We start from the raw sequence: 50,905 nt of genomic DNA on the forward strand, positions 1-50,905 counted from the left end.
AACGGTGTTCAAAAGCTTGCATCTGCGGTAATAAATCCAGCCAATTCAAAAACATGATAAGCTGTTTTTGCTTGGCTGTTCTTATTACTTGATGCAGGATGATGCAGAACAGCTTTTTCACAATCTCTGATATACGGTGTTCCAGAAGTAGCTTCTTCGAAAAATAAGCGAAATTTCACAAAAATTTGAGAAGCAATTTTCGTAAATTCCTTCTTATTTCTTGAAGCTGACCACTTCTGTCACAACCTCCATCTTCTTACTTCTTCATTGCCGCTTTTAGTGCTGCTGCTAATGGGCTTTCTTCTGGTTCTTCTGCCTGTGCATATTTTTTCAGCAAGCGACGTTCTTCATGTTTGGTCATTTTCTTCTTCTGCTCTTTTTTATCAAGCATTTTTTCTGTCGTTCCGTCGTATTTACAACGGAAATAAGCACCATTTTTGCCTTCGATGATTTCCATTTTCCGGTGACATTGTGGGCAGCGATGGTTGGAAACTTTAGGATCTTTTCTTCTGCGGTAGCTACAATCTGAATTGGTGCAGACATAAATTTTGCCGTCTCGTGTGTTTTTCTCACGCAGATTGGCCCCACATTCTGGACATTTCTTTTGGGTGATCGAGAAATCTTGATATTCTTGTTTGCTTGATTTGATTTCATTCACCAAGCGTTTTGTTTCTTTTTCGATCCCATTCAAGAAGGTTCCTGCTTGTTTCTTTCCTGCAGCAATCGCTTCAAGGTCTTTTTCCCAGCTCTCTGTCAGATCCGGTGTCACTAAAGATGGGTTGACTAATACTAATAATTGTTTACCTTTAGGGGATACTTGCAGTCCTTGAGGGGTACGTTCCATCAACTCTGATTTGATCAGTTTCTCAATGATCTCTGCACGAGTAGCCGGGGTTCCCAGACTGTATTTTTCCATTTGTCCAAGCAAGCTTGCTTCTGTCAATGGTTTAGGCGGTGCAGATAATTCTTTTTTGATGGTGAAATCAGGATTGATCCGCATTCCTTTTTCCCATTTGACTGTTTCCGTTTCAGATTCCGTTTCGCCTTTCCACCCTGCTTGGACGACACGATTTTGTCGGAAAATGAATTGTTCTTTACCAAATTCAACCGTGACTTTTGTCTGACTGACTTTGTGTGGTTGAGCAAATAAGCCTAAGAAACGAGAGACGATCATCTGATAGATTTTTTGCTCTTCATTACTTAGTTTTTCATAACGTGCTCGGTTTTCAGTTGGCAAAAGCGCATGGTGATCGGTCACTTTATTGTCTTGGAATACTTTTGTCTGTTGGACGATGGCTCCGTTTTTCAAATACTGCTTGACCTCAGGAGCAAAGTCGCTGACTGCTTGCAGTCGTTCGTTCATCGTACTTTTCATGTCGTTTGTCAGATATTTGCTGTCTGTACGCGGATAAGTAACGATTTTATGGGTCTCATATAAACTTTGTACAAGACTTAATGTTTTCTTTGCAGAATAGCCATAGCGTTGATTGGCTTCTCTTTGGATCTCTGTTAAATCATAAGGCAGCGGCGCAGATTCCGTTTTTAATTTTTCTTGGACTTCTGTGACAGTTCCTTTGCTTGTACTGATCAATTGAACAAGTTTTTGTGCTTCTTCTTGTGTTTTTAAAGCAAATTGATTTTTTTGAACCATTTTGGCTTGTTCTTTTCCAGCGTGCAACGTGATCGTGAAATACGTTTGTGGACGGAACTGCTCGATTTTCTTTTCTTGATCTCTCACTAATGCTAGTGTCGGTGTCTGCACACGGCCTGCTGATAAATTATCGGCGTACTTCACAGTTAAGGCCCTGGTCACATTCAATCCTACCAGCCAGTCCGCTTTTGCCCGGGCAAGAGCAGATTCATACAATGCATCATATTCTTTTGCAGGTCTTAGTTGCTTGAATCCTGTTTTGATTGCTTTATCTGTTTGAGAAGAGATCCATAACCGCTTCACTGGTTTATTGAAATGCACATACTCTAAGATCCAGCGAGCAACAAGTTCTCCTTCCCTTCCGGCATCTGTCGCAATGACTGCTTCTGAGACATCTTTTCGTTGAGCCAGCTGCTTGATTGCTTTTAATTGATGTCCTGTTTTAGGCAGTGGTTTGATTCCTAGTTTTTTAGGAATCATCGGCAACGTGTCCATTTGCCAGCTCTGCCATTCCTTATTCAGATCTTCCGGCATTTTCAATCCTAATAAATGACCAAGGGCCCAAGTAACGATCACCTTGGGTCCTTCATAATAATTTTTGTGCTTTTGATTAGCACCAAGCACCTTGCTTAGGTCTTTCGCAACGCTTGGTTTTTCCGCTAGAATTAGTTGTTTCATAAAATTCCTTTCTGCTTTCTACTGTGATGGGCTGATGATTTTTCAACAACGCAAGTCCCTTGTATTGCTGTAAATCATCGTCACACTCTTCACACCAGCGCTCATCTCCGTCATTCCAAAAGGCGCTGAGAAAGTTGCTTTTTGCATTGATATATTCATAATTTTGATGGATCGCGATCCATTGTTTTTCGTACGCTTGTCGTGCTTCTTCAAAAGACTCGAATGTTTCTTCTGCTTCAATATCTTCTTCCCAGTCTTCAAAAAACCACCAAGGCTCATTGTCCCCGAACATGGTAATTACTTGATACATACTCGTGCTCCTTCTTTCAGCTTTTCTAGACTCATCTTAGTCACTTTTCAAGAAAGTTGCAAGAATTTTCTCTTATAAAAGGATCATTTAATGAACATCTTGAAAATGATACCAATGAATCTGATTGTTTAAGGCAAAGTAGCGATAAAGTCATTGATCATCCAAAAATAGCTGTCCTCTGGATCGATTGTCGGTTCTTTTGTAAAGTATCCTAAAAAACGCAAGGAAAGATAGCCGTGGATCATACTACGTAATTCTCTGCTTCGGTGGACTTTTTCTTCTTTCGTTAACTGAAAAGCCTCAAAGATCTGCAAAATGATCTGGTTCGTTTCATGGATTCCCTCTAATAAAACTGCTTCATTGGTGTGGGGCACACTGATCAGCAACTCATACACTGCTTGATTCGAAAAAGCAAAGGATCGATAAGTTTCTGCATAGATCTGCAGTGCTTCCTGACCACTTTTCCCCACAAGAGCCCGACGCAGCTGGTCATTAAGTTCCTGCAGAAGTTTTGCTGTTAACGCTGTTTTGACATCACGAATATTTTTGAAATGGTTATACAGCGAGGGAGCCTTGATATCCAAGCGTTTTGCTAAATGCTGAAAGGTTATTTGCTGAACATCCATCTCTTCTGCTAGTTCTCGAAAGCAGTCGATGATTTTCTCTTGAGACAGATTTCTTTTTTTCATTTCCATGTTTCCTCTCATAAAATAAATCCTTCACTCTTTCAGTTTACCACGAAAAAGAACGAGAAAAAAGAGATTTTCATTGATAAACTACATATTGTAGTTTATAATAAAGAGTCGTAGATGAAAATTTTCAGAAAGAAGGAGTCTAATTGGCTGCAAGAATAAAGGAAAAATTATTTAGGAAAAGAGAAACTTGGGAACAAAACTTGTTTGTCTTATGGTTTGGAACATTTATGGCTGGTATCGGATTTAGTTTAGTCATGCCTTTTATGTCACTTTACATAGATACGTTAGGTAATTATAGTACGGCACAATTGAACTTTTGGAGCGGATTGACTTTTTCATCTACTTTCTTGGTGACTACGCTGATCTCTCCTTGGTGGGGGAAATTAGCCGACCAAAAAGGAAGAAAATTGATGCTGTTGCGTGCTTCATTGGGAATGGCAATCGTCATTTCTTTGATGGGCTGCGTGACTAGTGTGTATCAATTAGTCGCATTGCGTCTGCTTCAAGGGATTTTTTCTGGTTATATCAGTAATGCCACTGCCCTTGTCGCAACTGGAACGCCAAAAGAAAAAAGTGGTCAAGTTCTTGGAACCTTAGCAACTGGTTCTGTTACAGGAACATTACTTGGACCGCTTCTTGGCGGGATCTCTGCTTCAGCGTTTGGCTATCGCCCTACCTTTTTCATTACAGGGATTATCTTATTTTTCGTCTTCTTGTTGAGTCTGTTTTTCGTCCATGAAAAATTTGTCCCAGTGAAAAAAGAAAACATGGTTTCTGCCAAACAGATTTTCAAAGACTTGAAATATCCACACGTCGTCATCGGTATGTTCGTCACAACGATGATCATCCAAGCATCCAACAATTCCATCAGTCCAATCATCAGTCTGTACATTCGTCAATTGCTGCATGGACATGGCAATGTTACATTGATCAGCGGAATCATCGCTTCGATACCTGGAATTGCTACTTTGATAGCCGCTCCAAGATTTGGTCGCTTAGGTGACAAGATTGGGAGTGAAAGAATACTTGCGATTGGTTTGGGTTTTGCGATTTTGGTTTATATCCCAATGGCATTTGTCACGAATGTTTGGCAATTAGCTGCCTTACGTTTTTTGATTGGTATCTCTGATGCTTGTCTGCTTCCTGCTGTCCAAGCATTGATCACAAAATATTCGCCTCATCAAGCTGCTGGACGGATCTTCAGTTATAACCAATCTTTCCAAGCAACTGGTAACGTAGTAGGACCTATGATTGGCTCCAGTGTTTCCAGTGCATTTGGTTATCGTGGCGTTTTTCTTTCAACTTCTCTTCTTGTTTTGGTCAACTTCTTGCTTGTACGACACAATACACAAGAGATCCATCAGCAAGAAACTGCAGAAGAAAAAGCTTCAGGAGTCTCCATATCTTCAGAGCACTCTCCTTTTCATAGACAATAAGCGTAAATGAAAAACACTGCTTGAACAGTTGTCACAGACTGTCCTTGCAGTGTTTTTGTTTAGTCCTGTTTTTTCAAGAATTCAGATAAGAGGGATAATCCCTTTTCCAAGGTTTCTTTTTTACAACAGTAACCTAGTCGGGCATGCTTCGGTAAATCAAAGGCACTTCCTGGTACTAATAGTACTCCTGTTTCTTCTAATAAATTGATACAAAATGTCTGATCATCTTCTTCGATGGTTAATTTGATGAAAGAAGTAGAGACGTAATTGGGAGCGACAAGTTCAACTTTCGGTTCATTTGCTACCCATTGTTTTAAAATCGCAAGGTTCTCTGTAATGATCTTTTGGTTTCGCTCCAAGATTTTTTCTTTGTTCTTCAATGCATGTACAGCAAGATCATCTGACAGGACTCCGCCGCAAATCATCGTGTAGTCTCGATATTTTCGAAAAACCTCTGCCAACTCAGGTCCAGTAGCTGTCCAGCCAATACGGATACCTGGAATGGAGTAGGTTTTGGATAGGGAATTGGTTGCTATACCTTTCTCATAGACATCTACGATCGACAAGAATTCACCTTTATCCGTTAAAGGCGCATATACTTCATCTATCAATACATATGCATCTACTGTACGAGCAATTTCTGCGATTTTTTCTAAAGCTTTCCGATCTAGCAATGTGCCTGTAGGATTGTTTGCACTATTCAAACAGATGATCTTTGTTTCAGGTTTGACTAAGTCTTCCAGCTGTTCTAAATCAAACTGCCAATCTTCTTCTTCCTTCAAATGAACAAAGTCAACAGTGGCACCTAAAGATTTGGGGATGTCATATAATTGCTGATAAGTGGGAAGCATCGAAACAACATGGTCTCCTGCTTCCACTAACGCGTATAGAGCTAAAAGATTAGCACCAGTCGCTCCGTTCGTTTGTAAGATGTTTTCTGGATCGACGGTTTGATAAAGAGAAGCGACTTCTTCTTTGAACGCATCTGATCCTTCGATCCACCCATAGTCCAATGGTTCATTTTTGCGGTTTTCGAAAAATTCACTTACGCTAGTCCCGTCTAAGCCAACGAGTTCGTCTAATGTCAATGCTTCGATCGAACTTTGTGCAATATCATATACCGCTTTCTTCTCCCATTTATTTAGCCATTCTTCTACACCGAAATTTGCGATTTCCATGTTTCTTTCCCCCTTATATCTTGATCCAGCCTACAGCAAGCAACCCGATTGAAAGCAGTGCGGCCACACAAATCAGCCCAATCATTACTTTTTCTTTTCCCGTGATTTGATGGTTGGTTTCCCGACAAGCGATCCAGTAGAAGCAAAAACCAGGAAGATAAGCAATACTACATAAAAGGACATAAGAAAATCCTGCTAAAATGATTCCCATCAATTCAAAAACTACAGCAATCCCACCGATCACTACTTGTTTTTTGACTCCTTCTTTTAAAGAAAACTGGACTTGATAGATTCCGACAAGCAGATAACAAATCAAGATTGCCGCTGTACATAAAGAATAGGCAAATTGATAGGCATAATCAGTAACTAAGAAAGTCAATAAGAATAGATTAGTCAAGATGGCAGTAACAACTAACGAATAAGTTGGGGCATTTTTTTTATTCGTTTTTCCCCAAGCTTTCGGCAACAGACCGTCTCGAGCCATCAACATCGTTGTTTCTGCTGGGAGCATCGTCCAAGACAGCCAAGAACCGATGATCGAAATGATCAAGCCGATATTGATCAGTGCCGCTCCCCAATTTCCCACGATTCCTTTTAAAATATTTGCCATAGCAGGTTGTGAAATAGTTGCTAACTCTTCTTGAGATAAGACACCGTATGGCAAGATCGAAGCAAGGATATAGATAAACAATAAACAAAGCAGCCCAATGATTGAGGCTTGCTGGGCTTCTGAACGTTTCTTCGCGCGGTTAGCTAAAACACTTGCACCTTCGATCCCTACAAAGACCCACATCATGACCATCAAACAACCTTTGATCTGCAACCAGATCGTTCCTTGCTGTCCTGATCCATTCACTAGATTAACAGATACGTTGCCCCAAAAATCAGTAGTGAATATATTCACTTTAAATGCGATAAATACAAATATTAAAAATAGGAATAATGGCACTAATTTACAGATCGTCACGATCGTATTGATCACGCTCGCTCCTTCAATCCCATTGTTTACTAATAAAGTCAGACCCCAAATAAAAAGACTTGCAAATAAAATAGAAGGAACATTTTGTCCCCCTTTGAATATCGGAAAAAATTCTCCCATGGCACTCATTAGCATCGTCGCAAAAGCAACATTTCCTAGCCACGCAGACAACCAATAGCCCCAGCCACTAATGAAGCCACCTAACTTCCCAAATGAAGCTTCTGCATACCCAAAAATCCCGCCATCCAGATCTGGGCGTTTTTCTCCTAAATGATTCAGCGATAATACCAAAGCTAAAATACCAATCCCGACGATTATCCATGAAAGGATTGCTGGCCCAGGGACGGCAGAACTAGCCAGATCACTCGTGATTCCAAACACACCGCTTCCGATTGACGAACTGACAACGAGAGCAACCAGTCCCCACTTACTAATACCTGTCGATTTCTTTTCCATTTCCATCACCTTCACTTATAAAATTGAACAAACCACCTGCAAAATATTTCCTTTATTTTGCAACTGCTCTTGCTTACCAAAAAGCAACTTTATTCATATTGTTGGATATTATGGACTGTTTCCGCTGAAATTACAAGTACAAAATGAATAAAAATTAATTTTATTGCAAAAAAACAGCTATGCTGTCCAAAAGAAAAGGTGTTTCTTTTGTTAGCCATAGCTGTTTTGATTCATTTCATATTGCTTAAACGTATTGTAAAACTTTTGTTTCTTGGTATGCATGGTCGATCAAACCGCCACCTAGACATTCCATTCCGTCATAAAATACAACTGCTTGTCCAGGAGTGATGGCACGTACAGGTTCGTCGAATACGACTTCTGCACGGTTATCATCCAATAAGCGAACTGTCACAGGAACATCTTGTTGACGGTAACGGAATTTCGCTGTGCACTTGAATTCTTTTGGCATTGGTTCATTCGTCGTAAAGTGGATTTCACTTGCATCCAAGCTTGTGGCGTACAGTGCAGGATGGTGGAACCCTTGACCCACGTATAATGTGTTCGTCGCTAAATCTTTCCCTACGACAAACCAAGGTTCTTGCGAATCTCCTCCGCCACCGATTCCTAGGCCTTGACGTTGACCGATCGTATAGTACATCAAGCCAGCATGTTGCCCTTTGATTTCACCGTCAAGAGTGACCATATTTCCTTTTTTCGCTGGTAGGTAGTTGCTCAAAAATTGTTTGAAGTTCTTTTCACCAATAAAGCAGATTCCTGTTGAATCTTTTTTCTTAGCAGTCGCAAGGCCTGCGCGTTCAGCAATTGCCCGCACTTCTGATTTTTCCATACCGCCTAGAGGGAACATCGTTTTTGAAAGCTGTTCTTGTGATAATTGACTAAGAAAGTAAGTTTGATCTTTATTGTTGTCTACTCCGCGAAGCATATGGACCACACCGTTTTCATCGCGAGTGACTTGCGCATAATGTCCAGTAGCTACATAATCAGCACCAAGATCCATTGCATAGTCCAAGAATGCTTTGAATTTGATTTCTTTGTTACACATCACGTCTGGGTTAGGTGTACGTCCTGCGCGGTATTCGGCTAGGAAATATTCAAATACACGGTCCCAATATTCTTTTTCGAAATTCACAGAATAATAAGGAATCCCGATTTGAGCAGCTACTTTCGCTACATCCTTATAATCTTCCGTGGCCGTACATACGCCGTTTTCGTCCGTATCATCCCAATTTTTCATGAAGATTCCGATCACGTCATATCCTTGTTCCTTTAATAAAAGTGCTGTTACAGATGAGTCGACACCGCCGCTCATCCCTACGACAACGCGTGTTTGGCTGTTGTCTGTCATGATATCACCATCATTTCAATTAGATTCTGAAACATCTACGAGTTGAAGGTCGCAACTTTTCAGTATTTTACATTATACGTCATATTTCTGAAAATTTCATCCCTTAATTATCAGCGTTCGAATACATAACCTATCATAGGGAAAAAACAGCGCTATCTTCATACTCCAGTGATTCTCATGATCAAAAGTGAAATGGCAGTTTCGATTCATAAGAAAAACAAAAGAACAATATTGTAATAAGTAGCAAATAGATAATTCATCCCTAACAGTAGCCACTTTATTCGATTATCCTCAAGTTTTGTAGAGAAATAGAGCCCCATCAAGCCGGAAATCATCATGAAAAGCAACAAAGCGATGATTGCCCACATCCTGTCAGTATTTAAATAGAAAGCCAATAGATAATGGATCCAAATAAGTAAACTAATCGATATCAACATCGGTAGACCTAGACCGAACAGATAGAATGTTTTTTTCTTTTTTTGATAATCTAATGTTGCAACTGCTCCAAAATACAACACGCATCCTAACAACCAATCCGGCCTTGATATACCTACCCATCCGATACCCAAACCACAAATAACAAGAAGATGAAAAACAATAATCACTAGTTTCCATAGATTAGACTCTATTCTTCTTGAAAAAGCTAAACTGATACCACTTAAAATCCAACATGAATACTGAATGATCAGAAACCCTATCACTTCATGACGAATATACAAATGACTGCTGAGCAAAATCATACAGAAGACTAACAGAACCACTGATACCCGCTTACTATTCTTACTTTCTATTGATAACATTCAACTCGCTCCTTTTTAATTGTTTGCTTCGTTGCTGACTTCAAAAAGTTTGAAACAAAATAAATAGAAATTGGAAAACATTAAAATATGTAGCAAATAGATAATTGATGACTAACAACAGCCATTTTAACTTCGCAGATTTGATCTTTGTCGAAAAATAAAGACCTGCTAAGCCAGGGAAAGATATGAAAATCATTAAAGCTGCACTTTGAAGACTATTTCCATAATAGAAATGAGCCATCACTAGACACCAGCCAGACAGTAACATAGATATACATAACCCGACCAAATTGATAGTTAGTTTCATTTTTTCTCCTTTTGTTTTTAATCCTCTTTTTCTTACAACAGAAACGTTCCGCCATTTTTTACCAACCAAAAATGATCCAGTTAAAGATACATATCAAATTCGATACTATAACAATCGCTTTTAAACATTTAGAATTGATTTTTGTTGAAAAAACCAGGCTTAACCCACCAAATAACCAAATACAAAACATTATTCGTATACGAGTCCCATCGTCGTTATAATTTATTGAAGGAAAAAAATAGTCAAAGCTATACAAAGCACTAGCAGACTTATTGAAATGATTGTACACGTCTTACTTTTTAATGGTAACATTCACACATCTCCTTTCTAATTGATTGATACTTGTCTATCTTCAAAAAAACCCTAAACAAAAAATCTCATAATTTGTTATTTAAAAATAAACAAATAAAAAATATAATAACGTAGTAAAATAAACAGATATACAAATCAACACGCCTATTCAATACTCATCCCTACCAAGAAATTGTATCTTCTGTAGACTATCTAACCCCAAATAAAATATAACACCTTTGATTTTATTCGTAAAAAACCTAAGTTAAACACTAATTATTCCATTAAAGATAACAGTTCTCAATCATCGATATAGCTGATTTTACTCTTTGGTGTTATGTGCAATATACGCCTATATTAAATAACTTATATATTTTATTTTTAAGCTATCATCATACTGATTCATATGTTATTATTCTAGCATAAAACAAGGAGGGATTACATTGAAATCAAAAATTAAATTGTTTCTGACTACCTGTTTACTCGCCGTCGCATTTGCCATCCCAATCACGACTGTACATGCTGATACAGATACCCAGCAGATATTGGAGGAGTATTATGAAGAATTCAAAAATGAATACGCTTTCTTTATTCAGACATTTGAAGAGTTCACCTCGAATTATTACAACCAACCATTCAATTCCGCGATTACCGAAGAAGACCAGTTGCGTGACTACCTAAACACCGTCAATGAGCACTATATTCGTAAAGAAGCCGAACAATTATCCAAAGACCCGCCTCTCTGGTCATTTAATATCGGAAATGCTTTGGAGAATATCACTTTTGAAAAAGTACCGACTTATCATAAATATGATCTGATGAATATCGTTCAACCAGGAGATATCATTTTCGAACGGAAACGAGCGGATATAGTTTTGCGTTATCTTCATCATGTGATGATCGTAGAAGGCATTTATGAAGAGACACATCTCATCAATGGAAAACCAGAGACCTTCACATATATCCGAACTATCGAAGCAACTGATTATAGTCCTATGCTTGAAACAAAAGCTGGAGGCGTTGTTTACGGCGTCTTGGATGATGAGCGTTTCGATTATACTGATTCAACTATTTTAAGAGTTCCAGAAGCGACAACAGCACAAAAAAAGCAGCCATCTCATTTATGCATGGGCAATTAGGTAAACCATATGATATCTGGTTCGAGGCAAGAGAAAGGGATCGCTCATCCACTAGAAATGAATGGTATTGCTCTTATCTAATTTGGGCTGCTTATATGAATGCAACACCTGATGGGAGAATCGATGAACTAACTAATGAAAATGATCCTAGTTTCCAAGGTATTGATTTAGAAAGAACAGATTTTATTAACGGAATGGGTGTAACTCCAAATGATATAAAAAAATCCGATAAAGTAGAAAAAATCAATCCTTTTTTCATAAATTATAAAGATTACGCAGAAAACATACGATGGTCGAACGCCGGCACTCCTATAGATGGCGAAGATTTCATTTTTAGCCGCGGTTCCAACTCATACACCTTAAGGAATGATTATCATTTCATCGCCACGGACAAAACTAACGGGAGACCTTATGCAAGTACACGTCTTACTTTCGGGCGTAATCATTCTGGAACGATCGTCGTAGAATTCGATATGTTCACCCGTTTTCTTTTAACAGACGAAGCAAGAGCCAAATTTTCTGACAGGAATATCCCGCTTATTCCAGAGACGATCGAAGATCATGATGTTCCGAACCATGTGATGAACTGGATCAATACCTATACCCAATGTTCGTTGGAGATCGTTTATTCTAACAATATCTCTACTGACAACAATCACTTAAGATATAATCCTTCTTTTACAAAAATCACGAAGAAAAATCATCCAGTCAATCCTTATCAGATCAACCAAGTCGTCCATACACCGCCTGCCTTCACTCAGCAAAGATTTGACTATACAGAGAACCTCAGTATCTATGACAAATACGAAATGACGCGACCGAATCCTTTCAATGCAGATGTTTCTTATAATCGAGCTACACCAAGTTGGTATTATTTTTATAATAACTTCTATGTACTAGTGAAATTAGAGAATGGCACATATCGCTATGCCTCTTATCTAAGGATCCATGGTTCATTCACAACTGCTGCTTCTGTCAGGAATGGTTATGGCTTCAATCATGATTTCACGATGACGGACGAAGCAAAAGCGATTTATGGGAATTATTTCTATCATATCGGCGTGAATCAGTCAGTGGATTATGCGATTGACTGGCTAAACCGATACACAAAAGAAAACACCCTGATCGTCTATTCCAATAATATAGATAATGATGTTAGGAAATTGAATGATGGTACTGCCACGGTCAGAAAAGCAGTTAATGATCAAGGGAAATTCGTGTACTGTATTTTGTAGTTCCTCCTTACAACATATGACTGTATTACTAAAAAATAGGATAAAAAGTCGCGCCAAAAAGGGACGACTTTTTATCCTATTTTTGAAAATCAGGTACTTCAATTCTTTTATAACATGCAGCGAACTGTTTTTCTATTTTGATCCTTATGGCACAGAATTGGGTAGCAGGCTCAAAAGCTTGTATTTGTGGGGACAAGTCCTACCCAATCAAAAACACGAGAAGCTGTTTTTGATTGCCTGTTCTTATCACTTGATGCAGGGCAGCTTTTTCACGACCTCTTTGCTTCATATATTTCTTTGATTTGCTGTTCGGATAATGGCGTACCGAATGGCAGTTTTTCTTTTAGAAGGTCTCTTTCTGGTGCGTCTACGCCTACATTGACGACGTTTTCGATGGGTACACTATAATGATGGATATGTCCGTGAAGGTTTCGAATGGTGTCGTTAGGTCCGAGTAACATTGGATAATGCGTCAAGTAATATTGCTGATGGTCGAACTTCACGATAGCACCTACGTCATAAAAATAAAATTTGGGACTGCCATCAGAAAGTCTAGGATCGTTTTTTTCTAAATAACGGAAGAACGCACGACTGTCATGATTCCCTTTGATCAAGTGGATCGTTCCTTGCAGTTGACTGACTAATTCTAAGATTTCTGCATTTGCTTTTTCATATTGCGGATGCATAGCAAGATCACCTAGATGATAGACGTGATCCGTTTCTTTTACTACTGCATTCCAGCTAGTGATCAACTGTTGGTTCATCTCATCTACATTTGCAAAGAGTCGCGGAGCAAAGTCATTTTCTCCTAGTAAACGCTCATGAAAAAAGTGCATATCACTCGTAAAATAATTCATGTTTCTCCTGCCTCCCTTTTCCTTAGAGTAAACAAAATTGCTGATCGGAGCAACTCATAACATCTAAAAAAGCTGTGAAAAAACCACTTGATTTCAAGTAGGAAGAAAATTTTTATCACCGCTCCTTTTCTATTCGTTTTCTTGTTCACGGTGTTCTTTCACCAGTTTTTTCTGTAATTCTTTATCATAATTTCGAGCAACGGGTGTCAAAAATAAAACGATCCCACATAAAAGCGTACCAATTCCCGCAATCAGAAACATCTTTTCTACACCAATCTTATCTGTCAAGGGGCCGGCAAATATTAAGCCAATCGGCCCTGGCAAAGTCATTAATGAGTTGAATACACCTAAGACTCGTCCTAAAACGTTCGGTTCATAACTCTGTTGGATGATCGCCATCAGTAAGGTATTGAAATAAGGTGTGGCAAAACCTGCCCCGGCATTCAGTAAAAGAAAATAAAAGAATCCTTGTGTTGTCCCCGGCAACAATCCACTAGCACCAATCGTGGTACCTACGACTACATAAGCCATGAAAATCGGCTTCATCCGGTCTTTCCATTTTCCAAAAAAGCCAATCACCGCCCCACCTGCAAGCATCCCTACTGAATAGACTACTTCGACAAGACCCGCCTGTCCTACATTTTGACCAAAATAGCCCATCGTCATCAACGGATACAGACTGGCAGCTGGCATAAACAATAACGTGAACACAGCACCGTTGAGCATGATATGCCAAAGACCTTTATTCTTGTACAATTTTTTCACACCAAATTTTGTATCTGTCAACAAATGAATGGTTTCTCCTTGCGAAATAACCTTAGGGATCGTCACAAAAACAAGTAAGCCCACACCAAATACCGCGCCGCGCCTAGCACATCAAGCAAAATCAGCCAGTTGATAGGTATCACTGTAAATAAAAACGCACCTATTGCAGGCGCAATGATAAAATTCGCTGACTGGACCATGCCTAGCTGTCCATTGATACGTGTCAGCTCTTCTTCTGGGACCATCGTAGGAAGGATCGATTGGATCGTCGGCATCTGGAAAGTTTGAGCAATCGCACGAATGAACAACGATACAAACACTAGCCACAACGGAAATGTGTCAGAAATCGTACCGACTACTACCAAGACCATCGCAAACAATGCGACAATGATATCTGTCAAAATCAACAATCGCTTTTTGTCCCAACGATCCACCAACGGACCAGCAAACGGACTCAGCAAAACCATCGGGATCATACCTAATAACGTAGCAAAGCTCAAGATTGTTGCTGAACCTGTCTCTTTCGTCAGATACCAAATGATTGCATATTGCACGATCATACTCGTGATTCCAGATAAAAATTGACCTGTCAAAAACAAGTTGATATTTTTACGCCAATGTAAAACCGGCTCCTTTTCTTCTCCCATATCCTTTCCCCACTTCCTCTAAGACTTATCGTCCTTACGTAGCTAGAATTATACTTGATTATTTCCTTGAAACCTAGCTGTTTGTTCAAATACCATCGTTATATATTTTCAGTTTTGTTAAAAAAGTAAAATTAGCAGAAAAAAATCAGCAAGCATGCTAAACTAAGAAAAAACTAGGAGGGCATCAGTCATGAAAATCAACTTTCAGACCACTCTTACCCCTGAAGAAATCAAAATCGTACTTGAACAGGCACAGGGTACAATCTGGATCAGCCACAATTTGCCTAAGCTTCCAGAAAATGCTTTTTATCTCTTTTATCATCAAAAGGTGTGTACAGCAATTGGGAAAACAGTCCAACCAGAAACAATCGATACCGTCATCATGATTCAGCTTCCTTGGGATATAGAAGCCGATTATATGATCTACTTGCTCACCGAACAAGCAGAAAATGCTGGTCTTACAATAGCCAAAGAATCGTTTCCTTCGATTCCTGAAACGGCTAGAAAGAAAATGGCAGAACACCAAGAGAAGATTGCTGCTATACTAAGTACATTTGGTTATCCAATCGATTCTTCCGTGCCATCTGCCGCTGAAGATACGAAGAAAAAACCAGCAAAAGCTCGTCATCGCTGGTCAAAAGAAGTCAGCGAGATTCCTTTTACCGTCGATTTCAGGGGAAGTCAAGCAACGCTTTACTGGATCAAACGAAATGAATTGCTGATCAAAGCAGGCGCGACGCTCGTCAAAGATCCTCCTTTAAATAAAGACGGCTCATTAGGTTATGCTGCTAAATATGGGCAAAAGCTACGAGATGATTATAAAGACAAGATTTCAGGCACAACCACGATCGAAGATATCATCGTAAAAAGTGTGAATGAGGCAAGCTTGCTGTTGTACTTTGCCGGAACAAATAGTTGGTTGGAAATAGTGGATGAACATGGAAAATCAATTGATGAGTGGACGAGAGTCTGATTTACAGCAGAAAAAATAAAAAAGACAACTATTTTGTGTCGTCCTTTCAAAGTTAGAGATCTAACGATTAGGCCGTTTCAAAACTAGTTGTCTTTTTATATCCACAGGTTATTCGACTTTTTCGAATAACCCTCGGCTGATCATCCCATCCATCAAAAAATAGAATTTATCTTGACTCATTTTCTGTTTTGGATCTTTGAAAATATTGACTGCTTTCAGTCCGTTTGCTGTAGTGATCGACATTTTCAATGTTTGGATATCTTTTGATACAGTGATTTTCAGTTTGAAGCCTTCTTTGCTTTGCGGCGTTGCATCTAATGGTCGGATCAATTGATAATTGCCTCCGTTTGTTTCTGTAAACCCATTATCGCGCAATGTATATCTTTTTGCATCAGGATGCAAACGATAGCTGATCGGTGCGCCAAGTACAGTTGCTGTTGTTTCAAATGCCATGATTTTCACCTCGATAAAATTAGTTTCTCTTTATTATAAAAGTTTATCCTGATTTTTACTAGGTTTTTCAGTTAAGTTCCCTAAAAATTGAAGGCGCTCTCTCAGACATCCGTCCACATCAGAATGACTTTACTAGTTATTTTTTGACAGCACGAACTAATTGATCAAGGAAATAATGGATGTCTTCCTCAGTATTATCCAATCCAAAGCTGATACGAATGGATTCTTTTAGTATCGGCGTATTTTCTCCATACATCGCTTCTAATACGTGAGAAGGTTCGATGTTCCCTGCTGTACAAGCTGAACCAGTAGAAATAGCGATTCCGTTCAGATCAAGCTTCATCAGTAGCAAATCATTTGCTTCGCCAATCAAGCGAAGATTCAACACATGAGGGAGTTTATTCGTTAAATCACCATTTACTTGATAAGGGATGTCGTTTGCTTCTAATGTATCAAGAATCAATTGTTGGAATCCTTGATATTTGTTGTTACGTGCTTCACGTTCTTCAGGTGACAGCAGTTCAACTGCTTTTGCCATTCCCCAGATTCCTGCTAAGTTTTCTGTACCTGCACGCCGCTTTTCTTCCTGCTCGCCACCTAAAAGCAAGGCAGGGATATTTACTCCGTCTCGTTTATATAAGAAACCGACGCCTTTTGGTCCATTGATTTTATGAGCAGAGATACTTAATAAATCGATTCCTAATTCTTCTGGATGGATCGTTTGGTTTCCATAAGCTTGTACCGCATCTGTATGGAAATAAGCTGGATGATCCGCTAAAAGTTCACCGATTTCTTTGATTGGCATCAAATTTCCGATTTCATTGTTCCCGTACATCACAGAGACCAAGATCGTATCTTCTCGTAACGCTTTTTTGACCTCTTCGATCGACAGATTCCCTTTTTCATCTACAGGCAGATATGTAACGTCAAACCCCTTTGTCTCTAAATATTTCATGGTATTAAGAACAGCAGGATGTTCGATAGCTGTAGTGATTAGATGTCTGCCTTCTTTTTGACGCGAGAACGCTGTTTCTAAGATAGCTGTATTATCCCCTTCTGTTCCACCACTATTAAAGATGATCTCATGAGGTTTTGCTTGCAGACTATCTGCAATGACTTGTCTTGCTGTTTCCAATTTTTCATGCGCGTGGCGGCCAAACCCATGTATGCTTGAAGGATTACCAAACGTTTCTTGCATGATCGCCGTCATCGCTTCAATTACTTGCGGATGCATGGGGGTAGTTGCCGCATGATCCAAATAAATAGTTTTCACTTCATTCATCCCTTCCAAATTATCGCTAGGCACATTCTAGCATAAAACAGCGAACATACCAAAGAAGAGATTACTTTTACCTAGAAGGCACTTAGTGTAGCGAAAAAGAGGTTGTGAAAAAGCTGTCCTGCATCAAGTAATAAGAACAGCCAAACAAAAATAGCTCCTCCTATTTTTCGTTTGGTTGGGCTTATTACCGCAGATGCAAGCTTTTGAACACCGTTTACCAAGAGGTCGTGCGCCTGCCGTTTAACTTTGAGTTACAAGGAGCAATTTAAAAAAACAGCTTCTCATGTTTGTTGAATATTGTGACTTGTGACCGAGGAGTTGGCAGGAGAACACCGTTTATTCGGAAAAAGGGACTGTGCACAACTTTTGTCACAGTCCCTCTTCTCGTTGCTAATTGATCTTCTCGTTTTTTGTCTTTTTTCTTATTCGAATTCTTTTTCTTCCAGACGGAATAACGGACTCATCGGTGTATTTTCATGGATGCGTTTGACCGCTTCACCCATTAATTCTGAGCATGTAACGATCGTTAAGTTTTCCGGATGACGATTTTCTTCTGTGAAAACAGAATCAGTGATACAAATATCTTTGATTGGTGCATTGTCTAAAATGCTTTTCGCATGATCGGATAATAATCCATGTGACGCACAGGCATATACTTCTTTTGCGCCGTTTTCTTTTAATACATTTGCTGCTCGTGCAAGCGTTGCTCCGGTGTTCAAGATATCATCTACCATGATACATGTCTTTCCTTGAACATCACCAATCACATAACCACCCTCCGTTGAAGCATCATCTGCATGGTCTACGATGGCTAATGTACTGTTCAAATATTCTGAAAGACTACGTGCACGCTGAACGCCGCTGTTTTTTGGCGACACAACTACGATATCATCTCCCGTCAGACCTAATTGACGGTAATAATGAGCAAACAATGGCATCGTAAATAAATTATCTACAGGAATATCAAAGAATCCTTGTACTTGAACCGTGTGCAAATCTAAAGTCAGTACTCGAGTTGCTCCTGCTTCTTCGATTAAGTTAGCAATCAATTTCGCAGTGATCGGTTCATGAGGTTTCGCCGTGCGGTCTTGTCTAGCATACCCATAGTAAGGCAATACGACATTGATCGTTTTCGCACTTGCTCGCTTCATTGCATCAATCATAATCAGCAGTTCCATGTAGTAGTCATTGACAGGTGCATTCGTTGATTGAACGATGTACACATGATCCCCACGGATACTTTCTTCAATATTGATGGAAATCTCCCCATCACTAAATTGCTTCACGACGCTTTTACCTAATTCTGTTCCAAACACTTTCGCGATTTTTTCAGCTAATGGACGATTCCCATTCAAACTAAAAATCTTCAACGTGTCGTCCTGATACTTATTACTCATGTAGTCCTCCCCAAAACTTCTCTATTCTTCGATAGTTTAACATATTTTTCCAAGATTTTCTGTTAATTTCAGCAAATTCTTAAGGAAGTGAAACTGTTCCGTTACTCCAACTGGCAGGAATAACTTTATGATAGTCCCCCCAGTTGTCGTGTACTTTGTAATAACGTTCTTCTGTTTCAGTTTCAAAATAAGCATACGCCGTCACCCAATGATTGCCGTAAGTACTACCAAGTACTTTCAGGATTCCAATCATCACAGGCTTGCCTTCACGTATACGTTTTGTGGCTCGCTGCCATGAACCTAGAAGAGTTGCTCGTGCACGCTCGTGATTGCCATTCTTCTTTAAAAAACTAGAAATCCCTGTACTGACTTGAAAAGGAATCGTAGGAAGGCCTAGTGGTTGGATTTGGCTACGCAACGCCTTTGTCAATGCCATCGAGTTAGACGTGTTTTTCTTGCGGATCTCTAGGGGAAGCATCCACTCTTCACGATAGTCTTGATAGTAGGCAAGTAAAACCGCCGCCGCATAAGTCCCGCAAAGATAACCTGAAGGAGTAGCCCATTTCTTATACCTTAAAAAACGTTCTTCTGGCAATCCCACCCAACAATTTGTGAGTTCTTTTCCTGACCTTTTTTCTTCGATCAAAACAGGCACCTCTTCTTTTCTGTGGATCCATTGAGAGAACTCGATTGGTGCTTCATTGATCAGTCTCCATTGGCTACGAGAAATACCCTCTTGATAGGTATATTCTGCTGGAGAGTATTCTATCGGATGTCCTGATTGATCGATGATCACATAACTTTGATCTTCAAAAATCAGTGCTAAAAAAAGCCGTTCGCTTTTTTTTGATTGTAGTTGCTGGGTGCTGGCTAATTTTTTGATTTTTTTATCTATTTTAAAATAGAAAGGTTTATCCACTACTTGTTTCAGTTGGGATCGCCTCCTTTTTTTCATTATAAGTGAACGATTGAAAAAAACAAATCAGTTTGATTGTCCGAATTTTCAAATTTTTTATGTTCTATTTGTTAATTCCTTCATTTTGTAAGATAATGGGCACACGAAACAAAAAAGGAGCGATCGATGAATGAACAAAGAACGATTGAAACAAGATTTCTATGAAGCAGTCAATGAAGAATGGCAAAAAACAGCAAAAATCCCTGCAGATAAACCAGCTACAGGCGGTTTCCAAGACTTAGTTGACGGGATCGACCAACTTTTGATGGGAGAAACAGACGATCTGCTTGCCCATCCAGAAAAAGTATCTTCAGAAAAAATGAAACATTTCCTTGCTTATTATCAACTGGCAAACGATTATGACCGAAGAAATGAGTTGCATGCTCAACCACTTCAGCCTGTAATCGAGAAAGTTGAATCATTGCAGTCTTTCGACGAATTGAATGAGCAATTCCCGGAATGGTTGTTGGATACACTACCATTGCCATTTAATCTAGATGTAGATGCTGATATGAAGAATGCACAGACGAATGCTTTCTTTGCTTATCCGCCTTCTTTATTTCTTCCAGATAAGACGTATTATGCACCAGAACATCCTAACGGTGCACAACTAATGGGCGTTTTCTTTGATATGGCGGTTCAATTATTGGAGCTTGCTGGCAAAGAAAAAAGTCAGGCAGAAGCAATCACAGAACAAGCAGTGCAATTTGATAAATTGATTGCTCCTCATGTAAAAAGTGCAGAAGAAAACGCAGATTACAGCAAAATGTATAATCCGCAATCTTTTGACACATTTATTCAATACACAGATAAACTTGACTTGAAAAAACTTGTCACTGGTTTGATTGGGACAACCCCAGATAAAGTGATCGTCACTGATCCAGTGTACTTTGATCATTTGAATGACATCCTGACAGAAGCTCATTTCCCCTTATTCAAAAGCTGGATGATTATTAAAACAGTACGTTCTCTTAGTGGGTATCTATCAGAAGAATTCCGCCAAGTCAGCGGAATCTATTCTCGCGTATTGTCTGGAACAGACGAAGCAATGCCTCAGAAAAAAGCAGCGTATTATCTTGCCTCTGGTCAATTTGATCAAGTCGTTGGTGATTACTACGGGAAAAAATATTTCGGCGAAGCTGCTAAAAAAGATGTAGAGCAAATGGTGAAAAAAATGATTGCCGTTTATAAAAAACGGCTAGAAGAAAATGACTGGCTTGGGGATGCAACAAAAGAAAAAGCCGTCATAAAATTAAATAACTTAGGTATCCAAGTCGGTTACCCCGATAAGATCCCAGCACTATTCGACCAATTCAAAACAGTGCCTGCAGATCAAGGTGGTACTTTGCTTTCAAACACTCTTGCTTTCAGCAAACTCACATTAAAAGATCGTTTCAGCAAATGGAACAAACCAGTGGATCGTTCAGAATGGGAAATGAGCGCTGATACAGTCAATGCTTATTATCATCCATTCCGGAATGTGATCGTCTTTCCGGCAGCCATCCTTCAAGCACCGTTTTACAGTCTAGAACAATCAAGCTCTGCTAATTACGGGGGAATCGGAGCTGTTATCGCTCATGAGATTTCCCATGCATTTGATAATAACGGCGCTTTGTTTGATGAATATGGCAACTTGAACAATTGGTGGACAGAAGAAGATCTTGCACAATTCCAAAACAAAGCACAAGCAATGATCGAAGAATTCGATGGTCTGCCTTTTGCTGACGGAAAAGTAAACGGAAAATTAACTGTTTCAGAAAACATTGCGGATGCAGGCGGTCTAAGCTGTGCATTGGAAGCAGCAAAAACAGAATCAGATCTTTCTATCGAAGAATTCTTTGTCAATTGGGCAACGATTTGGCGTACAAAAGCAAAAAAAGAATACCAACAACTTTTACTGCAAATCGATGTTCATGCCCCTGCTAAACTTCGAGCAAATGTGCAACCCAAAAACCTTGACGAATTCTATGAAACATTTGGTGTCACGGAACAAGATGCTATGTATCTAGCGCCAGAAAAAAGAGTGCGAATCTGGTAAGAGGTTGTGAAAAAGCTGTCCTGCATCAAGTAATAAGAACAGCCAAACAAAAATAGCTCCTCCTATTTTTCGTTTGGTTGGGCTTATTACCGCAGATGCAAGCTTTTGAACACCGTATATCAGAGGTTGTGAAAAAGCTGTCCTACTTCAAGAAATAAGAACAGCCAAACAAACACAGCAAGTGGGATCTCATCTATAAAAATGATAGAAGGAAGCGGGACGAATTGACGTCTCACTTCCTTCTTTTTTTACTTTCCTCAACTAATTGTTCTACCTTATCAAAAAGATACCGTGCGTTTATTTTTTTCGCTGTTTCATGACATAAGCAGCTACACCGATCAACAAAATTCCTCCAGCTACTGCTAACAACGGGCTATTAGACTCTCCTGTTTGTGGAAGTCCTTGAGCGCCATCTTTTTCCCTTTCTTTTGCTGTCCCATCTGGATCAGAAGGTTTTTCATTTGGCGATCCATTCCCTGGATTTTCCCCTTCTGGTTCATCAGTTCCCGGCGGCACACTGACAGCTTCTCGCACTGTGATCGCTTTTTGCTGGGTAACAGGTTCTGTATGAGCAACCCATTTTTCACCATCAAATGTTTCCGAACGATAAGTGACTTCTAGCGTATATTCTCCTTTTGAGGGTGCTGAAAAAATAGCGGTATGATTAGAAAATTGAGCACTTGACTGTGTTTCAACGATTTGGATCTTTTCTGGGAAATAACGCATATCTTCGAAGACAGGCGTTCCTTGATTTGGTGTGAATGCTGACACAGATACTGTAAAAGGCTTCAGTTCGATGATATTTCCTTCTGCATTCTCCGTCACACCATTTGCCTCTTGGATAATGATTGGATTATTTTGTTCGTTTGGTTTTGTCTGATTTGGTTCTTGTACGATTGCATATTCTGGATACTCCGAAGACGGTGAGGTTTCTCCGTCAAAAGTAGCACCTACAGATAGTGGAAGACCATCTACTCTTCCCTTTTCTGTTTGACGATTCTCCGGTTTGATTTGCATCAATCCATGGACATGGATGCTTCCATTCGCATAGCGCGTAACAGGCTGCTGCCCTTCTTGCGAATGTGTATTTAGAGATTCGATCCAATCTTTTGATACGGTATGTCCAAGAGTATTTTCTGATTGTTTCTCTCGTTCATTCCAATAGTAGTTCAACGAGTGATAGATTTGATCTTCGTTTTGATTCAATGGGCGGATCTGCTCTCTCATCTCAAGATTTTCTGTTCGGAAAGATAAGATACCAGAAGCATGGAAGTCTGTGTTTCCTGCCGAAGAGGTATAAAGAGCCACATTATAGGAACCATTGTTGAAGCTTGTACTGCTATTGACGATAATATCTGTTCCGCTATTGGAATCGATTCCTTTCGCAAGATTTTCGAAAGACAAACTATTGATCAATTCATGAGGGCCCGATAAAGAGGAACCACCCATTTTGAATCCATTACCGTTCCCTTCTCCTTCAACTCCCGGTACCCAACCGTTTCGATAAGCAACTGAGTTTTTGATGACTACTTTCCCGATTGAACCTGTTTCATTTTTAGCAAAAAGATCCCAACCATCATCTGCATTATGATAAGCGATACAACCGTCAAATACATTCCCTTCTCCTATTGTCAGTTTGGCCGCAAATCCATCGGCATCTTCAAATCCCGGGTCGGCATTTTCAAAAGATGTACAGTTCTTGACTAAGTTATGCGCTGGCCATGCTTCGAAAGGATCATTTGAGCTACCACTGATTTGGATTCCTGTATTTCCATTCCGATAAGCATGGATCTCTTCAATCAAATTATGGTTTCCAGAAATCTGCAATCCTTTTTGCATAGCAGCACTATTTGTAACGTCAAACCCACGTAAAACCCAGTAGTGACTAAACAGTGTCATCCCATTTCCAGTTCCTTTAAAATCAAGTACAGGTCGCTTGTTTTCTGGATTTTTCTCTGCAATCAATTGAATCGGGTTTTCTCTTGTCCCGTTAACTCCTTTTGGAATCGTCAATCCTCTTTCAAAGGAATAAGTTCCAGGAGCCAGGACGATTGTCTGCCCAGCATATGCGTATCTCAATGCTTGCGTCAGAGATAACGGATTTTGTCTGCTTCCGTTTCCTGTATCTGACCCTTCCGGTGTTACATAAACTGTCGAGTATTTAGGTTTACGGTAATCAACTGTATGCAGGATCTCTTTTGTTTCATAACTAGCCATCTCTACGTATTCTTCTGGCGGATAGTTTTTATCTGGTGTAAAACTGAAAGTAAATTCGTTCGTTCCTTCCATCAATTTTGTCTGATAATCAAATTCCCGATTTGCAGTGATTGCCAAGTCTTTCGCGTTCTCAAGTACCTCTCCTGTTGCTTGATTTTTGATTGTTAATAATCCGTCAGCATTTGCTCTAAAGGACATAGTATGGTCTTGGTTTCCTGAATGATTACTAGAGGTCACAGTGTAAATCGGATCAATCAAGCGAATGGGCCTTTCTTGTCCAGGAGGATCTGTCGCAGGATCTGAGTAAGCCACTTCTATTCCTTCTACCTTGATCGTCATATTCCTTGCTGCAGCAAATCCTGCATAAATAACCGATTCATCGGAAGCATATAGCTTTTCCCAGTCATACATGATGTCAGAAGCTAGCTCTTCCCCTGTTTCAGGATCGTAATAATATGCCTCTAAACCAGTGTTCGTTTTTTTCATCTCTACATCTAGTTTAGTAATCGAATCCGTAGCCGGAAACAGATTCCCATGACCGTTTCCGAATATATTATAAGAACCTGCTTCTTTTTCTAAGAGCCCTGCTGAAGTCTCTAAAGGCGTTGTTTCCACTGAGACACTCCCAGGAGCAGGCGCGGCTTGAGGATCTTCAGATGATATTCCTGTGATTGCCCGTGTCCCCAATCCAAGTCGCATCGTATATTTGCTGCCGTTCGTGCTGACCACTTCTTGTCTATCCGAGTCCCAGACATATTCGATCCGACTGCCCAGTATGGCAAATGAATTCGAATAAAATGCTTGCCCAAACAAATGATCTTTTGGTACTGTGTCTCTCACCATCAATGCAAATCCTTCTTGAGCATTTGTATAGGTCCAAGATTCTATTTCAATCGTCGCCCGCATCCTAAAATTGGTATCTTTCGGAATGGCTTGATAATAATAGGTCATTCCATCTGATCCGCTTGACTGGAATTTTCCGCCGTTATTCGTGGAAGAGAGCCGCACGCCGTCTTCTAATGGTTCAATCGCATATCTGCTGGCACTTGTGCTTTCTCCGAAAACTACCCCTTTCCACTCTTCAGGAACTTCATCAGATTGCTTTTCTGTCTTTTCATTTTCTGATTCTTTTATCATAGGATCATTTCCTTCTTCCACATCCTTCTCTTCACTAGCCGTTGATTCTTCCTCCAATATTGCCGTTCCTTCGCTGTTCACGTGTGCATTTTCTTCGTTCACAGTCTGTTCGTTAGCAGCAACTTCAACGACAGAAGTCAAAATCGGAGTACTGAGCATGAGGAGATTCATCATTAGTGCACTGTATTTTATTCGTTTTTTTATCAAGTCCATCCCTCCTGAAACAAATTAGAAAGCGTTTACTTAAAGTATTACCTAATTTATTTTTGCTGTCAATAAAAAACAAAATTATAATAAGTGATATTTTATGAAAAGAAAAATATCACTTTAGTTGTTAATAATATAGGGATTTATTACAGTGAAAATGATATGTTTGATAAAAAATAACAAACAAAAGAAGAGCACAAAACAATGTGATTCGTTTTACGCTCTTCTTTTATTATTTTTTGATTTTTATTTTAAAAAAAGTTTTGTTTTTTTATAGAATCTCTGCACCTAACGTGGATTTAAAATGTCTCAATGCCCATTCATGTCCGACAGGATCAAAACTTGCCACGGCATCTTTGAAAATATGGAGTTTGTATCCTAGATTATACGCATCGACTGCTGTATGCAACACACAAATATCTGTACACACGCCGGTCAAATAAACATCTGTGATCTGACGTTCTCGCAAACGAATGTCTAGATCTGTTCCACTAAAAGCGGAATAATGCCGTTTGTCTATCCAATAAACATTTTCCTGCTGCTCATGCTCTTGGTACAAATTTTTTAAAGAGCCGTACAATTCCCGTCCACTCGTTCCTATCACATTATGCGGAGGAAATAAGCGGTTCTCTGGATGGAAAGAATCTTTTGGATCATGTGCATCAATGGCAAAAACGACAAAATCCTTTTGCTCCATAAACTTTTTTGTGTGGGCAGTCAGCTTTTTTTCAATTGCTTGTCCTGCTGCACCAGTCGTCAGCTTTCCATCCTCTGCAACAAAATCATAGGTATAGTCAATCGAAATCAATGCGTTCATCTTAGTCCTCCTTATACGAGATGTTTGACAAATTCGATCACCATTTCTGCTGATCGCTTGCCTGCGTCTTCGATAAATTCGTCAAAGCTTTGTGTCGCCGAGTGATCCGCTGTGTCACTCATTGCACGTACGATCAAAAATGGGATATTGAACTGACGGGCCGTTTGTCCAACAGCGGCTCCTTCCATTTCACAAGCTAAAGCTTCTGGGAAATTCGTTAAGATTTCTTTGATTTTATCTGGAGAATCGACAAATGTATCGCCTGTAACGATCAATCCTTCTTTTGCATTCAAATCCGTTGCTTTTGCTGCTTTAGCCATTTCACTGCGCAAATATGTGCTTGCTTCATAATATAGAGGCATACCTGGTAATTGACCTGGTTTGTAGCCAAATCCTGTTGCATCTGCATCAAAGTAAGCTACTTTATCTGATATAACAATGTCGCCTACTTGTAAGCCTTCACCGATCCCGCCAGCTGAACCTGTATTGATCACCATGTTCACGCCGTATTGTTGTATCAACAGACTTGTGGTAATAGATGCTAAGACTTTTCCTATACCGGAACGGACGACAATCACTTCGTGGTTACCTAATGAACCTGAAATAAATAAAGCGCCTGCGCGTTCCCATGATAATGGTTCGCTTAGGTTCTCTCTCAAAATTTTTACTTCTTCTTCCATTGCGCCGATAATACCGATTTTCATCTTTTTAATTCCTTCTTTCTATATAAATGCGATTGCTAAAAAAACCACACATAACATTAGGATAACAATAATAAGAGATTTCATCAAAAAAGAGTTCCATTTGGTCGTCTTTTCTCGTTCACTGATCCTTGTTTTCGTGATTGGTTTATTCTTTTTGCTTTCTTTACGATAAAAGCTGGCAATCTTTTTTTCTTCTTGCTGATAAGCTGTTTCTGCTTTTCGCTGTTTTTTTAATGACTCGCTTGCTTGTGCTTGTTGTCGCTTGCGAAGTTCGCTTCGCGTAATAAGCGGTCCTTTGGCCATAAGCCGATCCCTCTACTTTCCTTTGGTCAATAATTTCCAGTATTGAATCGCATAAATCGTCTTTGCATCACAAATCAACTGATCTTTCATCGCTTGTTGTGCCTCTTCAAGAGTTAGATGATACAGCTCCAGTACTTCGTCTTCATCTTGAGCTAAAGGATTCTCGACCTTCTCTACTCCTTGTGCATGATAAATATGAAGGACTTCATTTGCAAAACCTGGTGAAAGATACATCGAAGTAAGATGGCTCAGCGACTTCGCACGATAGCCGGTTTCTTCTTCTAATTCTCTGGCTGCAGTCATTTCAGGATTTTTTCCTTCTCCTGGATCGATTTTTCCAGCTGGTATCTCCAAGATCACTTTTTCTAAAGGCTTTCGAAACTGTTTGACAAGGAGCAGGCGGTCATGTTCATCAAAAGCAATGATCCCAACACCGCCAGGATGAAATACCAGTTCCCTCTTCGAAGTTCCCCCGTCTGGTAAACGAACTTCATCTACAGCAACATCGATAATTTTCCCGCTATAGATTTCTTTGCGACTGATTGTTTTTTCTTCAAATTGCTCATTGTTCAGCATATCTTCTCCTGCTTTCTTTGTAATCATAACTGCTTTTTTTTCATTTTTCAATTTTTCTCGAAAACTCCCTATTAGTTTACCATAGATAAACCTTAGATTTTCTCTAAATATAGAAAATCCTTCTTTAGTCCGATACTCTTTCTAGTAGTCAGTATGCTAAAATAAGAATGTAATCGAATAACGGAAAGAATTCAATACTCAACGATAAATGACTTGGAGGGCTTATTATGATAAAACGAAATTGGCCGTGGCTTCTAGCACTGGTCTTGCTGTTTCTCTTTGTCCGAAACAATGGTTTTTCTTTTGTTCTAGGACTTTTATTGATAGGCGTGGTTTTAGTTTTGTGGGGGCTCTTCGGTTCGCGCAGGAAAAAAGGAAAACAAGAAGAAATCCCTGCACTGACTGACGAACTTGAGACTCACTATGAAAAAAGCGGTATGACAGCGAATGAAATCTCATTTTTCCGACAAACGATGAATCAAACAAAAAACGAGATCAATCAGTTGCAAGCGAACATGCAGCAGACAGCCAAACTTAAAGCAATCGATCTCCGTCATGATCCAGTCAAAGCGGCAAAAGCTTTATTCAAAGAATTAGTGAAGGAACCAAACCGACTGCATGAAGCAAGTCAATTTCTTTATACGCATCTGCCGAATCTAGTTGATTTGACAAATAAGTATAATGAGATCAATGACCATGAGATCAAAAACAAACAAACCTATGAAAAACTAGAAGAAAGCGCGCAAATCATCGATCAGCTATCCGCTTTGATTGCACAAGATTATCAAAAATTCGTCGCTGATGACCTAGACGACATCGACGTAGAGATATCTGTTGCGAAACAAAGCTTAAAGCGTGATAATAAACATGAACCAGAACAAAAAGAGTAACTCTTTTGTTCATAAAAAAGACTCGGAACATTCAGATGATGTCTGGTTGTTTCGAGTACTTTTTCTAAAGTAGAGACATTCATGTAAGAATCGAGAACAGATACGACAAGGAGGAATTTTTTATGGATCATAAACCGACTGAAACAAAAGATATCACACCAGTTAACGATACACTTGAAGACTTATTGAACAACCCGTTTTCAACCCCAACAGACACGCTGACCACTTCACAACAAGCGGAGATTGATCAGCTCCAAGAGCAACAGACAGCTGCTCGCTTAATTGACAAACTACCGGCGGAACGCCAAGAACAAGCAAAACAGCTGGCAGCAAAAATCGATGCCAATGATGCACAGTCTGTCATCAGCTATGGCTCAGCTGCTCAAGCGAAATTAAGTGAGTTCTCACAATCAATGTTGAATCACGTACAAGCTCAAGATATTGGCCCAGTCGGAGATTCGTTGACTGAACTGATGTACCGTCTCCAAGAAGCCAACCCTGATGAACTGCGTGCCGGAGAAGGAAATATCTTCCAACGTGTCTTCGGTAAGGTCAAACAATCGATTTATGAAGTGACAGCAAAATATCAAAAAATTGGTGCACAAATCGACAAGATCTCAGTGAAATTAGATAAAGAAAAAGACGGACTATTAAAAGATAATCTGATGTTAGAACAGCTTTACCAAAAAAACAAAGACTACTTTGATGCATTGAATATTTATATTGCTGCTGGAGAATTGAAAATGGAAGAACTTCAAACAACGATCATTCCAGAAGCAATGAAAAAAGCAGAAGAAACTGGTGATCAGATGGATGTCCAAATCGCCAACGATTATACACAATTCCTAGATCGTCTGGATAAACGTACACATGACCTTCGCTTAGCTAGACAGATCACGATTCAGCAAGCCCCACAAATCCGCTTGATTCAAAATACAAATCAGGCCTTAGCTGAAAAGATCCAAGCATCTATCGCTACAGCCATTCCGCTGTGGAAAAACCAAGTCGTGATCGCATTGACCTTGCTTCGTCAAAAAGATGCAGTGACCGCTCAACGCCAAGTCTCTGAAACAACAAACGACTTATTGAAGAAAAATTCAGAAATGCTGAAAATCTCAGCCATCGAAACAGCGAAAGAAAACGAACGCGGAATCGTGGATATTGAGACCCTGCAAACTACACAAAACGATTTGATCGAAACGATCCAAGAAACTTTGCGTATCCAAAAAGAAGGAAAAGAAAAACGTCGTCATGCAGAAGTAGAACTTGGACACATGGAAGAAGATCTGAAACAAAAACTTTTGGATTTAACCCAATAGACCATTTTTTGCTTGTTACTAAAACAAACGCCCATCAACAGTTCAATAAACTGTTGATGGGCGTTTTTCTTATCTTTCTTCTAACTTCTCCATTGGAATCTATTTCTCGTTCATCTTGCTGTGTCCATAGCCATAGCCAAAATAAATGATCAGTCCAATAACCATTACGATACCGAACACGATCCAAGTCACCGTCTGCAGACGAAGCATCAAGACGATACAAGTCAAGATCGAGACGATTGGCAAGATCGGAACGAATGGCACTTTGAATTCTCCTGCTTTTGGTTTGCCAAACATTTTTCTTAACTTCAGTAAGCCTAGACTAACTAGCATCAAATAGGCGAGCGCCATGATATTCGTTAGTTCCGCCAATACATTCAATGGGAAAAATCCGGCAAAGAATACAGCTGCCACACCAGCGGCATAAGTCGCTTTTTTCGGTGTACGATGCTTTTGATCGATTTCTGTCATAAATTTAGGTAGCAAACCATCCTTGCTGACAGCAAACAACAAACGAGCGAGTGAATACATCATCGAGATCGTCACCGTCAGCAACGTCAAGATTGCCCCTACAGCAATCACTGCGCCAACTGTTCCATGTCCTACATACCTCATGGCAAAGGCCACTGGATCATTGACACCTAGTTCAGTATAAGGAACGATTCCTGTCAAGATCAACGTCACGATGATATAAAGGACCGTAGCGATCAGTATCGAACCAATGATCCCTCTTGGTACATCTTTTTGTGGGTTTTTGACTTCCTCAGCTGCCATTGCAACAGCATCAAATCCCAAGAAAGCAAAAAACACAAGAGCTGCACCATCTAGCACACCGGAAAAACCAAAAGGCATAAATGGCTGCCAATTATCAGGCTTAACGAAAAATATCCCTACAATGATAAACAACGCGATGATACTAAATTTGACATATACCATGACATTATTCAAACGTAATGCTTTCTTGGCTTCAAGCGACACGATGTAAGTGACGAATATCACTACGAGTACCGCAATCAAGTCAATGTATGTACCATTTTCCGAATTGTACCCGCCAGTTAATGCTTGTGGAAGTTCGGCTCCTAAGCTTTTCAAGAAACCTTGCATATAGCCAGACCAGCCGGAAGCCACAGAGGAAACTGCTAGCAAAAATTCCCCGATTAACAACCACCCTGTCAACCAGGCAGCAAATTCACCAAAGACAACATACAGATAGGCATATGGCCCACCGATCACTGGCACTCGCGAAGCAAACTCTGCGAAACTCAGTCCAGACAAAATGACAACGATTGCAGCTAAGACAAATGAAAGTGACAGTGCTGGACCAGCATTTTGATTGGCCGCAACCCCTGTCACCACAAATATTCCCGTACCGATGATCGCGCCAATTCCAAGCATGATCAAATCAGACGTTTTTAGTTCTTTTTTCATCTCACTCGTATGATTGAGATTGATTTCTTTCTTACGAAACAAATCCATTGAAGTTCCTCCCCATTTTAGGTTGGAAAACAGTGATTAAACTGTTTTCATGTACCCTAAAAGGATACCACCTAAAATGACTAAAAGGCAACCAACAATAACATAAATGAGCTCTTTTTTCGTTTTTCTTTCGCCAAGGATGAAAATCCCACCTAAAGTAGAGATAATGATCCCCATTTGTGAAAGTGAGAATCCAACAGCTAAACCAAGTGATTTGACTGTTAGAAGCATACAGATATTACCTAAGCCCCATAATAATCCACAGATCATGTTTTTCCATACAAATTGATCTACTTTAACTTTACGGAAAGCAAAGAAGCTTGCACCTAAGATCATTCCGATACTTTGAGGTAAGATAATTGACATCGCATCCAAATTCGCCCAGTTGACAATGATCGTATATACGCCATAACCAATCGTAGAGAAGATCAATGCTCTAAACCCCTTACCAAAATCAAGCATTTTATTATCTGTATCTATTTTTCCTTCGTCATCTTGTCGTGCCGTCAAATACGCACCGCTTACAAGAAGAGCTAAAGCAATAATACCGTATACATAATCTTTCGTTTGTGTCCATTCTTGGAAGAAAACGGCTCCCGCAATCGTATTCAAAATTAATTGAAAACCAGTAGACAATGGTAACCCTACAGAAACACCCATGTACTTCATTCCATGGAATTGTCCATTTTGTCCAACACTCCAAGCTAAGCCAGATAAAAATCCGATCAAGAAAATCCAAGGGGTGATTACAGGACTAACAACGAAAAAGACAACTAAAGAAAACAGAAATGCACCAATCGTCATTCCTAGTGTTTGTTGATTGGCATCGCCACCAATTTTACCACTTACTAAACCAATACTACCCCATGCCAACATAGGGACTAATGCTATTAAAATTTCCATAACCAATCTCCTTTTATTTCACATGATAAGAAACTTATCAGCGAAAACGTTAACAACACAAGCGTTTTTTTTCGTTTCTAACGATTTTCTAACGTTTTTCATTATAAAAATTTAAGATTGGGAAAAATAAAGTCATTGTCGTCCCTTTTCCTTCAGTTGATTCAGCCGTCAATTGGATACCTAATTTTTCTGCTAGATTTTTTGCCAAATACAGGCCTAATCCTGTTGAATGCGTTTTACTAAGTCGTCCATTTCTTCCAGTAAACCCCTTATCAAAGATTCGTTTCAAATCTTCCTCCGGGATACCGATTCCTGAATCTTTAACAGAAAGACTGACTCCTTGCGCTTCCTTTTTTATGCTCACCATGATATTTCCGTGGTCCGGCGTATATTTGATGGCATTGCTAAGCAGTTGGTTGAAGATAAAAGCGACCCATTTAGCATCAGTCAAAACAGTATGATCCTCACCAATGATTTCGTAGCGAAGATTTTTTTGGATAAAATAATTGGCCTGACTGCGTATCACAGGCTGGATGATTCCTTTCAATCCATACTCTTGGATGAGATAGTCCCGCGAGAAACTGTCGAGTCTTGCATAATACAAGACTTGCTCTACGTATTCGTCGATTTTTGATAATTCATTTTCGAGTAAGGTATACTTTTGATCGTCAATATCGAACTCGATCGAACGAACCAGTAACTTGGAAGCGGAAAGTGGTACTTTGATCTCATGGACCCATGAGTCAATATAATCTTTTTGGTCTTGTTGATTGCTGATTGCTGATTGCATCACTTCTTGATGTTCGCGGATCAGCTGATTGATATATTCTTCTACCAGTTTTTCTTCTTCTGTCCGCCCGCCACTCAAATAATTTTGCAAAGGAGATGTTTTTTGTATGTCAGCTAACTTCCCCCACCATCTTCTTTTGCTCAAGTAGCCACCTAGCAGATAAAAAATCAGAAAGACGCCCTCGATCAAAGCTAAATAAGCAATCGTACTCAAATCCACTTTGATATTTGGGGCTAGCCACATCACAAAGATCGTTAAGGCAATAAAAAACAGCCATCCCAAGATCAATGTCCACTGATCTTTCAAATATTTAAAGAAATTCATCTTAAAAGCTCATCCTTTCAGGGAACGATATATCCCTGTCCTACTTTTGTTTCGATATATCCTTGGATACCTGCCTGTTCGATTTTTCGGCGTAACCGATTGATGTTCACTGTCAATGTATTGTCATCTACAAACCGCTCGTCATCCCAAAGTGCTCGCAGCAATTTTTCACGGCTTAAGATCTTTCCGTTGTGTTTCATCAAAATAAATAGCAGGCGGTATTCATTTTTGCTCAAATCAATGATCTCTCCATTGATCTCCATACTTCCGTTGTCGACATTCAACGTAATACCATTATGGCTCATCATCTCACTGGATAATTCTGTGTAATTATAAGAACGGCGAAGCAACGCATTGATTTTGGCAATCAGTACATCGATTTGGAAAGGCTTTGTCACAAAATCATCTGCTCCCATGTTCATGGCCATGATCATGTCCATATTCGTATTCCTGCTGGAGATAAAAATGATCGGTACTTTCGATACTTCACGTATTTTTTGACACCAATAATACCCATCCAAAACAGGAAGATTGATGTCTAGCAATACAAGCTGTGGTTCTTCTCTTTCAAAGTCTGAAAATACTTGGTTGAAATCGGTCGTTCCAAAGGTTTCGAATTGCCATTTCTCAAGTTCTTCCATAATCAATTGTCGAATGATTTCTTCATCCTCGACTACCATGATTTTTGCCATAAAAAATCCCTCCATCTTTCTTCTTGCTTCTACAATATCAAAGAAGCCTTTGTGAAACAAGTTGGCTTACCTGTAAAATGTCATTTTAGAAAACGTTCAAAAAAACTGGAAATAGGCGATTTAATCGCGTTTGTCTCTTCCAAGCAGCTTAAATTTATTATGTTATTCTTAATAATTGGTCTATCATCTGTTATTTTTCTTTGGTTGTTTTTGTCTTTTAAATTTTCGATAACCCCAATAACCGAAAAGAGTTAGTATTAGCAATACACCTAATAAGAGCGCAAGTAATCGATAAAGATGGTATCTTTTTGTCTTTTCCATCTTCGAAGAGGCTTCTTCTGTAAAGGGGACTCGCTTCCCTGTCACTAGTAACCTGTGGGTGTTCACAGTATAAGGTGTGCAAGTAATAAGTGTGACCAGATCCTGTTTTTCTCTGATTGCTAATGTATCTGTTTTTGTTGGAAGGACAACGATTTTCTCAACGACTTCATAAGCGAGCATCTGACCATATACTTCAAGATAGAAACGGTCATTTTTCTCCATTTTTTCAAGATCTGTAAACAATTTTTTCTCAGCAACACCGCTATGGGCGGTAATGACGGAATGTGTATTTTCTCCTCCAATTGGAAAAGAGGTACCTTGTAGAACTGTCGCTCCTCTATCTAATAAAAGATCATTTGTTTCATCGAATAAAGGCAAGCTAACATTGATTTTTGGAATATAGATTGCTCCGATCATATGTTGTTCGTAGTATTCTTTTCCTGGATTTCGGACATCTCTAACCGCTTGTTCAAAAGGATCTTTGACTTGACCCATTCCTGGGATGGCTGCCGTACTAGCAAGCGCCTGATTTTTCTTTTCTTGTACTGCTAATCGTTGCTCATGTTTTTCTTCTTTCTCTCGTGCAAGCTGTTTTTGATAATTCTCGATCCTTCTTTGGTCCAAATAATTGCTGAGAGCATCAGCTAAAAATGGATATGTAAAAACTGCAGCTCCTGTAAGAAACATCACTGCCATGAATAATTGTAATAACATACTGATTTTTGTTTGAGGTCTTTTCTCTGTTTTCTTTTTCATTTTCTTCACCTTCTTATTTAAAAAAACTGCAGCAACCTTTATAAAAACCGATTGCTGCAGCTTATTTTTGTTGCTTATACTTCAGACTTCATTTTAGATTTACGGTACCAGCTGTAGGCCCCAATCATCAAACTTAGACCGATCAGCAAGAATGCTAAGATCCCGTTCCCTCCAGTAGAAGGAAGAAATCCTTGTCTTACGTTTGGTACGCGTGCTGCTCCTGGATACTCATAGTCCACAATCACAAGTTCATCATCATAGCTACCATATTCTACATTGAACTCTGTGAAAGCTGCTTCACCTGTTGGTAAAACATATCCTTCTGGTGCTACTGTTTCTTTCATGAAGTATGTTCCGTAATCTAATCCAACAACTTCGAAGTATCCTTGGTCATTTGAGACAAATTCTGTTGCCTCTACACTATTATCACTTACCCAATCGATTGTGATTTCTTCTGCATCAGCACCTGACTCATAAACAGGTAAACGTACGCCATCTTTATAGAAAACAGCATAAGCAGTTTTCTCTTCGTTCCACAATTCAAATCTTGCACCGTCTAGTAAAGCATTGCTTGAAGCATCAAACTTTTCAAATCTTCTCCCGCCAGTCGTTACTTCTTCTGGTGGCACGCGACGTTCGTTGTAGTCATACTCGTCACCTCTACCGATTTCGATCAATGCTGTATTGTTATGGAATTCGTCTGCATTGATAACTGCGTTGACTTGCAAGTCATAGGTAACAGTTAATTCCCCGCCACGATGATTCCCTAATTTTTCCAGTGTTGCTGTGTTCGGTATACCTCCTGTTTCAAGAATGATCTCCACGACAAAACCGTTACCCGCTTTTGTTACTGTATAATCAGTATCTTTTATCAGTGTTGTATCTCCTGCTTGTACAAGGAGTTCCTGATCAAAATAACTCAAACCTTCTGTTGGCGTATCTGTGATTGTGAAATGCGTGATGACTGTTGTATTGTCCTCATTGATTTCATCAATAAAGTAAGGAATCGGTGCAGTTATTGTATAAGAAACTGTTTTTCCTTTTTCTAAGTCAACATATCGGATCGTTTCTTCTTCACCATTTTCATTGCGAATCGTCACAGTTCTAACGTCTGCTTCATCTACATTCATTTCTTTGGAAGAATCTTGGATTTCATTTTTAGGATATAAGTGTACATCGGTGTTGTACGTATCTTTCCAAGAGGTTCCATCCCATACACCGCCAATAATATCTGGCATCATAACTGGCATCATGACAACCATTGGAGACGCGATTCTTGAAATATGAGCTGGTGAATATGTTTCTAAGAAGAGATAGACTTTATCTCTCGAAGAAGGTGCCTCTTCCGTCACTTGGACATTTCTGAAAACAGCTTCACCATTTTCGCCAGTCGTCTGCTTATCTATACTTTCGATACCATAAGATACAAACCATGCTGCTGTGTGATCTGATTGGATCAAAGCAATCGCAGCGGCAGGTTCTAACCCATCATCATCTATGTCAGTTGTTCTAGGGTCATCTTTCAGCAAATTATAATAGACATCTGTAACATCAAACATTTCAAAATCGACGCCTGGAAGATTCTCATTACCAAAATCATCTGATACCAACCCGCTATTCGGTCGTTCTTCAGGCACAGTCGTGAATGCTTTTTTGTGTAATGTGATCGTCACTTCACTTGGTTTTTCCGTGACTTCTTCAGCGTGAACTAATTTTCCATTTCCAAAACTTCCTAATCCTACAGCTGCGAGCAACAGTGCACTCATCCCCATGGTCATCATTTTTTTATTCATTTTTTTCTCCCCGTTCTTTTTTTATTAATAAAACAGCACCTAACAACAAAAGGATTCCTAATAAAGAAATCAGTGTTCTTGCTTCATTGGTTTGTGGAAATACGGACCCTTTCACTGGTTGATTTGGATTGCTTGGCCCACTTGGTTCTTTCGGTTTGTCCGTTGTTTCTTTTATGGTCTCGTTATACACGCGTGGCGTTGCTGATTCATAGGCAGAGGCTGGAACTTTTCCGGATTCCAATTCAGCCATCTTCTGCCCATTGACCATTACATATTGCGGCTGTCCTTCTGCATCCACCCAAGATTCAGGGACAATGACCTCGATTTGCTTACTTGCTTCGTCCATTTCGTACCCTTCTACACTTTTCAATTCTTCAAAATAATAGGTACCAGAGGGCAAGAATCGTTGACCTGTCGTGACTAGACCGTCTTTATCTGAAATGAATTTGCTTACATTTTTATCATTCAAAGGATCGTTGTTTGCTGGTTTGATCCATTGATTTTTCAAGTCATTCGCAGGAGCCATGTCTAAATAATATTTTTCTCCTTCTATCATCTGATACAGAGCAAAAACAGCACCTTCTAATGGGCGTCCTTTTTCAGTTGTTCCTCTTTGTCGTCCATACTTGAAAAAGTATGGATCTCTTAAATAACCGACATTTTTAGGATAGATATGGATCTCTTGCAGTTCCTCGGTTGGTTCTGTTGGATGATAGATTGGCAAAACAGCAGCAATCGGGATCGCTGTTTGATCGATATCCACATTCAACCCGATTTCCGGATCAATTGATTCTTCAAAAATCAAATAAACTGCATCTCGATCTTGGTTTTTCTTAGGTACTTGGATGCGTGCAATCCCATCTCCTAATCCACCAACCGTATCTTTTCCAGTCGTTACCGACTCCCCAACCTGGGCAAGTCTTTCTTCTGTGATCAACTGACGGATATTGTTTCTGCTCGTTTCAGCGATTTGCTGGACGAATTCTCTAGAGGTCATGTTCTCAGCAGCTTTTTTGTCATGATAATAATCGGTCATATCGTAAACGGCGAATGTCGCTCCATTTAGCGGGACCGTCTGCGAAATGATATCTGCTGTTTTTCCCGCTTCCTCAGAGATAGCCAGACCGTCATTTTCATGGAATTCAAATTGGTCGTTATAATCGATATCTCGAATCATCCGTTTATGCAATACGAATTCCACAACGTCTTCCCCTAATTCTTCTGCCGACATCGTTTGAGGAAGAAGGACTGCTACAAATGGTAGTAAAACAAGTAATTGAAGCATCAAACACAACAGCTTTTTCATTACCTTGCCCCCTCCTTTTTAGATTGTCTGACATACAAACCATAGGCAGCACCGGCAAGTGCCACGAAGAATGCAGCAAGCAGGATATAGAATAATCGTCCGGATCCCCCTGTAGCAGGCAATGGATTTTCAGGATCATTCCCGACACTAAGCTGTAGCCTGATTCGGTTCGTATCCAAAAGTTCATATTCTAACTCTTGCTGCAGATCAGGAGTCTCTGCTTCTTCGTTTGGATAATAAGAAACCTCAACTTTTAGTGTCCCGGCTTCTTTTCCTGGAACGACCCGATCATTTTCCACTTCTGGTTCTTCACGATAACTAATTTCTAAAATAAAGTAGCCTGGAAGTTTCCTGTAGCCGTCCGGCGACTTCACTTCCTTGATCCGATAGAATCCTTCCGTCAAATCCAAAGCATTGAATAGGGAAGAATCGTTTGGATCTGGTGCCAAGCCTCCGACGATGAGTTCATAGTCTCCTGCACTATTTTGTTTCTCAATTGAAAATTCTGCGCCTTCAAGACGTCGACTACTTATACTGTCAACTTTCAAAAGTTCCAGATCGATTGGTGCTAGTTCATCTTCTAAGGTTACTTGTAATACACCATCGATGATGTCATAACCCTCCGGTAACGGATCAGTTTCGTCTTCGATGACTGTCTCTCCAATGACAAATTTCCCTTCTTCATTCAGTGCAAACTGGAATACTTGATCAGACAATTGATACCCGTTTGGTGCAACAGATTCTGAGACCTCATATTCGCCGATAGACAAGCGTAAAGGTTGACTGTATTCTAAATCGACATATTTCTCTACACCGACTGTATAAAGATAGAAGTAACCGATTCCAGACAAACGTTTCGATTCTTCGGGTTCTAACGGGTTGCCTGTGTATGCTCGATACAGTGGGAAGGAAGAATCCCCTATTTTTCTGATATCAAAACCTGCACCATCTAAAGGATTGCCTTCATGATTTAATTTTCTAACTCGGATCTCCCGATAATCAAACGTATTGTAAGCAGTAAATTCTACCCATAATCGGCCCTCTTCGTCTGTTGAATGGGTGAGATATTGCCAATTTGCTTCACCTGTTTGTCTAAGCTGGATGGTACCTGCCTCATTATCGTACAGTCGCAAGATCCATGTGTCGTTTTCGTCAGGTTCTTTGAAACCTTCTGGGCTTTGACTTTCAACGATTTTGTATTCTGCATAGTTGGCATTTTCTTCATTGTCTATATGAATAAATGAATCTGGTTCTCCAATAGGATGAATGACTTTCTCACCCTCCACGTGCAAATATTCTCCATTTTCATTTACTGAATAGAATGTGAGCATTCCTTTCTCTTCGTCTGCTTCATTCGCACCAGAGATTCCTTTAGCTACCGGCGTTCCAATTTCAAGTCCGCTTCCATCGGTTTGATAAAGTTCAAACTCTGCCCCATTGATTGGCGTAGTGCTTCCTTCAATCAGTTTATTGATGTTCATGTGGACTGGCTTGAATTCATTCCGCATTTCCAATTTGACATACAAGTCTTCATAATCCGTTTCGTCCTCATTGACATTTTGAACAATTGAAAGTTTGTGGTATTCGCCTTCATAATAAGAATCAGGATCGCTACCTTCTTCTCCACCAACTCTTACTCCTGAAGTATTTGCTGCTACCAACTCATAGTGACCAAGCGCTGTATCTCCGCTGGAACTGTATTTTTTGATTTGGAATTGATACGTCTCATCCACTAACTGATAACGGGGCGGTCCAGCGATCTCTCTGATCCAGAAAATGTCACTAACAGCACCTGTTTCATCCCCCAGCACAGGGATCTTCGTTTCAAAGATTGCGAGTCCATCGTTGGTAGTTGTTCTCGTTTCAATCGGTTCCACATCCCCGCTATCCGGGTCCTGGTCATATAGAGCAAATTCGATTCCTACTAAAGGTTCCCCATTTTGCCCCATTTTGCTTATTTGGAAATTCCGGTCCTTATGCTCATAACGAATAGACGAGGTCGGGAAATACATTCGCCCGTTCATAACATCGTTTTCATAATCCTCCAAGTTTTGGATATAGGCCATATTGTTCACTGCATAGAAATTCCCGTCTTGTGCTCCTGCATCCAGTTTTACTTGATACTTGATCCTGACCATTTCCCCTTCACCTAACGAGATTGGAGAAAATTTATAGGCTTGGTTTTCTCGCCCAACATACGTTGTCGGCGTCGCCACTACTTCTGGCGGTGCTTGTCCATGACGCGTTTCATCCCATATTTCTGGCTCTTGGTACTTCATGCCATTTTCTCCTGGATCTAGATGATAAAACTTAATATCAGCATCTCTTCCAGCCCCAAACGGTGAAACATTAAATCCAGTTTCATCATAAAGTGTGGCTTGCTGGATCGTCTTTTTGAAAGTAGAGGAGATATCCTCCAAGGCTGTAATGATGTCATTCTTGTTGTTCGCATCGTAATAACGCGGTGTTGTGCCATCATCATTTAAATCAGCAATGTTTTTTAATACATTTCGTCCGATTGCATCGAGCCGCTGTCTACCGGCAATACTTCCGTCGATTCCTAACCCAATGGAGAAAATACTTGGCGGGTTCTCTTGGTACTTGTTTTTCAGCCAATGATGATACGCAACAGTATTGATGGCTGACGACTTTTCTTGTGAAGTTGGACTACCGTTAGTATCATTGCTTGCGCTTCCTGTACCAACCCAGTGAGTTGCTTTATCATCACCTTCTTTTACTTCTCCGTAACGGTATTCCACATTTGTCCCATTAACAGGACGGTCAAAGTCAGATGCGTAGGTAACTGGATAAGTAAATCCTGCATTAGAAGTATTCCCAGAAAAGGTTTCAAAGTTTTTGAACAAATCACCACGATCTATGGCAATCTTATCCCCCATGACACTCCAACTGCTCCAAGCTCCCCAAATACTTGTGCGAGATCTTGTTTGGATCGGTGCATAACTGAAGGTGGGTGTTCCGTCTCCTACGACGATCAGGATCTTTTCTGGATTTCTATTTTCTCCGCCATTATCCGCATACAATGTTTCATAGCCATTTTTAAGTCCTAGTGTAAGCGGCGTTCCTCCGATGGGTGTACGATTCAGTGCTGTATTCTCACTTCCCGTTAAACGATTGATGTCATTTGTCAACGGAAAGATGTCCGAACTGATTTGTTCCTGGTTATTGATGACTGTACTATTATGATAAAAATTCACCATACCGATCCGAATATCCATATTTGGGTCGGATAGCAGATTTTCACTAATTTCATTTACCGATTCTATCAGCGCCGCATTTTTACTCTGGCCTCCGCCTTCTAGTGTCCCTTCATTCATACTGGCTGATTTATCTAGAACAAAAACGATATCGATTGGACTGATTTCTTGTTTCTCACTTCCGATCACATCTAGATAAACGTTATAAAGTGTCGTTGCATCTTCAGGATGTAGATCAGATGTTGGGTTGTTTGATAGAACAGGTTCTACCCATTTTTTGATATATGCCCCGTTATAATCCAAGTAACTGTTTTCAAAATTCCGTTCATCTCCCCAAAGCTGAACGGTTTGAGCCGGAACATTTACATCTTCTTCACCTGCAGTTGATCCATTATCAGCCGCATAGTCGTAATTTCTCCAGTTCGCTCCCCCGATTGCGTAATCACTATCATCGATCAAGTTCTCTCCATCATATGGTGAGCCTTTTTCTCCCTGATAGCGTTCATTACTTTGTGACCAATTTCCTAATACTTTCGTATAATCATTCGTTGTAAATCGTGGATAGCGGTGCTGATCGTTTTCAGCTATTCCGCTAGGATAGATATATTCATATGGATCTTGCGTAGCTGTTGGTCCAAGACGCTCTAAAATACCGTTGAATAACCGGCGTTGAATGCGTTGGAGTGCTTGACCGCTGGGCACGATTGGTGCGTCCAGCTCTTCCGTTTCATTTTCTTCGCTACGTTGATTTTCAGCGGAATCCTCTGTATCTGTTTCATTTTCTTGTAATTCTTGATTAGCTATTCTTTCATCGACCACCACTTGAAGAGGTAGTTCCCCTTCATTCACATCTGGAATCTTTTCTGTTTCAAAAACCAATGTGCCGGTCTCAGCTTCTTTCGAATAAAATTTTCCGACATACCATTCTTGACCATCGATTGTCTCGACTTTTAAGTCTTCTCCATCTTCATCGTAAGAGGAGAGACCTGTTCCCCGAACGTTTTTTACGGTACCGATACCGGCAGCAGCTGTATCGATTGCTAAACGTATCCTACCTTCGTTCGCACTCTCTTTCTTTTCAAAAGCCAGATGCCATTCAAACGTTTCTTCTTTTTCGATATACCTCCCTTCGATTTTTGCATAATCCTCATCTAGAAATACCTCATCCTCCTTCACTTCTGTTGACTCAGCAGCTACATCCAATGCTGTCATATGATAGACAGACTGGAAATACGGTCCAAATAACAGACTGACAGCTGCTAACTGCAAAAGCTTCAATTTTACCCCTTTCACATTCTTATACTCCTTTCTAAAACATGTGTCTTCTTTCACAACAAACACCAAAAACAACATCTATCTAATTATAATCTAATTTAATTTTAACTTTAAATCAAACAATATCCATTTTAGTTAAAAAACACCAATTATACAACGATTATTATTAAAATTAGATTATAAAATTTTATAACACTCTCATTTAACAGAACTTAAGTTATTAAGACAGGTAAATAATTTCCGACTGTTTCCCTGAAAAACAAAAAAATAAAGCACGAATGCGTATTTACGCACTCATGCTTTATTCATGCAATTGATTCAGATAACGGCAGCACACAAGATACCGATAACACTTCCTAAAATAGCTCCTCCTAAAACATCAGTAGGATAATGTAAAAGTAAAAAAATTCTTGAATAAGCGATCAAACAAGCAAACAGAAAAGCTAGTATTCCTGCAATACGACTTAACTCGAACAACGCTGCTACAGATAAAAAAGCAAGTGCCGTATGCCCTGAAGGAAAAGAAGAAGTCTTCGGTTTACTTGTGTAAAGGACAAGCCGACGATTTTTTTCATAAGGTCTTTTCCGTTTTGTCGTTTTTTTAATGAGAAGTAGACCAACAAAAAAATAGATTAGACTGCCTACAAGAATAGCTAGACCATATTCTCTTGTATCAGGTACTAAAACTAAAACCGTAGCAAGGAGCAGCCAAATAAAACCGCCATTAGAGATATTACTGATAAATTTCAAGAAATTGATTTTCCGATTGTCCGTTTCTCGTTGCTTAGCGAACTTATTGATAATACTATCATCGATTTTAGCAATCAAACGCAGCATGTTATTCCTCCTTTTTAAGACCCTTTTCTTGCGTACGATGGATAAAAAGCAGGACTTGAAAATAAAACAAGAAGCTGAAACCTAATAAAGCAAGGTAGACTGGTCCTGCAAACCATAATGCAATCAGAAGTATCGACGTGCCTGCTAAATAGAAAAGTGCACTTTTAAAATCATTAAAAAACAAGAAAAATGCTGCAATCCAAGAGACTTCTTTTTGATTTTCCAGTTGAAGCAAGATTTTGTAACTAAAAAGAACAGCACTTAATAGAAGCAAAAACAACGTAGTATACATCAATGTATAGCCAATTCTCCCACCCAAATAATGGAAAATCCGATAATCGATGAATAAAAGAAGAAAATAACTACTTGCTAAACTATCTTGCTTTCCGTAAAGAGAAAGATTCTCACGAAACTTCTTCCAGTATAATGAACTGAGCTTTTTCTCTTCATTTTTTTTGTAATAATAAATCATATAGAGAACTGTTCGACTTGCTGTTCCTAATGTGAGAACAGGCAAGACGCACAGGAACCACAGTAGCTGTAACTGGATAAGACGCGGAATCCATTCAATGATTTCTAAAAAATAATCATTGGCTCTTTTACCAATCGACCGATTCATCATCCTTTTGATCCTCCTGTCAAATCCATTCCTTCAATGAAATAACGTTGTGCAAAAAAGAACAGCAAGATCGTCGGGATCAAGACAAGTGTTGCTCCTGCCATCAGATAATTCCATTGTGTCGTCGCTTGGTTCTGAAAAACTTGCAAGCCAATCTGCAACGTGTATTTTTCTTGATCTTGGATATATAACAGAGGACCTAAGAAATCATTCCAAGCCGCGTTGAAGGAATTGATTGCAATCGTGATCAAAGCAGGTTTCGTCAATGGAAGCATCAAATGACTCCAAATATACAAATGATTCGCTCCGTCGATTTCAGCAGCTTCGATCAATTCATTATTGATCGATAAGTAAAATTGACGCATCAGAAATATATTGAACGCATTGCCGAAGAACGATGGAACGATCAGGGGCAAATAAGTACCTACCCAGCCGATCTTGGAGAATAATACATATTGAGGAATCATCGTTACAAACCCCGGGATCATCATCGTAGAAAGAACCAAAGCAAACATCAGCTTTTTCCCAGGAAAATCAAGCTTCGCAAATCCATAAGCAATAAAAGAATTCGAAAGGACATTACCGATCACTACTAGCACAGTGATGAATAACGTATTTCTTGCATAGCGCCAAAAAGGAAATGCGGCAATCGTATCCAGATAGTTTTCCCATACGATTTTTTCTGGGAAAAAGGTCGGAGGATAACGAACGATTTCTTCCATCGGTTTCAATGAAGTAAATACCATCCAAAGCAATGGAATGAGCAAAATAATTCCTATTACCGTCATAAGCACATAGCTTAGCATCTTTTTTGATTGCCGATTCACACTGGTTTTTTTAAAATAATCCATCATTTGCCGTCACCTCCAGAATAATAGACCCATTTAGGTGCAAGCTTCAAATTGACGAAGGTCAGAACCAAAACGATCAGAAATAGGATCATCGACATAGCCATCGCATATCCCATATCAAAAGCGACGAACGCCTTGTTCCACATATGCAGATTATAAAAAAGCAAGGAATTTGCAGGTCCACCTGTTCCATTTTTCGTCATGACATAAGCTTCTTGAAAAATTTGGAAAGAACCGATCGTAGAGGTGATCACATCGTAAAAAATAATAGGAGTGATTAATGGCAAAGTAATACTTTTGAACTTTCCCCAAACGCCTGCTCCATCGATTTCTGCTGATTCATATAAAGATCTAGGAACATTTTGTAATGTAGCTAAGTAAAGTAGCATTGCTCCTCCAGAGCTCCATATTTTCATCAAAATCAACGCAGGTTTCGTCCATTGTGGATCAAACAACCAAGCTGGTCCAGGGATATGGAACCAGCCCAGAAATGTGTTGATCAATCCTGCAGATGGAGAAAGCAGCTGCATCCATAAGATGTAGACTGCTACTCCTGATAAGACTGCCGGTAAATAGAAAACTGTACGGAATACACTGATTCCTTTGATTTTTTGATTGAGTACTGTGGCTAAAAACACACTGAAAATCGTCGTCAGCGGTACATTGAAGATGACGAAATAAACGGTGTTGTATAACGATTTCCAAAATAAATCATCATGAACGAACATTCTTTTGAAATTTGCTAGACCAATGAAATTCATCTTGGATGTCAAATTATAATCGGTGAAACTACCAATAACTGAAAAAAGCATAGGCCCTAGCATAAAGATTAAAAAACCGATAATAAAAGGCGAGATAAATAAATAGGCCCATCTTGCTTCTTTTTTCTTTCGGATAGATAAACGCTTCAAATTTTCTTGCCTCCTCTGTACCTAGACAGTCAAAAACGGATTATTGATTTTGCTTGACTAAGTTCTCTACTGCTTTTTGTGCATCTGCCAATCCTTCTTTTGCTGATTTTGTTCCTAAAAGAATCTGGTCGATCTGTTCATTCACTAATGTCGTATAATCCGGTGCATCTAAAGGAACTGGTGTGATCACTGTATTTTTAAAGTTTTCGTCCGCCATTTGATAGATCATTTTCCCTTTGTCCGTTAGGTTGTCATTATTCACTAAATTCTCGTTGGCTGTTTTACTTGCCATGATATCAAAACTTTTTTCGCCGAATTTTTCTTGTACTTCTGGAGAAGAAAGATATTTGATGAATTCATAAGAGGCTTCAGGATCTTTTGCTCCGTATGGTACTTCCAAGACGAATCCGCCACCCCATGACCAATGACCTGAACCTTCCTCTTTTTCTGGAAGCTGCATCACGCCAAAATCAAAATCATCCGGTGCGTTTTCCATCAAGCTAGAGTAATAATTGATGTTTTGGGCGCGCATAGCTACTAATCCAGAAATAAACGGATCAGACACACCAGAACCAAATTCTGCTTCTAATTTGTTGATTGTATTTTTTCCATAATAATCTTGCCAGTCTTGAATCCATTCTAAGGCTTCCACTTTGTTTTTAGTATCAATCTTGACCTTTTCGTCCTTATCAAACCAACTAGTCCCGTTGTCTGCGTTTAATGCCCATACATCAGCACCTAAATTCCATAATGGATAAAAACCGATACGCGTAAACTCTTTTCCTTCTTTTTTATCTAGTTTACGTGCTGTTTCTTCTAATTCATCCCAAGTTGTCGGTAGATCTTGTTCGCTGATCCCAGCTTCTTTAAATAACTTTTTATTATAAAAAATGACTTGTGTATCTGTATTAAATGGGATGGCATAAGGATCACCTTTATATTCTACTGTGTCCCAAAGCTGGGGATAAAAATCCTTAGAAGTATCTTTATCTACATACTCGGAGAGATTGGTTGCTTGCTGTGCTTCTGCTCTTTGCGCAACGGAATTTATGTCCTGTACAATAACATCAGGTGCATTTCCAGCCGTTATTGCAGATAAAGATTTGGTCCAAATATCCCCCCATGGCTGATACTTATAATTTACATGGATCTCGTCTTGTGATTGGTTGAAATCCTCAATGATTTCTTCGATGGCTTCTTTTCGTGCGCCCGACCCCCAAAAGGACCAGAAATCAATATTTTTTCTTCCATCACTTGTTTTTTCAGAAGAATTTGCTGCACTTGAGCTGGCATCGCTTGTATTACTTGATCCGCATCCTCCTAATAAAAACAATGCTGAACTTGCCAACAATCCTGTAAACAATAATTTTTTCATATTTTACCTCCAAATTTTAATGTAACCGATGTCGGTTTTAATATAACGATATCATTTTGTTCTGAAAATAACAATTTATAAGGTGTGATTATCGAAAAATTATTAATGATACCAACACTTTATATAATTCGCGAGCGCTTTCTTTGAATTTTTTAATCTTTCGTAGCAGAATGAGAATGTATTAAAAAAAGATTAGGAGGAATTTTGATGTTTAGACACCAGAAAGAATTGCAGTTTGAGGCAAAACCAGATCGTCCGAATCCATTAATCGCGAAATATCTGCAGGAGCTGATCGGCGGCCAATATGGCGAGATGAGTGTAGCTATGCAGTACCTGTTCCAAGGTTGGAGCTGCCGAGGAGAAGAAAAATATAAAGATATGCTGATGGACATTGCAACAGAAGAAATCGGCCACGTAGAAATGTTGGCGACAATGGTTGCTCGTTTATTAGAGGGTGCGCCTGTTGAAGATCAAGAAGCAGCGATGCAAAAAGATCCAACAATCGGTGCCATTATCTCTGGAATGAATCCACAGCACGCGATCGTAGCTGGCTTAGGACCTCGTCCTGCTGACAGCGTGGGCAATCCATGGAGCGGTGCCTATATCATTGCGAGTGGCAACTTGTTAGCAGATTTTAGAGCTAATTTAAATGCCGAATCACAAGGAAGACTTCAAGTAGCACGTATTTACGAAATGATCGATGATCGTGGCGTAAAAGATATGCTGTCTGTTCTCCTTGCAAGAGATAGCTATCATCAAAACCTATGGGAATGTGCAGTGAAAGAATTAGAAGAAAAAGAAGGTTCAATCTTAGTCCCAAGTACTTTCCCACGTGACAAAGAACGAAAAGACATTGCTTATGACTTCTATAACTTCTCAGAGGGAGACCAAAGTAGTGAAGGTTCTTGGGCTAGCGGCAAAGCATTGGACGGCGAAGGCGAATATCAATGGTTGAAAGAACCTAAGATCGAAGGCGCTGCACCAAAATTAGAACCAGTAACACCAAAAATGTATGGGACACCTCCATTCAAGAAATAAAAAACATACGTAGGAAAAAGGTTGTGACAAGATTTTTGTCACAACCTTTTTATTGTATTAGAAACGACTTTCCTATTGGCTCGATTCAAATTTTTGGAAAAATAAATTCCCTTCAGCAGTTAAGCGAACACCTCTGTTTTCTGGATTCAATGTGATATATTCTTTCTCTTTACACCATCGGAAAAACGCGTTCCCGAGATTTCCTCCTAAATGAAATGTTCGTTCTGTCCAATCTAAGCAAGGCTTCACAAGTGCTCCAGATTGTTTTTTCAGTGCGTCAATATCTATTCCTAAGTCTTTGAAATAACAAACGCCTTCTTCTGTAAGTTCCACATGATGGTTTTCCATCACAAGATAGTTGTTGTGATGGAGAAAGTTGAAAAAAACTACACCTATCACACCGGCTAAATGCCGATAACAAGATATTCCTGCTTTTAATTCACTATATTCTTTGTTTTCATTAAATGATTTGATCGGTTTAACCGGACTAACTACCATAAGATTTTCTAACAAATCAGCGATTTTCAGAGATGATAATCGATAATAGACATTTCTTCCCTGTCTATAAGACATCACCCAATCAAGAGAATGAAGTTTTTTTATATGATAAGATGCTGTATGATCTTTTATTTTTGCTTTCTTTGCTAGTTCATGCACGGTATGGAACCTTCCATCCATCAATAAAGTAAGGATCTCAAGTCGCGAATGATCTGCTAAGAGTTTAGTCGTTTGCTGAAGATCAGGAAATCCAGCCATTTTTTTCTCTCCTTTCACACATCGATGAGCATCGAGGAATAAGCTTAGTATACTATATTCAGAGGTGAGGATTATGTTTAAAAAAATGGAAAAAGAAAGTTTCTATTACGGATTTCCCGTCGTGCTGATGACGACTAAGGATGAAATGACTGGTAATGACAACCTCACGCCAATCAGCTCCACTTGGACACTTGGCAAAACGATTGTCATTGGAATCAGTATGCACAGTAAAGGGTATACAAATTTAAAAGTGGGACATGCCGCTACCTTCAATCTTGCAGATCAAACACTTTGGGAAAAAATCGAGAAAATCGCAAAGACGACAGGCCATCCTATCATGCCCGATTATAAACAAAAAGCTGGCTATTCCTTTTGCTCTGACAAATTTCAATTGGGAAAGTTCACGAAACTAACAGGTGAAGAAGTTGCAACTGTTCGGATCAAAGAATGCCCGATTCAAATAGAAACGTTGGTTCAACGAATTTCAACTAGAGAAGACTTTGCTATTGTAGAGTGTGAGATCGTAGCTATTTTTGTAGAAGAAGGGATTTTACATGATCCAACTCATATCAATGTGGATAAATGGCAACCTCTTATCTATAAATTCAGAGAATATACAACTGCCAACCAGTCGTTAAGTTTAAATTTTAGATTCCAAGAATTCAAAGAGTCGTAATGATAAACATCGTTAGGTATAAACAAAAAAAGACTCGCAGCACGAGTAAAAAACAAATAGAATCTATACCTTAGAAAGGTCGACTGTGACTCTATAGATGCAGTATATGCAGCTTATGAGCATTTCTTCTGTTCTCTTTGTTTTTGGGATCTGTGCTGAAGTCTTTTTTGTTTTTTGCCGATCTTTCTTTAAAAAATCGAATCTGTTATACCTTCTCCATTACTAATTCAGGCATCTGCTGAGTAATGATTTTTCGCGCAAAAGAAATATCTGTTACCCAAGGTTCGATTTGTTCTTCAGTCAAGACAAGAGGCATTCGGTCATGGATTGGTGCGACTGTGCGATTAGGTTCAGTAGTCATTATGATTGATTCTGCCGTTTTTTCATCGTGATGGCTACGATAAAAGCCGCCAATATACACTATTTTTTCCTTATTTGAAAACATAAATTTGTCTTTTTCTTCATTCCACTCATAAAAGCCGCTCATTGGAAAAACACAACGATTTTGCAAAAATGGTTGATGAAAGGTCTTTTTTTCTTCTACTGTCTCTGCCCGGGCATTGATCATCAATTGTCCTTTTTTAAATCCGGTAAATCCCCACTTCATGATTTCCGGAGTGAGATTGTTTTCTTCCTTTTTTCTTAATGTCACAACAAGATTTGACGGAAAAATTTCTCCAGCTGCTAATTTTGCTGCCTGTTCCGGTTGTTTCTTCTGGGCTTCTCGATAATAGTTCTGAAGGAGCTCCGACTCTAGATCAAAAAAATAACGACCACACATCCTAATATCTCCCCCTCTTTTTATCTATCATACACTGCAACAAGAAGTTCATACCAACAAAACGCTTTCAATGAATAGAGAATTAAAAAAGTTGTGACAAACTCTCCAGTAAACGTTTTTCTCATGCCAACTCCTCGGTCACAAGTCACAAT

43 protein-coding genes and 1 pseudogene are annotated in these 50,905 nt (G+C 39.5%); 9 read left to right on the forward strand and 35 right to left on the reverse strand.

What is annotated here, in order from left to right; translation table 11 throughout:
* Positions 1-8: 8 nt before the first annotated feature.
* The 4 genes from HMPREF2961_RS15275 to HMPREF2961_RS01120 form a co-directional block, all read right to left on the reverse strand.
* The gene (locus HMPREF2961_RS15275; RefSeq protein WP_176747393.1) at positions 9-179 is read right to left on the reverse strand and encodes a hypothetical protein; all 171 of its coding nucleotides are present in this window, start codon (positions 177-179) and stop codon (positions 9-11) included.
* A 77-nt stretch (positions 180-256) separates the two neighbouring features.
* Positions 257-2,329, reverse strand: a complete 2,073-nt coding sequence (locus HMPREF2961_RS01110) for a DNA topoisomerase III (RefSeq protein WP_002314558.1) — start codon at positions 2,327-2,329, stop codon at positions 257-259.
* Positions 2,262-2,639, reverse strand: coding sequence for a DUF1033 family protein (locus HMPREF2961_RS01115; protein ID WP_002312065.1), 378 nt, complete (start codon positions 2,637-2,639; stop codon positions 2,262-2,264). Before HMPREF2961_RS01115 ends, HMPREF2961_RS01110 begins: the two co-directional genes overlap by 68 nt.
* 128 nt (positions 2,640-2,767) lie before the next feature.
* Positions 2,768-3,328, reverse strand: a complete 561-nt coding sequence (locus tag HMPREF2961_RS01120) for a TetR/AcrR family transcriptional regulator (protein WP_002325115.1) — start codon at positions 3,326-3,328, stop codon at positions 2,768-2,770.
* Positions 3,329-3,477: 149 nt separating this feature from the next.
* On the opposite strand from HMPREF2961_RS01120, the gene HMPREF2961_RS01125 reads away from it, so the two are divergent.
* Positions 3,478-4,770, forward strand: a complete 1,293-nt coding sequence (locus HMPREF2961_RS01125) for a multidrug efflux MFS transporter (RefSeq protein ID WP_070703778.1) — start codon at positions 3,478-3,480, stop codon at positions 4,768-4,770.
* A 59-nt stretch (positions 4,771-4,829) separates the two neighbouring features.
* On the opposite strand, the gene HMPREF2961_RS01130 is transcribed toward HMPREF2961_RS01125, so the two are convergent.
* From HMPREF2961_RS01130 to HMPREF2961_RS01150, 5 genes are all read right to left on the reverse strand, one after another.
* The gene (locus tag HMPREF2961_RS01130) at positions 4,830-5,948 is read right to left on the reverse strand and encodes an aminotransferase (RefSeq protein WP_002314556.1); all 1,119 of its coding nucleotides are present in this window, start codon (positions 5,946-5,948) and stop codon (positions 4,830-4,832) included.
* Between the two features lie 13 nt (positions 5,949-5,961).
* Positions 5,962-7,383, reverse strand: a complete 1,422-nt coding sequence (gene arcD, locus HMPREF2961_RS01135) for an arginine-ornithine antiporter (protein WP_083314190.1) — start codon at positions 7,381-7,383, stop codon at positions 5,962-5,964.
* Positions 7,384-7,627: 244 nt separating this feature from the next.
* Positions 7,628-8,749, reverse strand: coding sequence for a tRNA 2-thiouridine(34) synthase MnmA (mnmA, locus tag HMPREF2961_RS01140; RefSeq protein ID WP_002314554.1), 1,122 nt, complete (start codon positions 8,747-8,749; stop codon positions 7,628-7,630).
* Between the two features lie 206 nt (positions 8,750-8,955).
* The gene (locus tag HMPREF2961_RS01145) at positions 8,956-9,549 is read right to left on the reverse strand and encodes a hypothetical protein (protein WP_070703782.1); all 594 of its coding nucleotides are present in this window, start codon (positions 9,547-9,549) and stop codon (positions 8,956-8,958) included.
* Between the two features lie 40 nt (positions 9,550-9,589).
* Entirely contained in the window at positions 9,590-9,856 is a 267-nt protein-coding gene (locus HMPREF2961_RS01150; protein WP_025477198.1) for a hypothetical protein, read from the reverse strand.
* Positions 9,857-10,590: 734 nt separating this feature from the next.
* Between HMPREF2961_RS01150 and HMPREF2961_RS15540 the strand changes: the two genes are divergently transcribed.
* Positions 10,591-11,286, forward strand: coding sequence for a hypothetical protein (locus HMPREF2961_RS15540; protein ID WP_002314550.1), 696 nt, complete (start codon positions 10,591-10,593; stop codon positions 11,284-11,286).
* Positions 11,271-12,521 (forward strand): C40 family peptidase, encoded by a 1,251-nt coding sequence (locus HMPREF2961_RS15545; protein WP_002314549.1) that lies wholly within the window; start codon positions 11,271-11,273, stop codon positions 12,519-12,521. Before HMPREF2961_RS15540 ends, HMPREF2961_RS15545 begins: the two co-directional genes overlap by 16 nt.
* Before the next feature lie 269 nt (positions 12,522-12,790).
* Here HMPREF2961_RS15545 and HMPREF2961_RS01160 read toward each other — a convergent pair whose 3' ends face one another.
* Both HMPREF2961_RS01160 and HMPREF2961_RS01165 read right to left on the reverse strand, forming a co-directional pair.
* Positions 12,791-13,378 carry a metallophosphoesterase family protein gene (locus tag HMPREF2961_RS01160; protein ID WP_002314547.1) on the reverse strand — a complete coding sequence of 196 codons (588 nt, stop codon included), beginning with the start codon at positions 13,376-13,378 and terminating at the stop codon, positions 12,791-12,793.
* A gap of 129 nt (positions 13,379-13,507) precedes the next feature.
* Positions 13,508-14,790, reverse strand: a pseudogene (locus tag HMPREF2961_RS01165) (MFS transporter).
* 190 nt (positions 14,791-14,980) lie between these two features.
* Here HMPREF2961_RS01165 and HMPREF2961_RS01170 point away from each other — a divergent pair.
* Positions 14,981-15,763, forward strand: coding sequence for a hypothetical protein (locus HMPREF2961_RS01170; RefSeq protein WP_002314545.1), 783 nt, complete (start codon positions 14,981-14,983; stop codon positions 15,761-15,763).
* Between the two features lie 108 nt (positions 15,764-15,871).
* Here HMPREF2961_RS01170 and HMPREF2961_RS01175 read toward each other — a convergent pair whose 3' ends face one another.
* The 4 genes from HMPREF2961_RS01175 to HMPREF2961_RS01195 form a co-directional block, all read right to left on the reverse strand.
* Entirely contained in the window at positions 15,872-16,216 is a 345-nt protein-coding gene (locus tag HMPREF2961_RS01175; RefSeq protein WP_002286736.1) for a DUF1831 domain-containing protein, read from the reverse strand.
* Positions 16,217-16,352: 136 nt separating this feature from the next.
* Positions 16,353-17,498, reverse strand: a complete 1,146-nt coding sequence (locus HMPREF2961_RS01180) for a cysteine desulfurase family protein (RefSeq protein ID WP_002314544.1) — start codon at positions 17,496-17,498, stop codon at positions 16,353-16,355.
* Between the two features lie 422 nt (positions 17,499-17,920).
* Positions 17,921-18,895 (reverse strand): ribose-phosphate diphosphokinase, encoded by a 975-nt coding sequence (locus HMPREF2961_RS01190; RefSeq protein WP_002286741.1) that lies wholly within the window; start codon positions 18,893-18,895, stop codon positions 17,921-17,923.
* A gap of 79 nt (positions 18,896-18,974) precedes the next feature.
* Positions 18,975-19,850 (reverse strand): hypothetical protein, encoded by an 876-nt coding sequence (locus tag HMPREF2961_RS01195; RefSeq protein ID WP_002314543.1) that lies wholly within the window; start codon positions 19,848-19,850, stop codon positions 18,975-18,977.
* Positions 19,851-19,980: 130 nt separating this feature from the next.
* Here HMPREF2961_RS01195 and HMPREF2961_RS01200 point away from each other — a divergent pair, with 130 nt between their 5' ends.
* On the forward strand, positions 19,981-21,888 hold the full coding sequence (locus tag HMPREF2961_RS01200) for a M13 family metallopeptidase (RefSeq protein WP_038398445.1): 1,908 nt from the start codon (positions 19,981-19,983) through the stop codon (positions 21,886-21,888).
* 297 nt (positions 21,889-22,185) lie between these two features.
* Here HMPREF2961_RS01200 and HMPREF2961_RS01205 read toward each other — a convergent pair whose 3' ends face one another.
* The 5 genes from HMPREF2961_RS01205 to HMPREF2961_RS01225 all read right to left on the reverse strand — a co-directional run bounded on the left by HMPREF2961_RS01205 (position 22,186) and on the right by HMPREF2961_RS01225 (position 27,849).
* The gene (locus HMPREF2961_RS01205) at positions 22,186-25,455 is read right to left on the reverse strand and encodes a right-handed parallel beta-helix repeat-containing protein (protein WP_083314191.1); all 3,270 of its coding nucleotides are present in this window, start codon (positions 25,453-25,455) and stop codon (positions 22,186-22,188) included.
* A 265-nt stretch (positions 25,456-25,720) separates the two neighbouring features.
* Complete coding sequence (locus HMPREF2961_RS01210) at positions 25,721-26,266, reverse strand: cysteine hydrolase family protein (RefSeq protein WP_002314540.1); 546 nt, start codon at positions 26,264-26,266, stop codon at positions 25,721-25,723.
* 11 nt (positions 26,267-26,277) lie between these two features.
* A complete protein-coding gene (locus HMPREF2961_RS01215; protein WP_002308200.1) occupies positions 26,278-26,970 on the reverse strand; it encodes a 5'-methylthioadenosine/adenosylhomocysteine nucleosidase in 693 nt (230 codons plus the stop codon).
* An 18-nt stretch (positions 26,971-26,988) separates the two neighbouring features.
* Entirely contained in the window at positions 26,989-27,273 is a 285-nt protein-coding gene (gene macP, locus HMPREF2961_RS01220; RefSeq protein WP_002286760.1) for a cell wall synthase accessory phosphoprotein MacP, read from the reverse strand.
* A 12-nt stretch (positions 27,274-27,285) separates the two neighbouring features.
* Entirely contained in the window at positions 27,286-27,849 is a 564-nt protein-coding gene (locus HMPREF2961_RS01225; RefSeq protein ID WP_025477195.1) for an NUDIX hydrolase, read from the reverse strand.
* Positions 27,850-28,076: 227 nt separating this feature from the next.
* Between HMPREF2961_RS01225 and HMPREF2961_RS01230 the strand changes: the two genes are divergently transcribed.
* Both HMPREF2961_RS01230 and HMPREF2961_RS01235 read left to right on the forward strand, forming a co-directional pair.
* Positions 28,077-28,739, forward strand: coding sequence for a 5-bromo-4-chloroindolyl phosphate hydrolysis family protein (locus HMPREF2961_RS01230; protein ID WP_002374972.1), 663 nt, complete (start codon positions 28,077-28,079; stop codon positions 28,737-28,739).
* Between the two features lie 122 nt (positions 28,740-28,861).
* Positions 28,862-30,058, forward strand: a complete 1,197-nt coding sequence (locus HMPREF2961_RS01235; RefSeq protein ID WP_002291224.1) for a toxic anion resistance protein — start codon at positions 28,862-28,864, stop codon at positions 30,056-30,058.
* 99 nt (positions 30,059-30,157) lie between these two features.
* Here the strand turns inward: HMPREF2961_RS01235 and HMPREF2961_RS01240 are convergent, their stop codons facing one another.
* The 13 genes from HMPREF2961_RS01240 to HMPREF2961_RS01300 form a co-directional block, all read right to left on the reverse strand.
* Positions 30,158-31,534: an amino acid permease gene (locus HMPREF2961_RS01240; protein WP_002314537.1), complete on the reverse strand. Its 1,377-nt coding sequence runs from the start codon at positions 31,532-31,534 to the stop codon at positions 30,158-30,160.
* A 36-nt stretch (positions 31,535-31,570) separates the two neighbouring features.
* Positions 31,571-32,437: a GRP family sugar transporter gene (locus HMPREF2961_RS01245; protein ID WP_002291228.1), complete on the reverse strand. Its 867-nt coding sequence runs from the start codon at positions 32,435-32,437 to the stop codon at positions 31,571-31,573.
* An 88-nt stretch (positions 32,438-32,525) separates the two neighbouring features.
* Positions 32,526-33,551, reverse strand: coding sequence for a two-component system sensor histidine kinase SapS (gene sapS, locus HMPREF2961_RS01250; RefSeq protein WP_002308195.1), 1,026 nt, complete (start codon positions 33,549-33,551; stop codon positions 32,526-32,528).
* A gap of 17 nt (positions 33,552-33,568) precedes the next feature.
* Positions 33,569-34,243, reverse strand: coding sequence for a two-component system response regulator SapR (sapR, locus tag HMPREF2961_RS01255; RefSeq protein ID WP_002291233.1), 675 nt, complete (start codon positions 34,241-34,243; stop codon positions 33,569-33,571).
* A 183-nt stretch (positions 34,244-34,426) separates the two neighbouring features.
* Positions 34,427-35,320: a class C sortase gene (locus tag HMPREF2961_RS01260; RefSeq protein WP_025477194.1), complete on the reverse strand. Its 894-nt coding sequence runs from the start codon at positions 35,318-35,320 to the stop codon at positions 34,427-34,429.
* 74 nt (positions 35,321-35,394) lie between these two features.
* Positions 35,395-37,113, reverse strand: a complete 1,719-nt coding sequence (locus HMPREF2961_RS01265) for a SpaH/EbpB family LPXTG-anchored major pilin (protein WP_002314535.1) — start codon at positions 37,111-37,113, stop codon at positions 35,395-35,397.
* Positions 37,106-38,419 (reverse strand): pilin N-terminal domain-containing protein, encoded by a 1,314-nt coding sequence (locus HMPREF2961_RS01270; RefSeq protein WP_002340984.1) that lies wholly within the window; start codon positions 38,417-38,419, stop codon positions 37,106-37,108. Before HMPREF2961_RS01270 ends, HMPREF2961_RS01265 begins: the two co-directional genes overlap by 8 nt.
* Positions 38,419-42,927, reverse strand: a complete 4,509-nt coding sequence (locus HMPREF2961_RS01275; RefSeq protein WP_070703788.1) for a VWA domain-containing protein — start codon at positions 42,925-42,927, stop codon at positions 38,419-38,421. Before HMPREF2961_RS01275 ends, HMPREF2961_RS01270 begins: the two co-directional genes overlap by 1 nt.
* 300 nt (positions 42,928-43,227) lie before the next feature.
* Positions 43,228-43,746, reverse strand: a complete 519-nt coding sequence (locus HMPREF2961_RS01280; protein WP_002314531.1) for a phosphatase PAP2 family protein — start codon at positions 43,744-43,746, stop codon at positions 43,228-43,230.
* Position 43,747: 1 nt separating this feature from the next.
* On the reverse strand, positions 43,748-44,368 hold the full coding sequence (locus tag HMPREF2961_RS01285) for a YesL family protein (protein ID WP_070703790.1): 621 nt from the start codon (positions 44,366-44,368) through the stop codon (positions 43,748-43,750).
* Positions 44,365-45,219 carry a carbohydrate ABC transporter permease gene (locus HMPREF2961_RS01290; protein WP_002308183.1) on the reverse strand — a complete coding sequence of 285 codons (855 nt, stop codon included), beginning with the start codon at positions 45,217-45,219 and terminating at the stop codon, positions 44,365-44,367. Before HMPREF2961_RS01290 ends, HMPREF2961_RS01285 begins: the two co-directional genes overlap by 4 nt.
* The gene (locus HMPREF2961_RS01295) at positions 45,216-46,127 is read right to left on the reverse strand and encodes a carbohydrate ABC transporter permease (RefSeq protein WP_002291248.1); all 912 of its coding nucleotides are present in this window, start codon (positions 46,125-46,127) and stop codon (positions 45,216-45,218) included. The genes HMPREF2961_RS01290 and HMPREF2961_RS01295 overlap by 4 nt, the downstream gene beginning before the upstream one ends.
* 40 nt (positions 46,128-46,167) lie before the next feature.
* Positions 46,168-47,502, reverse strand: coding sequence for an ABC transporter substrate-binding protein (locus HMPREF2961_RS01300; protein ID WP_002342901.1), 1,335 nt, complete (start codon positions 47,500-47,502; stop codon positions 46,168-46,170).
* A gap of 207 nt (positions 47,503-47,709) precedes the next feature.
* Here HMPREF2961_RS01300 and HMPREF2961_RS01305 point away from each other — a divergent pair, with 207 nt between their 5' ends.
* Complete coding sequence (locus HMPREF2961_RS01305) at positions 47,710-48,540, forward strand: manganese catalase (RefSeq protein WP_002286789.1); 831 nt, start codon at positions 47,710-47,712, stop codon at positions 48,538-48,540.
* 72 nt (positions 48,541-48,612) lie between these two features.
* Here HMPREF2961_RS01305 and HMPREF2961_RS01310 read toward each other — a convergent pair whose 3' ends face one another.
* Positions 48,613-49,296 carry an ArsR/SmtB family transcription factor gene (locus HMPREF2961_RS01310; protein ID WP_002314529.1) on the reverse strand — a complete coding sequence of 228 codons (684 nt, stop codon included), beginning with the start codon at positions 49,294-49,296 and terminating at the stop codon, positions 48,613-48,615.
* A 145-nt stretch (positions 49,297-49,441) separates the two neighbouring features.
* On the opposite strand from HMPREF2961_RS01310, the gene HMPREF2961_RS01315 reads away from it, so the two are divergent.
* Entirely contained in the window at positions 49,442-49,972 is a 531-nt protein-coding gene (locus HMPREF2961_RS01315) for a flavin reductase (RefSeq protein ID WP_228841159.1), read from the forward strand.
* Between the two features lie 205 nt (positions 49,973-50,177).
* On the opposite strand, the gene HMPREF2961_RS01320 is transcribed toward HMPREF2961_RS01315, so the two are convergent.
* On the reverse strand, positions 50,178-50,753 hold the full coding sequence (locus tag HMPREF2961_RS01320; protein ID WP_002314527.1) for an SOS response-associated peptidase: 576 nt from the start codon (positions 50,751-50,753) through the stop codon (positions 50,178-50,180).
* Positions 50,754-50,905: the final 152 nt, after the last annotated feature.

Source organism: Enterococcus sp. HMSC076E04, assembly GCF_001814285.1.
Lineage (GTDB): Bacteria > Bacillota > Bacilli > Lactobacillales > Enterococcaceae > Enterococcus_B > Enterococcus_B lactis.

What these genes read in the sequence shown, in the direction of transcription:
- HMPREF2961_RS01265 (WP_002314535.1), bottom strand. Translation starts at nt 37,113, where the DNA reads ATGAATAAAAAAATGATGACCATGGGGATGAGTGCACTGTTGCTCGCA.
- HMPREF2961_RS01310 (WP_002314529.1), bottom strand. Translation starts at nt 49,296, where the DNA reads ATGGCTGGATTTCCTGATCTTCAGCAAACGACTAAACTCTTAGCAGAT.
- HMPREF2961_RS01230 (WP_002374972.1), top strand. Translation starts at nt 28,077, where the DNA reads ATGATAAAACGAAATTGGCCGTGGCTTCTAGCACTGGTCTTGCTGTTT.
- HMPREF2961_RS01145 (WP_070703782.1), bottom strand. Translation starts at nt 9,549, where the DNA reads ATGTTATCAATAGAAAGTAAGAATAGTAAGCGGGTATCAGTGGTTCTG.
- HMPREF2961_RS01285 (WP_070703790.1), bottom strand. Translation starts at nt 44,368, where the DNA reads ATGATGAATCGGTCGATTGGTAAAAGAGCCAATGATTATTTTTTAGAA.
- HMPREF2961_RS01290 (WP_002308183.1), bottom strand. Translation starts at nt 45,219, where the DNA reads ATGATGGATTATTTTAAAAAAACCAGTGTGAATCGGCAATCAAAAAAG.
- HMPREF2961_RS01175 (WP_002286736.1), bottom strand. Translation starts at nt 16,216, where the DNA reads ATGGCATTTGAAACAACAGCAACTGTACTTGGCGCACCGATCAGCTAT.
- HMPREF2961_RS01245 (WP_002291228.1), bottom strand. Translation starts at nt 32,437, where the DNA reads ATGGAAATTTTAATAGCATTAGTCCCTATGTTGGCATGGGGTAGTATT.
- HMPREF2961_RS01260 (WP_025477194.1), bottom strand. Translation starts at nt 35,320, where the DNA reads ATGAAAAAGAAAACAGAGAAAAGACCTCAAACAAAAATCAGTATGTTA.
- HMPREF2961_RS01320 (WP_002314527.1), bottom strand. Translation starts at nt 50,753, where the DNA reads ATGTGTGGTCGTTATTTTTTTGATCTAGAGTCGGAGCTCCTTCAGAAC.
- sapS (WP_002308195.1), bottom strand. Translation starts at nt 33,551, where the DNA reads ATGAATTTCTTTAAATATTTGAAAGATCAGTGGACATTGATCTTGGGA.
- mnmA (WP_002314554.1), bottom strand. Translation starts at nt 8,749, where the DNA reads ATGACAGACAACAGCCAAACACGCGTTGTCGTAGGGATGAGCGGCGGT.
- HMPREF2961_RS01315 (WP_228841159.1), top strand. Translation starts at nt 49,442, where the DNA reads ATGACTGGTAATGACAACCTCACGCCAATCAGCTCCACTTGGACACTT.
- HMPREF2961_RS01305 (WP_002286789.1), top strand. Translation starts at nt 47,710, where the DNA reads ATGTTTAGACACCAGAAAGAATTGCAGTTTGAGGCAAAACCAGATCGT.
- HMPREF2961_RS01215 (WP_002308200.1), bottom strand. Translation starts at nt 26,970, where the DNA reads ATGAAAATCGGTATTATCGGCGCAATGGAAGAAGAAGTAAAAATTTTG.
- sapR (WP_002291233.1), bottom strand. Translation starts at nt 34,243, where the DNA reads ATGGCAAAAATCATGGTAGTCGAGGATGAAGAAATCATTCGACAATTG.
- HMPREF2961_RS01300 (WP_002342901.1), bottom strand. Translation starts at nt 47,502, where the DNA reads ATGAAAAAATTATTGTTTACAGGATTGTTGGCAAGTTCAGCATTGTTT.
- HMPREF2961_RS01110 (WP_002314558.1), bottom strand. Translation starts at nt 2,329, where the DNA reads ATGAAACAACTAATTCTAGCGGAAAAACCAAGCGTTGCGAAAGACCTA.
- HMPREF2961_RS01200 (WP_038398445.1), top strand. Translation starts at nt 19,981, where the DNA reads ATGAACAAAGAACGATTGAAACAAGATTTCTATGAAGCAGTCAATGAA.
- HMPREF2961_RS01210 (WP_002314540.1), bottom strand. Translation starts at nt 26,266, where the DNA reads ATGAACGCATTGATTTCGATTGACTATACCTATGATTTTGTTGCAGAG.
- HMPREF2961_RS01180 (WP_002314544.1), bottom strand. Translation starts at nt 17,498, where the DNA reads ATGAATGAAGTGAAAACTATTTATTTGGATCATGCGGCAACTACCCCC.
- HMPREF2961_RS01240 (WP_002314537.1), bottom strand. Translation starts at nt 31,534, where the DNA reads ATGGATTTGTTTCGTAAGAAAGAAATCAATCTCAATCATACGAGTGAG.
- HMPREF2961_RS01170 (WP_002314545.1), top strand. Translation starts at nt 14,981, where the DNA reads ATGAAAATCAACTTTCAGACCACTCTTACCCCTGAAGAAATCAAAATC.
- HMPREF2961_RS01280 (WP_002314531.1), bottom strand. Translation starts at nt 43,746, where the DNA reads ATGCTGCGTTTGATTGCTAAAATCGATGATAGTATTATCAATAAGTTC.
- HMPREF2961_RS01235 (WP_002291224.1), top strand. Translation starts at nt 28,862, where the DNA reads ATGGATCATAAACCGACTGAAACAAAAGATATCACACCAGTTAACGAT.
- HMPREF2961_RS01225 (WP_025477195.1), bottom strand. Translation starts at nt 27,849, where the DNA reads ATGCTGAACAATGAGCAATTTGAAGAAAAAACAATCAGTCGCAAAGAA.
- arcD (WP_083314190.1), bottom strand. Translation starts at nt 7,383, where the DNA reads ATGGAAAAGAAATCGACAGGTATTAGTAAGTGGGGACTGGTTGCTCTC.
- HMPREF2961_RS01195 (WP_002314543.1), bottom strand. Translation starts at nt 19,850, where the DNA reads ATGAAAAAAAGGAGGCGATCCCAACTGAAACAAGTAGTGGATAAACCT.
- HMPREF2961_RS01120 (WP_002325115.1), bottom strand. Translation starts at nt 3,328, where the DNA reads ATGAAAAAAAGAAATCTGTCTCAAGAGAAAATCATCGACTGCTTTCGA.
- HMPREF2961_RS01130 (WP_002314556.1), bottom strand. Translation starts at nt 5,948, where the DNA reads ATGGAAATCGCAAATTTCGGTGTAGAAGAATGGCTAAATAAATGGGAG.
- HMPREF2961_RS01270 (WP_002340984.1), bottom strand. Translation starts at nt 38,419, where the DNA reads ATGAAAAAGCTGTTGTGTTTGATGCTTCAATTACTTGTTTTACTACCA.
- HMPREF2961_RS01205 (WP_083314191.1), bottom strand. Translation starts at nt 25,455, where the DNA reads ATGGACTTGATAAAAAAACGAATAAAATACAGTGCACTAATGATGAAT.
- HMPREF2961_RS01160 (WP_002314547.1), bottom strand. Translation starts at nt 13,378, where the DNA reads ATGAATTATTTTACGAGTGATATGCACTTTTTTCATGAGCGTTTACTA.
- HMPREF2961_RS01150 (WP_025477198.1), bottom strand. Translation starts at nt 9,856, where the DNA reads ATGAAACTAACTATCAATTTGGTCGGGTTATGTATATCTATGTTACTG.
- macP (WP_002286760.1), bottom strand. Translation starts at nt 27,273, where the DNA reads ATGGCCAAAGGACCGCTTATTACGCGAAGCGAACTTCGCAAGCGACAA.
- HMPREF2961_RS01190 (WP_002286741.1), bottom strand. Translation starts at nt 18,895, where the DNA reads ATGAGTAATAAGTATCAGGACGACACGTTGAAGATTTTTAGTTTGAAT.
- HMPREF2961_RS15545 (WP_002314549.1), top strand. Translation starts at nt 11,271, where the DNA reads ATGCATGGGCAATTAGGTAAACCATATGATATCTGGTTCGAGGCAAGA.
- HMPREF2961_RS01115 (WP_002312065.1), bottom strand. Translation starts at nt 2,639, where the DNA reads ATGTATCAAGTAATTACCATGTTCGGGGACAATGAGCCTTGGTGGTTT.